This is a genomic window from Brevundimonas sp. P2_A6 (assembly GCF_056404975.1).
Genome location: NZ_JBFUCZ010000002.1, coordinates 1 through 54,870 on the forward strand (window position 1 = coordinate 1; position 54,870 = coordinate 54,870).

The 54,870-nt window shown below is 67.2% G+C and carries 56 protein-coding genes and 1 other RNA gene (1 of these 57 only partly in view); 36 read left to right on the forward strand and 21 right to left on the reverse strand.

Features of this window, described 5'->3' with window-relative positions; all coding sequences use genetic code 11:
- Together AC1DW4_RS05395 and AC1DW4_RS05400 are read left to right on the forward strand one after the other, a co-directional pair.
- Positions 1–215, forward strand: a 215-nt coding sequence (locus AC1DW4_RS05395; protein WP_477016228.1) for a hypothetical protein, incomplete at its 5' end; no start/stop codon positions are given.
- 485 nt (positions 216–700) lie between these two features.
- Positions 701–1,216: an NADAR family protein gene (locus tag AC1DW4_RS05400; protein WP_477016229.1), complete on the forward strand. Its 516-nt coding sequence runs from the start codon at positions 701–703 to the stop codon at positions 1,214–1,216.
- 310 nt (positions 1,217–1,526) lie between these two features.
- Here AC1DW4_RS05400 and AC1DW4_RS05405 read toward each other — a convergent pair whose 3' ends face one another.
- From AC1DW4_RS05405 to AC1DW4_RS05430, 6 genes are all read right to left on the reverse strand, one after another.
- Positions 1,527–2,495, reverse strand: coding sequence for a TraB/GumN family protein (locus AC1DW4_RS05405; RefSeq protein ID WP_477016230.1), 969 nt, complete (start codon positions 2,493–2,495; stop codon positions 1,527–1,529).
- 70 nt (positions 2,496–2,565) lie between these two features.
- Positions 2,566–3,156: a hypothetical protein gene (locus tag AC1DW4_RS05410; RefSeq protein WP_477016231.1), complete on the reverse strand. Its 591-nt coding sequence runs from the start codon at positions 3,154–3,156 to the stop codon at positions 2,566–2,568.
- A complete protein-coding gene (locus tag AC1DW4_RS05415; protein ID WP_013268088.1) occupies positions 3,153–3,356 on the reverse strand; it encodes a helix-turn-helix transcriptional regulator in 204 nt (67 codons plus the stop codon). Before AC1DW4_RS05415 ends, AC1DW4_RS05410 begins: the two co-directional genes overlap by 4 nt.
- 4 nt (positions 3,357–3,360) lie before the next feature.
- Positions 3,361–3,783, reverse strand: a complete 423-nt coding sequence (locus AC1DW4_RS05420) for a hypothetical protein (RefSeq protein ID WP_477016232.1) — start codon at positions 3,781–3,783, stop codon at positions 3,361–3,363.
- A 108-nt stretch (positions 3,784–3,891) separates the two neighbouring features.
- On the reverse strand, positions 3,892–5,115 hold the full coding sequence (locus AC1DW4_RS05425) for a DNA recombination protein RmuC (protein ID WP_477016233.1): 1,224 nt from the start codon (positions 5,113–5,115) through the stop codon (positions 3,892–3,894).
- Positions 5,116–5,170: 55 nt separating this feature from the next.
- A complete protein-coding gene (locus tag AC1DW4_RS05430) occupies positions 5,171–7,339 on the reverse strand; it encodes a M3 family metallopeptidase (protein WP_477016234.1) in 2,169 nt (722 codons plus the stop codon).
- Positions 7,340–7,459: 120 nt separating this feature from the next.
- Here AC1DW4_RS05430 and AC1DW4_RS05435 point away from each other — a divergent pair, with 120 nt between their 5' ends.
- The 3 genes from AC1DW4_RS05435 to AC1DW4_RS05445 all read left to right on the forward strand — a co-directional run bounded on the left by AC1DW4_RS05435 (position 7,460) and on the right by AC1DW4_RS05445 (position 11,681).
- Entirely contained in the window at positions 7,460–8,311 is an 852-nt protein-coding gene (locus AC1DW4_RS05435; protein WP_477016235.1) for a glutamate racemase, read from the forward strand.
- 142 nt (positions 8,312–8,453) lie between these two features.
- A complete protein-coding gene (gene katG, locus AC1DW4_RS05440) occupies positions 8,454–10,691 on the forward strand; it encodes a catalase/peroxidase HPI (RefSeq protein WP_477016236.1) in 2,238 nt (745 codons plus the stop codon).
- 102 nt (positions 10,692–10,793) lie between these two features.
- A complete protein-coding gene (locus AC1DW4_RS05445) occupies positions 10,794–11,681 on the forward strand; it encodes a hydrogen peroxide-inducible genes activator (RefSeq protein ID WP_477016237.1) in 888 nt (295 codons plus the stop codon).
- 59 nt (positions 11,682–11,740) lie between these two features.
- Here the strand turns inward: AC1DW4_RS05445 and acnA are convergent, their stop codons facing one another.
- The gene (gene acnA, locus AC1DW4_RS05450; RefSeq protein WP_477016238.1) at positions 11,741–14,434 is read right to left on the reverse strand and encodes an aconitate hydratase AcnA; all 2,694 of its coding nucleotides are present in this window, start codon (positions 14,432–14,434) and stop codon (positions 11,741–11,743) included.
- A gap of 197 nt (positions 14,435–14,631) precedes the next feature.
- Between acnA and ccmA the strand changes: the two genes are divergently transcribed.
- On the forward strand, positions 14,632–15,255 hold the full coding sequence (ccmA, locus tag AC1DW4_RS05455) for a heme ABC exporter ATP-binding protein CcmA (RefSeq protein WP_477016239.1): 624 nt from the start codon (positions 14,632–14,634) through the stop codon (positions 15,253–15,255).
- Complete coding sequence (gene ccmB / locus AC1DW4_RS05460) at positions 15,252–15,917, forward strand: heme exporter protein CcmB (protein WP_477016240.1); 666 nt, start codon at positions 15,252–15,254, stop codon at positions 15,915–15,917. Before ccmA ends, ccmB begins: the two co-directional genes overlap by 4 nt.
- 6 nt (positions 15,918–15,923) lie before the next feature.
- Here the strand turns inward: ccmB and AC1DW4_RS05465 are convergent, their stop codons facing one another.
- Complete coding sequence (locus tag AC1DW4_RS05465) at positions 15,924–16,229, reverse strand: hypothetical protein (protein WP_477016241.1); 306 nt, start codon at positions 16,227–16,229, stop codon at positions 15,924–15,926.
- A 187-nt stretch (positions 16,230–16,416) separates the two neighbouring features.
- On the opposite strand from AC1DW4_RS05465, the gene AC1DW4_RS05470 reads away from it, so the two are divergent.
- The 3 genes from AC1DW4_RS05470 to AC1DW4_RS05480 all read left to right on the forward strand — a co-directional run bounded on the left by AC1DW4_RS05470 (position 16,417) and on the right by AC1DW4_RS05480 (position 20,991).
- Entirely contained in the window at positions 16,417–18,477 is a 2,061-nt protein-coding gene (locus AC1DW4_RS05470) for an AsmA family protein (RefSeq protein ID WP_477016242.1), read from the forward strand.
- Positions 18,478–18,560: 83 nt separating this feature from the next.
- Positions 18,561–19,433, forward strand: coding sequence for an alpha/beta hydrolase (locus AC1DW4_RS05475; protein WP_477016243.1), 873 nt, complete (start codon positions 18,561–18,563; stop codon positions 19,431–19,433).
- A gap of 112 nt (positions 19,434–19,545) precedes the next feature.
- Positions 19,546–20,991 (forward strand): AMP nucleosidase, encoded by a 1,446-nt coding sequence (locus AC1DW4_RS05480; protein ID WP_477016910.1) that lies wholly within the window; start codon positions 19,546–19,548, stop codon positions 20,989–20,991.
- Positions 20,992–21,049: 58 nt separating this feature from the next.
- On the opposite strand, the gene AC1DW4_RS05485 is transcribed toward AC1DW4_RS05480, so the two are convergent.
- Complete coding sequence (locus AC1DW4_RS05485; RefSeq protein ID WP_477016244.1) at positions 21,050–21,796, reverse strand: SAM-dependent methyltransferase; 747 nt, start codon at positions 21,794–21,796, stop codon at positions 21,050–21,052.
- Between the two features lie 107 nt (positions 21,797–21,903).
- Here AC1DW4_RS05485 and AC1DW4_RS05490 point away from each other — a divergent pair, with 107 nt between their 5' ends.
- The 5 genes from AC1DW4_RS05490 to AC1DW4_RS05510 are packed head-to-tail and all read left to right on the forward strand — an operon-like array spanning position 21,904 to position 25,544.
- Positions 21,904–22,476 (forward strand): hypothetical protein, encoded by a 573-nt coding sequence (locus AC1DW4_RS05490; protein ID WP_477016245.1) that lies wholly within the window; start codon positions 21,904–21,906, stop codon positions 22,474–22,476.
- Between the two features lie 22 nt (positions 22,477–22,498).
- On the forward strand, positions 22,499–23,119 hold the full coding sequence (locus tag AC1DW4_RS05495) for a hypothetical protein (protein WP_477016246.1): 621 nt from the start codon (positions 22,499–22,501) through the stop codon (positions 23,117–23,119).
- A gap of 2 nt (positions 23,120–23,121) precedes the next feature.
- Positions 23,122–23,427, forward strand: coding sequence for a winged helix-turn-helix domain-containing protein (locus AC1DW4_RS05500; protein WP_477016247.1), 306 nt, complete (start codon positions 23,122–23,124; stop codon positions 23,425–23,427).
- 42 nt (positions 23,428–23,469) lie between these two features.
- A complete protein-coding gene (locus AC1DW4_RS05505; protein ID WP_477016248.1) occupies positions 23,470–24,249 on the forward strand; it encodes a tyrosine-protein phosphatase in 780 nt (259 codons plus the stop codon).
- The gene (locus AC1DW4_RS05510) at positions 24,246–25,544 is read left to right on the forward strand and encodes an anthranilate synthase component I family protein (protein ID WP_477016249.1); all 1,299 of its coding nucleotides are present in this window, start codon (positions 24,246–24,248) and stop codon (positions 25,542–25,544) included. The genes AC1DW4_RS05505 and AC1DW4_RS05510 overlap by 4 nt, the downstream gene beginning before the upstream one ends.
- 4 nt (positions 25,545–25,548) lie before the next feature.
- On the opposite strand, the gene AC1DW4_RS05515 is transcribed toward AC1DW4_RS05510, so the two are convergent.
- Genes AC1DW4_RS05515 through AC1DW4_RS05525 form a run of 3 tightly spaced genes read right to left on the reverse strand, consistent with a single transcriptional unit; the run spans position 25,549 to position 27,064 of the window.
- Complete coding sequence (locus AC1DW4_RS05515; protein WP_477016250.1) at positions 25,549–26,094, reverse strand: TadE/TadG family type IV pilus assembly protein; 546 nt, start codon at positions 26,092–26,094, stop codon at positions 25,549–25,551.
- Positions 26,094–26,708, reverse strand: a complete 615-nt coding sequence (locus tag AC1DW4_RS05520; protein ID WP_477016251.1) for a TadE/TadG family type IV pilus assembly protein — start codon at positions 26,706–26,708, stop codon at positions 26,094–26,096. The genes AC1DW4_RS05515 and AC1DW4_RS05520 overlap by 1 nt, the downstream gene beginning before the upstream one ends.
- Positions 26,636–27,064, reverse strand: coding sequence for a pilus assembly protein N-terminal domain-containing protein (locus AC1DW4_RS05525; RefSeq protein WP_477016252.1), 429 nt, complete (start codon positions 27,062–27,064; stop codon positions 26,636–26,638). The genes AC1DW4_RS05520 and AC1DW4_RS05525 overlap by 73 nt, the downstream gene beginning before the upstream one ends.
- A 353-nt stretch (positions 27,065–27,417) precedes the next feature.
- On the opposite strand from AC1DW4_RS05525, the gene AC1DW4_RS05530 reads away from it, so the two are divergent.
- The 9 genes from AC1DW4_RS05530 (at position 27,418) to AC1DW4_RS05570 (ending at position 36,809) form a co-directional block, all read left to right on the forward strand.
- Entirely contained in the window at positions 27,418–27,585 is a 168-nt protein-coding gene (locus AC1DW4_RS05530) for a Flp family type IVb pilin (protein WP_013268063.1), read from the forward strand.
- 124 nt (positions 27,586–27,709) lie between these two features.
- Complete coding sequence (locus AC1DW4_RS05535; protein WP_477016253.1) at positions 27,710–28,222, forward strand: A24 family peptidase; 513 nt, start codon at positions 27,710–27,712, stop codon at positions 28,220–28,222.
- A 106-nt stretch (positions 28,223–28,328) separates the two neighbouring features.
- Entirely contained in the window at positions 28,329–29,255 is a 927-nt protein-coding gene (gene cpaB, locus AC1DW4_RS05540) for a Flp pilus assembly protein CpaB (RefSeq protein ID WP_477016254.1), read from the forward strand.
- A gap of 23 nt (positions 29,256–29,278) precedes the next feature.
- A complete protein-coding gene (locus AC1DW4_RS05545; protein WP_477016255.1) occupies positions 29,279–30,940 on the forward strand; it encodes a type II and III secretion system protein family protein in 1,662 nt (553 codons plus the stop codon).
- Between the two features lie 8 nt (positions 30,941–30,948).
- Positions 30,949–31,617: a CpaD family pilus assembly protein gene (locus tag AC1DW4_RS05550; protein WP_477016256.1), complete on the forward strand. Its 669-nt coding sequence runs from the start codon at positions 30,949–30,951 to the stop codon at positions 31,615–31,617.
- A 6-nt stretch (positions 31,618–31,623) separates the two neighbouring features.
- Positions 31,624–33,153 carry a CpaE/TadZ family protein gene (locus AC1DW4_RS05555; protein ID WP_477016257.1) on the forward strand — a complete coding sequence of 510 codons (1,530 nt, stop codon included), beginning with the start codon at positions 31,624–31,626 and terminating at the stop codon, positions 33,151–33,153.
- Positions 33,154–33,157: 4 nt separating this feature from the next.
- On the forward strand, positions 33,158–34,783 hold the full coding sequence (locus AC1DW4_RS05560; RefSeq protein WP_477016258.1) for a CpaF family protein: 1,626 nt from the start codon (positions 33,158–33,160) through the stop codon (positions 34,781–34,783).
- A gap of 6 nt (positions 34,784–34,789) precedes the next feature.
- Complete coding sequence (locus AC1DW4_RS05565) at positions 34,790–35,770, forward strand: type II secretion system F family protein (protein WP_477016259.1); 981 nt, start codon at positions 34,790–34,792, stop codon at positions 35,768–35,770.
- A gap of 13 nt (positions 35,771–35,783) precedes the next feature.
- On the forward strand, positions 35,784–36,809 hold the full coding sequence (locus AC1DW4_RS05570; protein WP_477016260.1) for a type II secretion system F family protein: 1,026 nt from the start codon (positions 35,784–35,786) through the stop codon (positions 36,807–36,809).
- A gap of 38 nt (positions 36,810–36,847) precedes the next feature.
- Here AC1DW4_RS05570 and AC1DW4_RS05575 read toward each other — a convergent pair whose 3' ends face one another.
- Together AC1DW4_RS05575 and ffs are read right to left on the reverse strand one after the other, a co-directional pair.
- On the reverse strand, positions 36,848–37,276 hold the full coding sequence (locus AC1DW4_RS05575) for an SRPBCC family protein (protein WP_477016261.1): 429 nt from the start codon (positions 37,274–37,276) through the stop codon (positions 36,848–36,850).
- Positions 37,277–37,434: 158 nt separating this feature from the next.
- Positions 37,435–37,528, reverse strand: an RNA gene (gene ffs, locus AC1DW4_RS05580) — signal recognition particle sRNA small type.
- 75 nt (positions 37,529–37,603) lie between these two features.
- Here ffs and nudC point away from each other — a divergent pair.
- Positions 37,604–38,527: an NAD(+) diphosphatase gene (gene nudC / locus AC1DW4_RS05585; protein ID WP_477016262.1), complete on the forward strand. Its 924-nt coding sequence runs from the start codon at positions 37,604–37,606 to the stop codon at positions 38,525–38,527.
- On the opposite strand, the gene AC1DW4_RS05590 is transcribed toward nudC, so the two are convergent.
- Positions 38,524–39,246, reverse strand: coding sequence for a 3-deoxy-manno-octulosonate cytidylyltransferase (locus tag AC1DW4_RS05590; RefSeq protein WP_477016263.1), 723 nt, complete (start codon positions 39,244–39,246; stop codon positions 38,524–38,526). The two genes, nudC and AC1DW4_RS05590, sit on opposite strands and share 4 nt — an antisense overlap.
- Positions 39,247–39,400: 154 nt before the next feature.
- Here AC1DW4_RS05590 and AC1DW4_RS05595 point away from each other — a divergent pair, with 154 nt between their 5' ends.
- Entirely contained in the window at positions 39,401–40,126 is a 726-nt protein-coding gene (locus AC1DW4_RS05595) for a c-type cytochrome (RefSeq protein WP_477016264.1), read from the forward strand.
- Positions 40,127–40,180: 54 nt separating this feature from the next.
- On the opposite strand, the gene AC1DW4_RS05600 is transcribed toward AC1DW4_RS05595, so the two are convergent.
- Complete coding sequence (locus AC1DW4_RS05600; protein WP_477016265.1) at positions 40,181–40,957, reverse strand: C40 family peptidase; 777 nt, start codon at positions 40,955–40,957, stop codon at positions 40,181–40,183.
- A gap of 143 nt (positions 40,958–41,100) precedes the next feature.
- Here AC1DW4_RS05600 and AC1DW4_RS05605 point away from each other — a divergent pair, with 143 nt between their 5' ends.
- The gene (locus AC1DW4_RS05605) at positions 41,101–41,601 is read left to right on the forward strand and encodes a hypothetical protein (RefSeq protein WP_477016266.1); all 501 of its coding nucleotides are present in this window, start codon (positions 41,101–41,103) and stop codon (positions 41,599–41,601) included.
- On the opposite strand, the gene AC1DW4_RS05610 is transcribed toward AC1DW4_RS05605, so the two are convergent.
- Positions 41,568–42,962 (reverse strand): leucyl aminopeptidase family protein, encoded by a 1,395-nt coding sequence (locus tag AC1DW4_RS05610; protein WP_477016267.1) that lies wholly within the window; start codon positions 42,960–42,962, stop codon positions 41,568–41,570. The genes AC1DW4_RS05605 and AC1DW4_RS05610 overlap by 34 nt on opposite strands.
- Before the next feature lie 374 nt (positions 42,963–43,336).
- On the opposite strand from AC1DW4_RS05610, the gene AC1DW4_RS05615 reads away from it, so the two are divergent.
- On the forward strand, positions 43,337–44,185 hold the full coding sequence (locus AC1DW4_RS05615; protein WP_477016268.1) for a tetratricopeptide repeat protein: 849 nt from the start codon (positions 43,337–43,339) through the stop codon (positions 44,183–44,185).
- Between the two features lie 4 nt (positions 44,186–44,189).
- Here AC1DW4_RS05615 and AC1DW4_RS05620 read toward each other — a convergent pair whose 3' ends face one another.
- Entirely contained in the window at positions 44,190–44,765 is a 576-nt protein-coding gene (locus tag AC1DW4_RS05620) for a DUF4168 domain-containing protein (protein ID WP_477016269.1), read from the reverse strand.
- Between the two features lie 144 nt (positions 44,766–44,909).
- Here AC1DW4_RS05620 and AC1DW4_RS05625 point away from each other — a divergent pair, with 144 nt between their 5' ends.
- Genes AC1DW4_RS05625 through thrS form a run of 3 tightly spaced genes read left to right on the forward strand, consistent with a single transcriptional unit; the run spans position 44,910 to position 47,583 of the window.
- Positions 44,910–45,365 (forward strand): iron-sulfur cluster assembly scaffold protein, encoded by a 456-nt coding sequence (locus AC1DW4_RS05625; protein ID WP_477016911.1) that lies wholly within the window; start codon positions 44,910–44,912, stop codon positions 45,363–45,365.
- Between the two features lie 4 nt (positions 45,366–45,369).
- Complete coding sequence (yidD, locus tag AC1DW4_RS05630; protein WP_477016270.1) at positions 45,370–45,609, forward strand: membrane protein insertion efficiency factor YidD; 240 nt, start codon at positions 45,370–45,372, stop codon at positions 45,607–45,609.
- A gap of 54 nt (positions 45,610–45,663) precedes the next feature.
- On the forward strand, positions 45,664–47,583 hold the full coding sequence (thrS, locus tag AC1DW4_RS05635; RefSeq protein WP_477016271.1) for a threonine--tRNA ligase: 1,920 nt from the start codon (positions 45,664–45,666) through the stop codon (positions 47,581–47,583).
- Here thrS and AC1DW4_RS05640 read toward each other — a convergent pair.
- Complete coding sequence (locus AC1DW4_RS05640) at positions 47,580–47,777, reverse strand: hypothetical protein (protein ID WP_477016272.1); 198 nt, start codon at positions 47,775–47,777, stop codon at positions 47,580–47,582. The two genes, thrS and AC1DW4_RS05640, sit on opposite strands and share 4 nt — an antisense overlap.
- 102 nt (positions 47,778–47,879) lie before the next feature.
- On the opposite strand from AC1DW4_RS05640, the gene AC1DW4_RS05645 reads away from it, so the two are divergent.
- The gene (locus tag AC1DW4_RS05645) at positions 47,880–48,590 is read left to right on the forward strand and encodes a Crp/Fnr family transcriptional regulator (protein WP_477016273.1); all 711 of its coding nucleotides are present in this window, start codon (positions 47,880–47,882) and stop codon (positions 48,588–48,590) included.
- Positions 48,591–48,669: 79 nt separating this feature from the next.
- Complete coding sequence (locus AC1DW4_RS05650; protein ID WP_477016274.1) at positions 48,670–49,173, forward strand: YciE/YciF ferroxidase family protein; 504 nt, start codon at positions 48,670–48,672, stop codon at positions 49,171–49,173.
- A gap of 81 nt (positions 49,174–49,254) precedes the next feature.
- Here AC1DW4_RS05650 and AC1DW4_RS05655 read toward each other — a convergent pair whose 3' ends face one another.
- On the reverse strand, positions 49,255–49,863 hold the full coding sequence (locus AC1DW4_RS05655; RefSeq protein WP_477016275.1) for a CAP domain-containing protein: 609 nt from the start codon (positions 49,861–49,863) through the stop codon (positions 49,255–49,257).
- 123 nt (positions 49,864–49,986) lie between these two features.
- Here AC1DW4_RS05655 and AC1DW4_RS05660 point away from each other — a divergent pair, with 123 nt between their 5' ends.
- Together AC1DW4_RS05660 and AC1DW4_RS05665 are read left to right on the forward strand one after the other, a co-directional pair.
- Complete coding sequence (locus AC1DW4_RS05660; RefSeq protein ID WP_477016276.1) at positions 49,987–51,192, forward strand: acetyl-CoA C-acetyltransferase; 1,206 nt, start codon at positions 49,987–49,989, stop codon at positions 51,190–51,192.
- Positions 51,193–51,209: 17 nt separating this feature from the next.
- The gene (locus AC1DW4_RS05665; RefSeq protein WP_477016277.1) at positions 51,210–53,387 is read left to right on the forward strand and encodes a 3-hydroxyacyl-CoA dehydrogenase NAD-binding domain-containing protein; all 2,178 of its coding nucleotides are present in this window, start codon (positions 51,210–51,212) and stop codon (positions 53,385–53,387) included.
- A gap of 66 nt (positions 53,388–53,453) precedes the next feature.
- Here the strand turns inward: AC1DW4_RS05665 and AC1DW4_RS05670 are convergent, their stop codons facing one another.
- Complete coding sequence (locus tag AC1DW4_RS05670) at positions 53,454–53,960, reverse strand: hypothetical protein (protein ID WP_477016278.1); 507 nt, start codon at positions 53,958–53,960, stop codon at positions 53,454–53,456.
- Positions 53,961–54,059: 99 nt separating this feature from the next.
- On the opposite strand from AC1DW4_RS05670, the gene AC1DW4_RS05675 reads away from it, so the two are divergent.
- Positions 54,060–54,870, forward strand: partial view of an alpha/beta fold hydrolase gene (locus AC1DW4_RS05675; RefSeq protein ID WP_477016279.1) — the 5' portion only. Its footprint extends 80 nt past the window's final position; the window shows 811 of its 891 coding nt (coding positions 1–811); its start codon is at positions 54,060–54,062; the stop codon falls past the right edge of the window.

Sequence of the window (54,870 nt, forward strand, 5' to 3'; positions counted from 1 at the left end):
ACGTTCCGCGACCGGAGGTCTGGTTCGCGGTTGTCGCCGCATACAGTCTCGTCCCGATCGCCATGCTCCGCGACCGGTTGGTGGAGGGGCGTGTCCACCCGGTGTGGTGGTTCGTGGGGCTTCCAGTTGTCGCAGAACAGACGACTGAGGCTCTTATGTTTGACAGTCCAGGCTGGCGGGCGGCAGCCGCGCTGATTTACGGGGCAATGAACTGATCAACCAACCTACCGAAGTGTCCGCAATGGGTCGAGAGCGGACAGTCGCGCAAGGGTGGGAAGCGGACATTCGTCTGAAGCGCGCCAGCGGACACACAACGCGGCGATGATCTATCTGGAAATGACTTCGATCACTGCAAAGAAGCCTATGGAAAGCAAGGCGACGACGAACAACCGCGTTGCGGCGTGTGCCATCCCAATAGACCTCGCGCTCCTCAAAATGATGCCGCACGAATAGAGCGTCATTATCGCTAGCATGTATGGGAACATGCCTTCGCTGAGGAGTGACACTAAGTAGGACCCGCCGCAAACAATGGCGGCTGACGCAACGCCATAGATCAAATCGTGCTTGGCCGCCGACGACCGATCACCGTAGCCCGTAGTCATTCCTAGACCATAGCTGGTGATCAAATGTCCGCAATGGGTCGGGAGCGGTCTTAGGCTTAGGGGTGGAAAGCGGACGTCCCTTGGGGCATTCACGCCACATGGCCGTGTCCACAACCATTACGGAAGCTGAGCTACCTCTGGCTGCCTCCTTTGAGGGGTTTCACCCCGTCATCAAAGGCGTGTTTAGTCAGTGGCATCCCACCCCGTTCGCTATCGATGGAGTAGGCTTCGACACAGCTGAGCAATGGATGATGTTTGCAAAGGCGCGCCTTTTTGCAGACCACCAGCAAGCCGACCTGATCCTCGCTATACCTGACCCGGCGACGCAAAAGCGGCTAGGCCAACGTGTCCAGAACTTCGATCAAGCGACCTGGGACGCCTCGAAGATCAACATCGTCTACGCTGGAAATCGCGCCAAGTTCGAACAGAACGAGGGTGCCAATCGGCAACTCAGGTCGACCAGCGGGTTGATGCTAGTGGAAGCCAATCCCCGTGACTGGATTTGGGGAGCGGGGCTCGCGATTGATGATCCTCGGATAGGCCAGCCTGAGGAATGGCGAGGCGAAAACCTGCTGGGGCGCATTCTCACGAAGGTCCGCAGCGACCTAGGCTGACATCGCACGCAACGTCCGCTTTGGGTCGAGAGCGGACATTGCCACCAGGCCAAAAAACTGACGTTAGATTAGCCTCGAGCGGTTGGGAAAGCGGCCATAACCCATTGAAGTGTTTAGCGCCCATTTGCCCCCGGTTGGGAGCTAAGGTGCTGATTTCGCTATAAACCGTACCGGTTCCCAAGCTTTTCGTGCGGGTTCGATTCCCGCCGCCCGCTCCAAGTCTACAGCCAGAAGGCTACAGCCAGACACGGGAAAAGGCCCGGCGTCGGCGGCCGGGCCTTCGTCGGCGAGGGGTTGGGACGTGCGGGCGCTACTCGCGGGTCACTTCTACACCGCGCTGCTCCAGAATGGACTGCACGCTGTCGTCGCCGGCCAGATGGGCGCTGCCCACGGCGATGAAGACGGTTCCGGATCCTTCGAGCAGGGTCTGGATCTGGCCGGCCCAGTCGGTGTTCCGCCGCACCAGCAGGGCCTGATAGATTTCCTCGGACTGATCGCGCATCTCGGTTACGCCCAGCCGTTCGATCGAGGCGACGTCGCCCGTCGACCACGCCCCGACAAGAGCGTCGAGTTCGGTCGTGGCGTTGTCGACCTCTTCCAGCGTCGCGCGGAGAAAGGCGAGCTGGGTGTCTTCGGACAGGCCCGCCAGGATGGACACCTGTTCGTCGATGGTCTCGAAGCCGGACACGGGTTTGCCCGCGGCCTCGGCACGCGCCTTCAGGATCAGTTCGACGCCGGACTGGGGATCGTAGCCGGCCTTGACCAGGGGCGCGACAGACAACGACAGGCCGACCAGCCAGGGCCGCAGGGGGTCGAGCTGGGCAGCCGTCGCCCCGATGGTCCGGGCGGCCGCGTCCAGTTGCGTGATCTCGGCCGGGGACAGCAGGCTGGAAAGAGGGCGGTCCGGGGAGATGCCGTATTGCTGGATCAGCGGCTGGATGGCGGCCTGATCGTCGGGGTTCGAGATTTCCAGGATCACCCGATCGGCGCTGTCGAAGGCCGCGTCCACCTTGGCCGTGCCCCAGGCGGTCTCCGGCCGCAGGACATGCACCGTGCCGAACAGATAGAGGGTCGAATCCGCGTCGCGAACGACCCAAAGGGCCGGGCCCTGCCCCTGAGCCGGGACGACGGCGCGCGGCGCGGCGGGCGGCGCGGCCTGGGCGAAAGCGTGGCCAGGCGAGCCAAGCAGACTGACGGTGAGGCCGAGGCCCAGCGCCGTGCCGGTGGCGAGACGGGCGAGCCGACCCATGGATGTCAGGATGTGGGAGGCGAGTTTCATGGTCCGATCCTTTCGATCAGAGGGACAAGGGAGAAGGTAAGCTGGGACCGGCCGGGGTCGGCCGATGAGGTCAGTGAATGCCGCGTCTGGCGGAGGCGACGATCGAGGCGACCAGATAGACCGCCATCAGGATGCCGGTCAGGCCCCAGCCGCTGATGGTGTCCACCAGGCCCAGCCGTTCGGCGGCGGCATAAAGGAACAGGGCGGTCTGCAGCGCCCAGAAGGCCATGGCGCTGGTCTCGGCCATGACCTGGCGGAGCATCTCGTCGGCGGCGCGCCACAGCATCAGGTTGGCGACGCTCTGGACGATCAGGAGGGCCACGATGCCCCCGAAGACGACATTGGGACCGACCCAGGTCGGCCCGTAGATCGGCGCGAGGAACATCACGCCGGCCAGCAGAAAGACCGTGATCTGGAGAAGGCCGCAACCTCGTGGGACGGTGGACGGGCGCAGCAGCAGGGTCACGGCGCTCAGGATGGCGATGGCCAGAAGCGCGACGGCCATGGCCAGGGCCAGGCTATCCGCCCAGGAGGCTCCTTGCTCGACCTCCATGATGCTCGCCAGGCCGAAGCCCGTCAGGGCCCCTATGCCGCCCAGGGCGAGACCGCCCAGGACCTTCACGGCCAGCGGTTGGCTGGTGGGTTCAGAACGGGACATCATGCCGAGGCTCCTGCGTCCGAAAAAATGGATTCGATGGGTTGTTCGAAAACCCGGGCGATCTTGAAAGCGAGCGGCAGAGACGGGTCGTAGCGACCGGTTTCCAGCGCATTGACGGTCTGGCGCGACACGCCGAGCGCGGCCGCCAGATCGGCCTGGCTCCAGTTCCGTTCGGCGCGCAGCACCTTGAGACGATTGTTCATGAAATCACCGACGCCGCAGCCACCAGACGGCCCAGGCGATGGCGTAGCCGACGGTCTGGGCGACGGCCAGCATGCCGGCCCCGGTGACCAGGAGTTGCTTGGGCTCGCCTGGGAGTGTGTCGCCGATCGCGAAGACGGTCGTGAACAGAATGACCGCGCCGAAGGCCAGACCATAGGTCGAACCCCACCACCACGCCCATTTGTGGGCTTCCTGCGCCGCCTCGTCCAGACCGGCCCACCATCGTGAACAGGACCAGATGCCGACGCCCATGGCGACCGTGACGGCCATCGAGACGATCACGGGCCTGAGGATGCCCGTGCTATCGCCCGTTCCGGACGCGAAGCCTGCGATGCCACCGGCGAACGCACCGGCCAGGATACACACGCCGAGAACCGCGCCGTACCGTCTCAAGGGATGTTCGGACACCCGGGCCTCCACTGACATGACAATCACCCTCGTCTTTTTGACAAGTGTATTTTACAATCTGTGGCGACGCTGTCAAGCGACCTTGTCAGCGATATTTCGCGGCGTCAATCAGCCGTCACGTGCCAGGTCGTGCACCAGCTCGGGCCGGTTCACGGGGCGGGGGGCCTGGTCGATGGCGGCGAGTCCGGGCAGCTCCTTGCCCTCGTGATCGACCTGCAGATCCTCGAACCGTCTGGCGGAGACCATGACCTGGCTCTCCAGCGAACCGACGAACTGGTTGTACTTGCCGACCGCCTGTTCCAGTGCGCGGCCGACGCCGAAAACGTGTCCGCCCATAACCGAGAGCCGCTTGTAGAGCTCCTTGCCCAGTTTCGCGACCTCGTCGGCGTTGCGCGACTGTTCCTCGGCCCGCCAGCCATAGGCGACCGCCTTGCAGAGGGCGAACAGGGTGGACGGTGTGACGATGATGACGCGCCGTGCCATCGCGTCCGTCATCAGGTCGGGTTCACGGTCTAGCGCGGCCGACAGAAAGGCGTCGGACGGCACGAACAGGGCGACGAAATCGGGACTGGGCTTGAACTGATCCTGATAGGCCTTGGCGGCCAGATCGCGGACATGGCTCTTGATGCTGGCGGCATTGCGGGCCGACATGGCGGCGTCGCGCGCTTCGTCGTCGGGTTCGGCCGCGTCAGGAAAGGCCAGGGGCACCTTGGCGTCGATGACGAACAGCCCGCCACCGGGCAGGCGTACCAGGAAATCCGGCCGCATCTGGCGACCTTCGTCATTGGCGCTGGACGACTGCTCCTGGAAATCGAATCGACCGGCCATGCCGGCGGCTTCCAGCACGTTGCGGCACGTCTGTTCACCCCAGCGACCCCGCCTGCCGGTGTTGCCGCGGAGGACCTCGGTCAGGCGACGCGCCTCATCGCGGGTGGACGTCGAGGCGATCATCAGGGCCGACAACTGTTCCTTCAGGGTGCCGGTCTCCTCGGCACGCGCCTTTTCAAGAGCCGCGACCTGGGTCTCGAACTTGGCCAGGGTTTCGGCGACGGGCTTCAGCTGCGCCTCCATCCGTTCGCGGGCGACACGGTCCTGGGCCTGGAAGGTCTCGGTGGCGCGCGTGACCATCTGGTCGGCCACGGCCTGGGCCGACTGGGCGGCCTGGGCTTTCAGGAACTCGCCCATGGTGACGCGGCTGTCTTCGATCAGGGCGATCTTGTCCCGGGCCGCGACCACCATCCCCTTGGCGGCCTGCCAACCGAGAAAGGCCCAGAGGAACCCGGCCGCCAGCAGTACGGCGAGAGCCAGAAAAACGAGCGCGAGCGTGTTCATGCTCCGTTCCTAGCCGGAGTCGCGGCGACGTCCAAGCCGCCGCGACCCGAACGGATCAGGCGACCGGGAAACCCCTCACCTTCAGCAGCGCGGTGACGTCGACGTCTCGACCCCGGAACCGGCGATAGGCGTCGGCGCGGTCGGTCGTGTTGCCGGGGGCCAGCATGATCGATTTGAATCGGCCGGCGATGTCCGGATCGAACACGTCGCCCGACTCCTCGAAATAAGCCCAGGTGTCGGCGTCCATCGTCTCGGACCACAGGTAGCTGTAGTAGCCGGCCGAGTAGGCGTCGGACGTGAACAGGTGATTGAACTGCGGCAGGCGGTGCCGCATCACGATCTCCTTCGGCATGCCGATCCGTTGCAGCGACGCCTTTTCGAAGGCGTCGATGTCGGTGGGCGGCGTGGTCTGGGTATGCAGGTCCATGTCGACGATGGCCGACGACAGATAGCTGACCGTCGCATAGCCCTGGTTGAAGGTGGCCGCCGCCTGGATCTTGTCGACCAGGGCCTGGGGCATCGCCTCGCCCGTCTGGTAGTGCTTCAGGTAGCCGTCCAGGATAGGGCGGCTGAGCACCCAGTGCTCGTGCACCTGCGAGGGATACTCCACGAAGTCGCGCGGCGTGTTTCCGTAGGACGGATAGGTCACCACCGAACTCAGATAGTGCAGGGCGTGACCGAACTCGTGGAACATGGTCTCGGCGTCGTCCAGCGACAGCAGGACGGGCTGGCCCGGTTCGGGCTTGGTGAAGTTGTTGTTGTTCGAGGCCAGGATGACCTTGGATCCGTCCAGCTGCGAGAAGGACCGATAGGTGGTCATCCACGCCCCCGACCGCTTGCCTGGACGCGCGTAGTCGTCGGTGTAGTAGATACCGATCAGCCGCCCCGTCGCCTTGTCGTGAACCTCGTAGGTGACGACGTCCGGCTCGAAGATCGGCACCGGCCCCTTGGGCAGTTTGGTGAAGGTGAAGCCGTACAGGCGCTCGGCCATGTAGAAGGACCCGGCCCGGACCGCGTTCAGCTCGAAATAGGGTTTCAGCTCGTTCTGATCGAGATCGTATTTGGCCTTCCGCACCTTCTCGGCGAAATACAGATAGTCCCAGGGCTCGATATCGAAGCCGGCGATGGCGCGCATGTCGGCGACCTCCTCGGCCACCCGCGCCTTGGCGGGAGCCCAGACACGGTCCATCAGGCGCTGTGCGGCGGCCGGGGTCTTGGCCATCGTGTCCTGCATCCGCCATTCGGCGTGGTTGCGATAGCCCAGCAGCTTGGCCCGCTGATCGCGCAGGCGGACGATTTCCGCGATCGTCGCATTGGTGTCGTTGGCGTCGCCGTTGTCGCCGCGATTGACGAACTTCTTCCAGACCTGCTCGCGCATGGCCCGGTCGTCGGCGAAGGTCAGGAAGGGGTCCACGCTTGACCGGGTGTTCATGATGATCCAGCCGTCGATGCCCTTGGCGCGCGCGGCAGAGGCGGCCGACGCCTTGTTGGACTCGGGCAGGCCCGCGACACCCGCGGCGGTCGGGACCACGGTCCAGGCGTTCTCGTCGGCCACGACCTTCTGACCAAAGCGGGTGAAGGCGGCGGACAGGGCGGTGTTGATCCGGCCCAGCTCGGCCTTGCCCGCCGCGTCCAGATTGGCACCCGAACGCACGAAGGCGTCACGGCGGCGCTCGGCCAGGCGCCTCTGCTGGGCGCTGAGACCCTCCGGATTGTCGGCGACGGCCTTGATGCGCTGGAACAGCGGTTCGTTGAAGGTGATCTCGTCGCCGGCCACCGACAGCAGGGGCGACAGCTCGGTATCGACCGCGTCCCAGGCCTCGCCGCCGATGTTGGAGGTCATGACGCCATACAGGTTTGTCGCCCGATCCAGCGGCTCGCCCGCCAGTTCCAGCGGCACGATGACATTGTAGAAGCCGGCCGGATTGGAGTTGTTGGCGATGGCGTCGATGTCGGCGCGTTGCAGCTCTATGCCCTCGATCACGGCCGCGCGCAGCTTGGCGGGGGTGACCTTGTCCCACGGCGGCAGACCGTCATATGGGCCGGTCCAGGGCTGAAGCAGTTCGGCGCGCGGGGTCTGGGCCGGAAGGATCGCGCGGGCGATCTCCGCCTCCTGAGCCGGGCTCATGGCGCTGGTCTCGCTCCCCATACCGGAGCCTGCGGTGGCGCAGCCGGAGAGAGCCATCAGGCTCGCGCCTCCGATAAGGACCTGGCGTCTGTGCATGGGGATTTCCTGTTCATCGCTTCTGGGTTGCCGCACTGTAGGGCCCGGCCGTGTGACCGTCACATGAACAGGCTGTAATCGCGTTGGACGGGGATGCAAGGTGCGTCTAAACGCCCCGACATGGCTATAGGTGTATTCGATTCAGGCGTGGGCGGTCTGACCGTCCACCGCGAGCTGACCCGTCGGTTCCCCGCGCGCGACTTCGTCTATCTGGCGGACCAGGCCAATGCGCCGATCGGGTCCAGAAGCGGCGAAGAGATCGTGGAGATCACCCGCAACGGCTGCGAGCGGCTGTTTCAGGCAGGGGCCAGCGTCGTCGTCCTGGCCTGCAACACGGCATCGGCCGTGGCCCTGCGCCGGCTTCAGCAGACCTGGGTGGCCGAGGCCGCCGTCCGGCATGGGCGAGCGGTCAATGTGCTGGGGATCATCGTCCCCACGATCGAGGCGGCGACCGGTCTGCCCTGGACCTATGAGGCGGAACGGCTGGGCGACAAGGTCGAGGCCATCGACATCACCGGGGTCTTCTGTACCGCCGCCACCGCGATCAGCCGGGTTTACGAGATCGAGATCGACAAGCGGCGCGAGGACCTGGCGGTCTTTTCCGAGCCCTGCCCCGGTCTGGCCGGCCTGATCGAACTGGGGGCGCCGACGGAGGAGCTGCGGGTCGTGGTGGCCGATCATGTGGACGCCCTGCGCCGTCGCATCGGCCGTCATCCAGACACCGCCATCCTGGGCTGTACCCATTACGAGATCGTGGCCGAGCTGTTCGCCGCCGCTCTGCCCCCCACGACGAACGTCATCCACCAACCCGGAGCGGTCGCGGACGCGCTGGACCGCTATTTCGACCGGCACCCCGAATATGCGCTGGGCGGGAGCGGGCGGCGCACCTTCCTGACGACCGGCAAGACGGGCCCTCAGTCGGACCGAGTCAGCCAGTTCTGGGGCGCGCCGCTGAGCTTCGAAGCGGCCTGACGACGCGCTTCACGCCCGTCAGGCCCGGCGCGCCGCGTTCGCCGACATAGACACAGTCTATCGCTGCACAAAGTTTAATCGATTGGCTTTGTTGGTCGCTCCCGCCTATCCTCGTCCATCTTTCTGACATCGGAGGCTCACCATGGACGGCGAAAACTCACCCCTGTCTGATCCCAAAAAGGAGAAGGCCGCGCGACGTTCGTTGCTGGGGCGCACAAACCGCGACTGGTGGCCCAACAGCCTGTCGGTCGACATCCTGCACCAGCAGGGCAAGACCGGCGACCCGATGGGTGACGATTTCAGCTATGCGGAGGCCTTTCAGAAGCTGGACCTGGCCGCCGTCAAGCGCGACCTGCAGGCCCTGATGACCGATAGCCAGCCCTGGTGGCCGGCGGACTATGGCCACTACGGCCCCTTCTTCATCCGCATGGCCTGGCACTCAGCGGGCACCTATCGCACCGGCGACGGGCGCGGCGGCGCGGGCGCGGGCCAGCAGCGGTTCGCGCCGCTGAACTCCTGGCCGGACAACGGCAATCTGGACAAGGCGCGCCGCCTGCTGTGGCCGATCAAACAGAAGTACGGCGCCAGCCTGTCGTGGGCCGACCTGTTCATCCTGGCCGGCAACGTCGGCATCGAATCGATGGGCGGGCCGGTGTTCGGCTTCGGCGGTGGCCGGGCCGACGTCTGGGAACCCGAGAAGGACGTCTATTGGGGCACCGAGGAGGAGTGGGTCGGCTCGGAAGGCGCGCCGACGCGCATCCAGCCCGACAAGGAAATGGCGCTGGAGGATCCGCTGGCCGCCATCCAGATGGGCCTGATCTACGTCAATCCCGAAGGTCCGGGTGGCGTGGCCGATGCGCTGCAATCGGCCCGTGACATCCGCGAGACCTTCGCCCGCATGGGCATGAACGACGTCGAGACCGCTGCCCTGACCGCCGGAGGGCACACCTTCGGCAAGGCGCACGGTGCCGGCGACGCTTCCAAGGTCGGCATCAGTCCTGAAGGGGCCGACATCGCCCAGCAGGGCCTGGGCTGGATCTCGGGCCACGAGAGCGGCATCGGCGACCACACCATCACCTCGGGCATCGAGGGGGCCTGGACGCCCACGCCGATCACCTGGGACATGACCTATTTCGACATGCTGCTTGACCATGATTACGAACTGGTCCGCAGCCCCGCCGGTGCCAAGCAGTGGCAGCCCGTCGGCAACCCGGAAGACACCCTGGCCCCCGCGGCCCACACGCCGGGCAAGCGCGTCCCGACGATGATGACCACCGCCGACATGGCGTTCAAGTTCGACCCGGAATACCGCAAGGTCATGGAGGCGTTCCGCGCCGATCCGGCCTATTTCGGCGACCAGTTCGCCCGCGCCTGGTTCAAGCTGTGCCACCGCGACATGGGACCCAGGATCCGCTACCTCGGCCCCGACGTTCCGGCCGAAGACCTGATCTGGCAGGACCCCATCCCCGCCCCGACCGGTCCCGCCCTGGGCGACGCCGACATCAAGGTGCTGAAGGACAAGATCGCGGCGTCCGGCCTGTCGGTCGCCGATCTGGTCCGCACCGCCTGGGCCTCGGCCGCGACCTATCGCGGGTCGGATCACCGGGGCGGGGCCAACGGCGCGCGCATCCGTCTGGCACCGCAGAAGGACTGGGAGGTCAACGAGCCGGCCAAGCTGGCCAAGGTTCTGGCCGTCTATGAGGACATCAAGGCGTCATCCGGCATCAGCGTCTCGATCGCCGACCTGATCGTTCTGGGCGGCTCCGTCGGGGTCGAACAGGCAGCCAGGGCCGCCGGTCACGACGTCGAGGTGCCGTTCACCCCAGGCCGGACCGATGCCTCCCAAGAGCAGACCGACGTCGAAGGCTTCAAGGTCCTGGAGCCCCGTGCAGACGGTTTCCGCAACTATCTGCAGGTCCGCTTCAATGTCCCGACCGAGGAACTGCTGGTCGATCGGGCGCAGCTGATGGGCCTGACGGCTCCGCAGATGACGGTTCTGGTGGGCGGCTTGCGGGTTCTGGGCATCAACCACAAGGATGCCAAGGACGGCGTGTTCACCGATCGTCCGGGCCAGCTGACGAATGACTTCTTCGTCAACCTGCTGGACATGCGGACGGCCTGGAAACAGGTCGATGCGACCTCGGACGAGACCTTCGTCGGCACGGACCGCGATACCGGCGAACAGCTGTGGACCGGCACCCGCACCGACCTGGTGTTCGGATCCAACTCTCAGCTGCGCGCCCTGGCCGAGGTCTATGCCTCTGCCGATGCGGGCGAGAAGTTCGTGCGCGACTTCATCAAGGCCTGGGTCGTGGTGATGAACAGCGACCGTTACGACCTGCGTGGGCCCGCCCTTCGCGCCGAGAAACTGACCTCGTAAGACCGGTGTCCGCCCCTGCCGATGGTGGGGGCGGACATGTCTTTCGCATAAACGCGATCGATCGTCTTTGCGCGCTGTGAAGCCCCGACCTATGTCGGAACCATGCTTCCCACCCTTCGACAGCTCCAATATCTGAAACTGCTCGCCGAGCACGGCTCGTTCAGCCGGGCGGCAGAGGCCGCGCGCGTCAGCCAGCCCGCCTTGAGTGCAGGCGTGCAGGAGCTGGAGCGAATCCTGGGATCGCCCGTCATCGATCGCCCGCGTGGCGGCGTGCAGCTGACCGCCGTGGGGGCGGACGCCGTCAAACGGGCCGAGGACATCCTGGCCCGCTCTGAAGACCTGGTCGAGGCGGCGCGCAACGCCGGTCGCCCCCTGTCCGGGCGCCTCCGCCTGGGCATCATCCCGACCGTGGCGCCCTTCCTGTTGCCCGCCACACTGCCGGGTCTGAAGTTGGACTATCCGGCCCTGCGCCTTTTCATCCGGGAGGATTTGACGCCTCGCTTGATCGCGGCGCTGAAGTCGGGACAGCTGGACTGCGCGGTGATCGCCCTGCCCTATGACGCGCCCGGCATCGAACACGCCCGTATCGGCGACGACGAAATCCTCGCCGTCGCACCGGTCGGCCATGCGCTCGCCGCGCCCGGCGACATCGAGCCGGGATCCCTGAAATCCGAGGATCTGATCCTGCTGGAGGACGGGCACTGCCTGCGCGACCAGGCCCTGGCCGGGATCGATATGGAAGCGCCCAAGGGCGAGGACGTGTTCGCCGCGACCTCGCTGCACACCCTGGTGCAGATGGTGTCGTCGGGTCTGGGCGTGTCCTTCCTGCCCGCCATGGCGGTGCGGGCCGGCCTGGCCGACGACAAGGGCGTCGTCACCCGCCACTTCGCCGCCGAGGCGCCACGCCGCGAAATCGTAGTCGCCTGGCGCTCGGGATCGAGCCGCGCGGCAGAGGCGCGGCTGCTGGCCGAGGCGATGCGGTTGGACTGAGGGCAAGAAAAAGGGCCGGCGCTTGCGCGACCGGCCCTCGTTTCATCTAGACGAAGGGATCAGCCCGCCAGGTTGCGCAGCACGTACGGCATCACGCCGCCGGCCTTGAAGTAGTCCAGCTCGGTCTGGTTATCGATGCGGCAGCGGACCGGGAAGCGGGCCATCTTGCCATCCGACGGGCGGAACAGCTCGACCCACAGGTCCTGGCGCGGACGGAGGCGGCCGACGTTGACGTCCGACAGGCCCCGGATGGTGACGATCTCTTCGCCGGTCAGACCCAGCTTGGACCAGCCGTCCGCCTTGAACTGCAGCGGCACGACGCCCATTCCGACCAGGTTCGAGCGGTGGATGCGCTCGTAGCTTTCGGCGATGACAGCGCGGACGCCCAGCAGGCGGGTGCCCTTGGCCGCCCAGTCGCGCGACGAGCCGGTGCCGTATTCCTTGCCCGCAAAGACGACCAGCGGACGGCCTTCCGACTGATACCGCATGGCGGCGTCGTAGATCGACATCGTGTCCTGCGACGGGAAGTGTTTGGTGACGCCGCCCTCGATGTCGGGCGTGATGCGGTTGCGGATACGGATGTTGGCGAAGGTGCCCCGCATCATCACCTCGTGGTGACCACGACGCGCGCCGTAGGAGTTGAACTCCTCGGCCTCCACGCCCCGGTGGGTCAGATACTGACCGGCGGGCGAGGTCTTCTTGATCGAACCGGCCGGAGAGATGTGGTCGGTCGTGATCGAGTCGCCGAAGATGGCCAGGACGCGGCCCTCGACGATGTCGGTGACCGGGGTCGGCTCCATCGACAGGCCCTCGAAATACGGAGGGTTGGCGACATAGGTCGAGGTTTCGTCCCAGGCGTAGGTCTGGCCGCCCTCGACCGCGATCCCTTGCCAGTGCTCGTCGCCCTTGAAGACGTCTGCGTAGCGTTTGGCGAACATGGCCGAGGTGACGGCCTTCTTCTGGATGGCGGCGATTTCGGCCGTCGTGGGCCAGACGTCCTTCAGGAAGACGTCCTTGCCCTTCTTGTCCTGGCCGATCGGGTCCTTGGTGATGTCGATCCGCATCGAACCGGCCAGGGCATAGGCCACGACCAGCGGCGGCGAGGCCAGGTAGTTGGCCTGGACGTCAGGGTTCACGCGGCCTTCGAAGTTGCGGTTGCCCGACAGGACAGAGGTGGCGACGATCGCATTGTCGTTGATCGTCTGCGAGATCGCCGGGTCCAGCGGGCCCGAGTTGCCGATGCAGGTGGTGCAGCCGTAGCCGACCAGGTTGAAGCCCAGCGCGTCAAGTTCCTTCTGCAGACCGGCGGCCGTCAGATAGTCGGTGACGACCTGCGATCCTGGTGCCAGCGAGGTCTTGACCCAGGGCTTGGTCTTCAGACCCAGCTTGTTGGCCTTCTGCGCCACCAGACCGGCGGCGATCAGGACCGAAGGGTTCGAGGTGTTGGTGCAGGAGGTGATCGCGGCGATGACGACGTCGCCGTCGCCGATGTCGAACTTTTGCCCCGCGACGGGTGCGCGTCCGGCGTCGGTGGCGCGGTTGAAGACTTCACCCAGAGCCGTTTCGAACGACGGCGCGGCGACGGTCAGTTCGACCTTGTCCTGGGGACGCTTGGGCCCGGCCAGCGACGGGACGACGGTCGAGATGTCCAGTTCCAGCACGTCGGAGAAGACGGGGTCTTCGCTCGTTTCGTCGATCCAAAGGCCCTGGGCCTTGGCATAGGCCTCGACCAGGGCGACGCGCGCCTTGTCGCGACCCGTGGCGGTCAGATAGCCGATGGTGGCGGCCGAAACGGGGAAGAAGCCGCAGGTGGCGCCGTATTCCGGGGCCATGTTGGCGATGGTCGCCTGATCTTCGATCGTCATGTTCGGCAGGGCCGGGCCGAAGAACTCGACGAACTTGCCGACGACGCCCTTTTTGCGCAGCATCTGGGTGACGGTCAGGACGAGATCGGTGGCCGTCGTGCCCTCCGGCATGGCGCCCGACAGTTTGAAGCCGATGACCTCGGGGATCAGCATCGGGATCGGCTGGCCCAGCATGGCCGCCTCGGCCTCGATGCCGCCGACGCCCCAGCCCAGGACGGCCAAGCCGTTGATCATGGTGGTGTGGCTGTCGGTGCCGACCACGGTGTCGGGATAGGCGACGGTCGCCTTGCCCTCAGCCACGGTCCAGACGGTCTGGGCCAGGTTCTCCAGGTTCACCTGGTGGCAGATGCCGGTGCCGGGGGGCACGACGCGGAAGTTGTTGAAGGCCGAAGAGCCCCAGCGCAGGAACTTGTAGCGTTCGATGTTGCGCTCGTATTCACGCTCGACGTTCTGGCCGAAGGCGGCGGCGGTGCCGAAATTATCGACCATGACCGAGTGGTCGATAACCAGGTCGACGGGGACCAGCGGATTGATCTTGGCGGCGTCGGCACCGAGCTTGGCCATCGCGTCGCGCATGGCGGCCAGATCGACCACGGCGGGGACGCCGGTGAAGTCCTGCATCAGCACGCGGGCGGGACGGAAGGCGATCTCGTGCTCGACCGAACCCTTGTTCTCGATCCAGGCGGCGACGGCCTTCAGGTCGGCCTCGGTCACCGACACGCCGTCCTCGTTGCGCAGCAGGTTCTCGAGCAGGACCTTCATCGAGCGCGGCAGGCGGTCGATGCCGGAGAGACCGGCTTCCTGCGCGGCCGGAAGGCTGTAATAGGCGTATTTCTTGCGCCCGACGGTCAGGTCCCGGCGGGTGGAAAGGCTGTCGACTGACGGCATGGGAGGTATCCTCTGGTCAAAGCCGCCCGGACATCCGGTCGCGCCGTCTCGCGGCGATCGACGGGGCGCACAGGTCCCCGACGCGCGCGGCGACAGCCTGCTGCGGCGACGCTGGCTATAAACGCGGGAGGCGAACTCGTCCATGTATCCACGATGGCTGCGTGGACATTGAGAATGGATCGCAAGGAGGCCTCGAAATGATCGCGGCCCTGACGATTTCCGGCCTGGCGCTGAGGCGGGGCGAACGAACCCTGTTCAGGGGGCTGGACCTGAAGGTTTTGGCCGGCGAGGCGATCGCCCTGACGGGCGCGAACGGGGCCGGCAAGACCAGCCTGCTGCGGGCCATCGCGGGCTTCATCCGACCGGAAACGGGCGAAATCGTCTTTGCCGATGCGGACGCCAATCCCATCGAGCCCTCGGAAGCCCGCGCGCATGAGGTGCACATGCTGGGGCACCTGGACGGGCTGAAGACCGGCCGGACGGCGCGCGAAGAGCTGATGTTCCAGTCGAAATGGCTGGGACGAAGCCACGACGGCATCGACGAGGCGATTGACGCCCTGCGCCTCGCACCCCTGCTCGATCTCGAAGTCCGGAAGCTCTCGGCGGGCCAGAGGCGCCGGCTGGCCTTGGCGCGGCTGATCGGCTCGCCACGCGCCCTGTGGCTGCTGGACGAGCCGCTGTCGCCGCTGGATCGGGGCTGGCGCGAGGCGGTGGGGGCGATGATGGCCCGGCATCTGGCGGGTGGCGGGCTGGTGGTCGCGGCGGTTCACGACCCGCTGCCGATCCCGGCGCGGGCCTTCGACCTGGGCGTGCGGTCGTGAGGGCCGTATTCGTACTATTCCGGCGCGAGCTGGCTATGGCCTGGGGCGGCGGGGGCGGCCCGCTGCTGGCCTGCGGGTTCTTCGCCTGCCTGACCACCGTGGTGCCACTGGCCGCCGGCGGCGATCCATCCGTGCTGAAGCCGGTCGCGGCGGGCATCGCGTGGCTGGCCCTGGCCTTGTCCAGCCTGCTGTCGCTGGAGCGGCTGTTCGAGCGTGATCTGGACGACGGCGCGCTGGACCTTCTGGCGACCGGGCCGCTGCCACTGGAAGCCGTGTTCGCGGTCAAGGCGGTCAGTCAATGGCTCGCGACCGGTTTTCCGCTGGCCCTGACGGCACCGATCGCGGCCCTGGCCCTGGGCCAGTCGGTCTCGCTGGCCCCATTGACGGCGGTTTCGGCCCTGATCGGCGGTTTGGGGTTCGCCTTCACCGGGGCGCTGGGGGCCGCTCTGGCGCTGGGAGCGAAACGGGGTGGACTGCTGATCGCGGTCGTCGTTCTGCCGCTGTTCATCCCGCCGGTCGTGTTCGGGTCGGGCGCGCTGGACCGGGCGTCGGCGGGCCTGAGCCCCATGTCCGCCCTGGCGCTCCTGACGGCCTATGTGTTGTTCGCCGTCGTCATCGCACCCCCGGCGGGCGCCGCGGCGATCCGCAGCGCCCAGGGATAGTTCGGTCTATCGCACAGCGGCGTAGGTGTTCAGCGTCTGGGTCAGACGGCCATGCTCGCGCGCCGTCATGCAGCGCGGCGTGGCCCAGACCTCGCCGGTGGCGCGGGCCCGCAGGACCTGGTCGGCCGTCACGAAGACCGGACGCGTGCCGAAATCGCGACGATAGGCGGCGCGCGTCGCGACATCGGAGTCGCACAGCATGACGACACGCTGGGCTCCAACAGGCGCGACGGTCGCCTGTTCGGCGAAGGCCGGTGCGGTGACAGAGGCTGCGAGCGCGGCGACGGCGGACAAAATGGCGAAACGGGTCATGAGGGCTCCTCCCAAGCCTGAAAGATGTCAGGGTTCGGAGCATTAATGCGCTGATCTCCGGCTTTGTAAAGAAAATAAGACAACTAGGTCGATATCTGACGATAAACGGCATGTTCGACATGTGACGAACCGCCTTGGCCCCCCGCGTCCTGTTCGCGCGTTGTCACAGGTTCGTGGAGCCCCTGTTTTGACCAAACCTCTGAATTTGCCGTCGATCTGGCAGGACGTCCGCGTGCGCGCCCTGCAGCCCGCCGGTGTCCGGGTCGGCGAATGGCGCGACTGGGTTGTCGAGAATGACCCGGTCTACGGCTCATTCCGTCGCCCGGGCCGCACGGAAAAGATCGCCGCGTCGGTCGCGGTGGTCATGGTTGCCGCCATCGTCGTCTTTCTGCTGCTGTTCGACTGGAACTGGCTGCGCGGGCCGATCGGACGCTGGGCGTCGGCCAAATACGACCGCGAAATCGCGCTGCAAGGCGACCTGGACGTGAAGCTGTTCAGCTGGACGCCGTCGGTGATCGTCAACGATCTGAAGTTCGGCGGACCCGGCTGGGCAAGGGATGCCGACACCGCCGACGTCGATCGGATCGAGGCCCGTTTCCGCCTGCGAAAGCTTTTCGCGGGGAAGGTCGAAATGCCGCTGCTGTCCATAACCCGGCCCCGGGTCGTGCTGATCGCGACGGAAGACGGCCGCCAGAGCTGGGACCTCGAACCCGACAAGCCCGATACGGGCGAAGGCATGAAGCTGCCGTTGATCAATCGGCTGGTGATCACCGACGGCCGGCTGTCACTGGACGAACAACGCCGCGATCTGACCCTGGAAGCGGCGGTCACCGCCCAGGAAGCGGCGTCCGAGGCCGATGGCCGGAGCGGCTTCGTGTTGCAGGGCGAAGGGTCCATCCACGGCTCGCCGCTGACGTTGAAGATCGAGGGGGGGCCGTTCATCAATATCCGCCGAAACCGGCCCTATCATTTCGAGGCGACCCTGGCGGGCGCGGGATCGCGTCTGGTCGCCGATGGATCGATCACGCGGCCATTCGATCTCGGGCAGTTCACCTCGACGCTCAGCCTTGAGGGGCAAGATCTGAACGACCTTTATCTGCTGACAGGCGTGACCCTTCCGACGACGCCGCCCTATCGGCTGTCCGGGGCCCTGACCCGCGATGACAACCTGTGGACCTTCAATGATTTCGCAGGTCGCGTCGGCGCGTCCGATCTGGAGGGTGACGTGAGGGTGCAGGGGGGTGGCCGGTTGAAGGTCGATGCGACCCTGTCTTCGCGCCGGTTGGACATCGACGACCTCACCGCCATCCTGGGCGGGCGGGCGCAGACGAACGCGGCCGGAACCGAGACGACCACCGTCAGCACCGGTGGCGCGGTCGGGAAGCTGTTGCCGGACGCGACCCTGCAGGTGGATCGTCTGAGGTCCATGGACGGCACGATCGCCTATCGCGCGGCCAGCGTGAAGGCGAACGACCTGGACATCCGCCGGGTCCAGCTTGGCGGGGACCTCAAGGACGGGGTGCTGAACCTCGATCCCGTGTCCTTTACCTTCAATCGCGGGACGCTGACGGGCACGGCCAACATCGATGCCAACCCGCGCGTGCCCTACAGCAAGATCGATTTCCGCCTGGCGGGATATCCCCTGGAATCGATCATTCCGGCCAAGGGGGGCGTTTCGCCGGTCAGCGGGGCGGCCCTGGGACGTGCACGGCTTGAAGGCTCGGGCAGTTCGATCCACCGCTTCGCGGCGGCGTCGAAGGGATCGTTGAGCCTCGTGGTGCCCCAGGGTCAGATGCGCGCGGCCTTCGCCGAACTGCTGGGAATCAACGCCAGCGCCGGTCTGTTGAAACTGTTGCGGGGCGATCAGTCGCAAAGCACCATCCGCTGCGGCGTCGCCGACTTCGACGTGTCCAACGGCATCGCACGGGCCAAGACCCTGGTGGTCGATACGGATGTCGTGCTGGCCAGCGGCAGCGGCTCGATCAACCTGGGCGATGAGTCGATGAACCTGCGCATAGATGGCGAGAGCAAGCGACCCCGGCTGCTGCGCCTGTGGACGCCGATCCTGGTCAGCGGCCCCCTGACGGCCCCCCATGTCGGTGTCGACACCAGCCAGGTCATCACTCAGGGTGGATTGACGGCCCTGCTCGGCGCGGTCGTGGCGCCGGTGGCCGCGCTGTTCGCCTTCGTCGATCCCGGCCTGGCCAAGGATGCCAACTGCGGCTCGCTGATCGCCAATGCGCGCTGAAACTGTCGCAGCTCGGCGATTGAGCCAAATCTCGCCTGAGGGCGTATCTTTGCCCGAAGATCATCCCTGCCCTTAGAGATTTCATGACCCGCAGAGGCCTATTCGCTCCCGCGCTCGGCGCGCTCGCCGCATCGTTCGCCGCTGCCTGCAGCCCGCTCGGCGCGCTGAATGCTTTGGGACCCCGCGATCCGGGCGTGCGACGCGTGGGGCGCGACCTGCCCTATGGTGACGACGCGCGTCAGACGTTCGACATCTTCGCGCCGGCGGCGGTCGCGGCGGGCGAGCGCCTGCCGGTGCTGGTCTTCTTCTACGGTGGGGGCTGGGATTCGGGCTCCAAGGACGTCTACGGCTGGGCGGCCCAGGCGCTGGCGGCCCAGGGCTTCGTCGTCGCCCTGCCCGATTATCGGCTGGTGCCCGAGGTCCATTTCCCGACCTTCGTCGAGGATGCGGCCGCCGCGACAGCCAGGGTGGCCGACGTCGTGGAGACCTATGGCGGTGATCCGGCCCAGCTCGGTGTGCTGGGTCATTCGGCCGGGGCGCATCTGGCGATGATGATCGCGCTGGACGCCCACTACATGGCCGCCGTCGGAAGGCCACGCCTGATCAAGGCGGCGGCGGGGCTGGCCGGTCCCTACGACTTCCTGCCTTTCGACGTTCCGTCCTCGATCAACGCCTTCGGACAGTGGCCGGACCCGCGTCAGACCCAGCCGCTGACGTTCGCGCGGGCCGACGGCCCACCGCTGTGGCTGGGGCACGGCACCGCCGACGTCACCGTGCACGACGAGGACTCCATCCTGCTGGATGCCAGGACGCGCGAACTGGGCGGGCGCTCCGAGCTGAAACTGTATCCCGGCCTCAGCCACGAGGATCTGGTCGCGACCTTCTCGCCCCTGTTCCGCAAGAAGGCCCCGGTGCTCGCTGACGTCAGCGCCTTCTTCCACCGCGAGCTGGGCTGACCCCCGGCCCTGGCTCAAGCAGCGAGGCACTGCGAGCCGGGCGGTCGCTTCTCAAGCTAGACCGTCTCGCCAAGGTCACGATCGTTCGCTAGAGGAAGTCATGACAGAACACATGACCGGGGCGCTGTCGGCGCCCGAGGCGCTGGACCGCCTCGAAACCCTCTACGCCCAATCCGTCGCCGCCCTGCGCGAGGCCGTGCGGACCTTCATCGCCACCGGCGAACGGGCCGACATAAAGGCCCGCGCCGAAGGGCTGTTTTCCTATCCCCGACTGCGCGTGCGCTGGTTCGGCGACAGGCCCGAGAACCTGGCCCAGCGCGCCTATGCCCGCCTGTCGCGGCCCGGCGTCTATTCGACCACGGTGACGCGACCCGACCTGTTCCGACCCTATGTCGCCGAACAGCTGGCTCTGCTGGAACAGGACTATGGCGCGACGTTCGAGGTCGAGCCTTCCGATCAGGAAATCCCCTTCCCCTATGTGCTGGACGGGTCCGACGTGACCCTGGACCGGACCATGACGGCCGCGATCGCCCGCTATTTTCCAACGACGGATCTGGCCCATATCGGCGACGAGATCTCCGACGGCCTGTTCGATCCGGCCGAGGATTTCCCGCTGTCGCAATTCGACGGCCTGCGGACCGATTTCTCCCTGGCACGGCTGCGCCACTACACGGGCACGCCGGTCGAGGACGTGCAGTCCTACATCCTGTTCACCAACTATCACCGCTATGTCGATGAGTTCGTGCGCTGGGCCTGCGCGCAGCTGGCGGATCCGAATTCGGCCTATGAGACCCTGTCGTGCGCGGGTGGGGTGGTCATCACCCGCGACAACCCGGACCCGGAGCTGGCGATCCTGGACACGGCGTGGCGTCGGCACCAGATGCCCGCCTATCACCTGACGGCACCGGGCTGGAACGGCATCACCCTGGTCAACATCGGGGTCGGTCCGTCGAACGCCAAGACCATCTGCGACCACCTGGCGGTCACCCGGCCCCATGCCTGGATGATGATCGGCCATTGCGGCGGCCTCCGGCCCAGCCAGACCATCGGCGACTACGTTCTGGCCCACGCCTATCTGCGCGACGACCATGTGCTGGACGCGGTCCTGCCGCCGGACATTCCCATTCCCAGCATCGCTGAAGTCCAGCGGGCCCTGTACGACGCGGCCAAACAGGTTTCCGGCATGCCGGGCGAGGACGTGAAGCGCCGCCTGCGCACGGGCACGGTGGTGACCACCGACGACCGGAACTGGGAACTGCGCTACTCAAAGTCGGCGCTGCGCTTCAACCAGTCGCGCGCGGTGGCCATCGACATGGAAAGCGCGACGATCGCGGCGCAAGGTTACCGGTTCCGCGTGCCCTACGGCACCCTGCTGTGCGTTTCCGACAAGCCCCTGCACGGGGAGATCAAGCTGCCAGGACAGGCGAACCGCTTCTATGAAGGGTCGATCTCGGAACACCTGCAGATCGGCATCCAGGCCGTCGACCTACTGCGCAAGGAGGGCTCCAGTCTGCATTCCAGAAAGCTGCGCGCCTTCGACGAGCCGCCGTTCAGGTAGGGAGCCCTATCGCCCGGCTCGCGGAGCCGCGCTGCTTGAGCGCGGTATCGTAGGCGCCTTAGCCCTTGCGGAACAGATACAGTCCGAAGCCCAGATACGGACGGCCGAAGTCGAAGGTGGTCTTGATCTGATCGGCCCGCGCGCGGATCGCCCCGGCTTCGCGCGCGTCGGGATGGGCGTCCAGCCAGGTCCGCACCCTGGCGTCGGCCCCGCCGAAGAAGGCGTCCCAGTCCGCCTCGGACGATATCTCGCGCGTGATGCAGTCGAGACCGGCTTCGCGCCCGGCGGCGCGCCAGCCCTCGTCAGTGGCATAATCACCGATCAGGCCGATGACCTGGCGCAGGGGTTCCGGCGGGTCCCCCCGCCAGAACAGATCGCCCCACAGGATGTAGCCCGGCGCGCGCAGGTGAGAGGCAAGGCCGCGCAGGATACCGACCGGATCGCGCAGACCCTCGCCGGCGGCCTCCGTCGTGCCGAGGGCCACAATCAGATCGACGGGCGACAGGCGATCCAGCGCGGTCCCGGAGTTTTCGACGAGGACATGGACCCGGTCCGCGAGCCCGGCGGCGGCGACGCGGTCCTCGATCATGCGCGCCATCGCTGGGTCCCGCTCGATCGCGTGGACCGTCAGGTCGTGGGCCGTCGCTATGGCCACGGAGACGCCGCCGGCACCCGCGCCGATGTCGAGCGCCACGGCTCCGGGGGGCAAGTCGCCCTCTGCCAGCACGGCGAGCACCCGGGACAGATCGACGGGATTGGCGACGGCGAAGCCTTCGTAGGCGATACGGTGGTAGGTGGGGTGCATGGGACCGGTTTAGACGGCCTGACCCATCTGTGAAGCCTGCACTAAGAAAGCACTTTACAATACAAAGCTATTGGGTCACCCTGTCCTCGATAGATTGGAGCAGCCCGATGACCGCTACCGCCCTTGACCTGCCCGCCGGTTCTGGAACCGCTCCGACCCTGGCCGTCGCCGCCGGGCGCAACCTGGTGCTGGCCGGAACGATCTTCGGGCTGGCCAACCTGATCCAGTGGACGATCCTTGGCGGCATCCTTCCGCTTCACCCGGCCCTGCTATCCCTGACGTGGCCGGTGGCGGTGACGCTGTTCGTCGTGATCCTGCGCCGGCTGCGCAACGTGGGCGGCCCCGCCGCCGTCAGGGCCGCCGGGTGGTCGCGCTGGGCGATCCTGCTCCAGATCGCGACCGCACTTTCCCTCGCCGCCCTGTCCGCCATGATGCGCGACTGGTCCCTGATGATGTGGATGTCGCCCATCGGGCTGGGCGTCTATGCCGTCGCCTGGCTGATCGCGTCGATGCGAGGCGGAGCGGCGTGGATGGGGGGGCTCGGACTGGCCACGGCCGCGGCCGCGGGCGGGGTCTGCCTTCTGGTCGGAACGCCGACGCAATATCTGGCGTACGGCGTGGGCCTGATCGTATTCGCCCTGATCCCGGGGCTGGTGCTGGCCCTCGGCCGTGCCCGCTGATTTGACGCAAAGGACCGTTCCGATGACCGAGACACGCGACGACGCCGTCGACATCGCCTGGATGCGCCAACTGGCCGAGGAGGGCGCGAAAGGCCCGATGAAGGGAGCCGTCATCCTGATGGCGGCCGGCCTGATCTACGGCACCGCCAGCCTGGTGCACTGGGCCGTGGCCAGTGGGTTGGTGGATCTGGCCCCCGCGATCTTCAGCATCCTGTGGCTCGGCGCGACCGCGCTGTTTCTGATCGTGGTCTCGATCGTGTCCCTGCGCATGCGGCGGACGGGCGGGGTCCGCACGACAGCCAGCCGTGGCGCCAACACGGTCTGGAGCGCCGTTGGATGGGGCATTTTCGCCCTGTTCAGCTCACTGGCCCTGATCGGATCACGGACGGGTCCCGATGGGGTCGTCATGCTGCTGGGCATCGTGCCCTCGGCCATCATGGTCTTCTACGGCCTGGGCTGGGCGGTGACGGCGACCTTGCAGAAGTCCCGCGCCCTGACGGCACTGGCCGCAGCCTCGTTCGTCGCCGCGCCCGTGCTGGCGCTGATGGCCGGGATGTCGATCCAGTACCTGGCCTATGGCGTCGCCCTGTTCGCGCTGATGGCGCTGCCCGGCTTTCTGCTGATGCGGTCGGCGCGGTCCTGACCATGGCGGACGATTTCGACATCGGCCGCATCGACGACGTGATCCACGGCCGTGTCCGGCTGGGAATCATGGCCGTGCTTTCCGGGGTCGAGAGCGCCGACTTCGGCACGCTGAAGGCCCGACTTCAGACGACCGACGGCAATCTGTCGGTGCATCTGCGCAAGCTGGAGGAGGCCGGGTTCGTGGCGGTGACCAAGCGGTTCGTCGGCCGAAAGCCCCTGACCGAGGCGTCCATGACCGAGGCTGGCCGAACGGCCTTCGTCGCCTATCTGGACGCCATGGCCGGTCTGGTGACACCGCGCGTTTAGGCCCCCTGTCGCGCAGGGCCGCCCCCGTTCTATACGGTTCGGATGACTTCCCGCATCCATGCCTTCGAGGCGCTCGACAACTTTCGGGACTATGGCGACTACGCCACCGCAGCAGGCGCAAGGGTGCGACAGGGGCGACTCTATCGTTCGGCCCATCAGGCCGGCGTCACGGCCGCGGACCTGCAGCGGCTGGCGGCTCTGGACATCGGCACGGTGGTCGATCTGCGCAGGCCGGTCGAGCGCCGCCGCCAGCCGTCCAGGCGCCCGGACGGCTTCTCTGGCCAGGTGTTCGAGAGCGACCTGGACGAGGCGGGCGAGGCCCCGCACATCACCTTCCTGAAGACGGCGGACCTGACGCCCGAGTCGGGTCGGCGGTTCATGACCGAGACCTATCGCAACCTGCCCTTCGCGCCGGCACATCTGGATTTGTTCGCTCGCTATTTCCGCGTGCTGGGCGAATCCGATCGTCCGGTGCTGATCCATTGCGCGGCGGGCAAGGACCGGACCGGCATGCTGGCGGCTCTGACCCACCACCTGCTGGGTGTCGGTCGCGACGATCTGGTCGAGGACTATCTGCTGACCAATGTGGCGGTGGACCTCGCGGGTCGCGCGCCCGCCATCGCCGATCAGCTGAAGACAATGACCGGCCGCACGGCCTCGCACGACGCGGTCGTGGCCTTCATGGGGGTCGAGGAAGCCTATCTGGACGCCGCGATCGGGTCGATCGAGGCGCGCCATGGCTCGATCGACGCGTATCTGGAACAGGCGCTGGGCGTGGATCGCGCGCTGCGCGACCAGATCGTGGCGCGGCTGGCGCCGTGAGCGCGACCGACCGCTTCGCCCTGAGCCTGCCATGGACGCCGCCGCTCGACGTCGCGTCGGGGATTTCGCGGCGCGAGGGAGCCCTGTGCCTTTTGTCCGACGGGGGTCCGAACGGTCGCGTGTCCTGGGTCGGGGCCGATCCGGACATCATCCGCGTGAGCGAGGTCACGGCGAAAGACCCGTTTGCGGCGCTGCGCCAGCCGGGGTTCGAGCGGCATGTGGTGGGCCTTGCCGCCTATGACGCCGGGGCCAGACCCGCCACGGGCGTCAGGGAAACGGCGGCGGGTGAATGGCCGGATCTGATGATGGCCCGCTATCCGGCGCTCCTGAGATTTCATCACCCGACACAGACGATCCAGGCTTTGGGCGTCGGACCGCAAGCCGAGGCGGAGGCCTGGCGAGCCGCCGGATGGGTCGCGCACGCCCGATCGGCCGTCCAGCCCGCGCCGCCGGCCGCTTCGTTCGACGCGGAAACGGGCGAGCCGACCTATGAAGCTGCCGTGGCCGATGTCGTCGCCCGTATCGCGGCCGGAGACCTGTTCCAGGCGAACATCTCGCGCGCCTGGCAGGGACGTTTGAACCACGACGGCGAGCCCTTCGATGCCTTCCTGCGCCTGGCGCACGGAGCCGCGCCCTACGGAGCTTTCTGGCGGATGGGTCGGAGGGCGCTGGTCTCCAACTCGCCCGAGCTGTTCCTGACCTTCGATCCCGCCGACCGTCGGATCGAGACCCGGCCGATCAAGGGCACCCGCGCCCGTGACGTCGATCCCGATCAGGATGCCGTCAACGCGGTCGATCTGGTCGCCAGCGCGAAGGACCGCGCCGAGAACCTGATGATCGTCGACCTGATGCGCAACGATCTGGCCAGGGTGTCGGCGGCCGGATCCGTCGCCGTGGATCGACTGCTGGCCCTGGAAAGCTTCGCGACCGTTCATCACCTGGTCTCGACCGTCGTGGCCAGGGCGACCGAAGGCATCGGTCCCGCCGACATTCTGGAAGCCACCTTCCCGCCCGGGTCGATCACCGGCGCGCCCAAGCATCAGGCGATGAAAGTCATCGCGGACCATGAATCGCCGCGCGGCCCATGGTGCGGATCCCTGTTTCTGCTCGACGACCGGGCGCGGATGACGGCCTCGGTGCTCATCCGGACCGCATCGTTCTGGCAGGAGGTCGACGGCTGGCGTTTCCGCACCCTGGCCGGCGCCGGCATCGTGGCCGATAGCGATCCGGCCACGGAATGCGCCGAAACCGAGACGAAGATTCTCGCCGTCCGGCGCGCCTTGATCGGCGACTGAACCCTCAGCAGTCGCTGCAGGTCACCTTGTCCACCAGACGGGGCCGCAGATAGAAGTTCTGGTGGAACTGGACCACGTTGGGCAGCAGATAGCGAAGCGGCGACGCATAATCGTAGGTCGACTCGCTGAAGATGACGCTTTCGCCATTGGCGATCATGCCGGCGGGCACGGTCACGACGGTCCCGACGCCCAGCGCCGTCATGCCGGACCCGCGGCTCCAGTCGACCTTGGCCACGCCGCTTGAGTTTCGCGTGACGCCCGACACGCGCATCTTCAGCGGCGTCGTCGGGAAGGGGGCCATGATCAGGTGCGCGACCGCGAAGGTGTCGTCGAGCTCGTCGCGGGTCACGACCCCGTCCTGAGACGTGATGTCGGCGACCTGGGATGTCGCATGGTCCATCCGCTTCTGCGCCATATAACCCTGGCAGAACTCGGCGCTGCCGAAATAGAGGGAGATCATGACGGGCGCGAGCAGCGCGAACTCGACGGCCGACACGCCTCTCTGGTCGCGCCAGAACCGGCGAAGGAAGGTCCAGCCCGACGCGGCCATCAGTAGGGCTCGCTGCGGAAGGCGGTGGTCACCGACAGCAAGGTTTCGCCGGTCGACAGCTTGGACATGGCCTGGAACATCGTTGGCGCGATCAGGGGCTGTTTGTACCAGACGCGGATCAGGATCAGGCTGCTGGTCGTGCCGTTGGTGTAGGGCGGCGACGCGGGCAACTGGCCATTGACGACCGGATCGGGCAGCGTCTGGTTGCGGAACTGCGAGATTTCCCGAACCTCGACCGTGGCCCGTCCCGCGCATTCGGCGGAAAACACGCTCATGCGCGAGCACAGCTCGGTCTTGAACTGGGCCGGACTGAGGTTGCGGGTCGCGGCTTCTCCCGTCCGGATCAGCCGCGCGGCCTGAAGGGTCGCGTTTTCAAGCACGGAATCGACGACGAACAGCAGACCCAGCTGCATCACCGCGAAGATCATGAAGAAGAACGGCAGGGCGACCATGGCGAACTCGACCGCCGCGGCCCCCGATCGTGGGGCGCGTCGCCGGCCGGTCCTCGGCGCATCTGTCAGCAGGCCCGGACGCATCGCGGTCAGGGGGTTGTGGTCGAGGGTGCGGCCGCGGCGGCATCGTTGCGAATGCTGGCGGAACACGATGCGGCGCACGCCATCTCCGTCGCCTGCGCCCCGCGCCAGACGCGCACCGAACCGGTCGAGCCGCCGGTCACGACGACTTCGCCCTGGTAGATCGTGCGGCCCAACCCGTCCACGGCGATCACCTCGGTCACGCCATAGCCCTTGCCGGTGACGAACAGGGTGTTGGCGTCAACGACCGTGACGTCGGCGATCGCCGGATTGCCGACGATGACCGAGGCGGCCGACCCACGCAGGGCCACACGCGCCGACCGGTCGATCTCGACGTTCAGGGACTGCGCCTGCGCCAGCCCTGCGGCGAACAGGCACGCGACACCCGCGAGCACGGCGGCAGGACGGGAGACGATGGAAACTGGGCGGCCTGGCATGATCGGCACTCCGGCAAACCGACGCGCGCGCGGGCGTCGCTGATCCAAGATGGCCGCGAAACCTCAAGAAAGTCTGAAATCGCCCTCCGAGCGCAGGCTTTGATTCACTCCGGTTAACGACCGTCAAGTTTTCGGAGAGCGCAGGCATTACACTATAATGTCAGCTTGAATCGAAATGCGCCGCTACACCGGGATTTCGCGCCTTTTTACAGTAAACATTCGGGTAACCACGCCTTCTGACCCGTCCTTAACCGGTCCTGGGCATTATGCTCCTGTGTTTGGGGGTCAAGCGGGCGACCGGAGCCTCCAGCCAGTGTCGCTCGCTTAACAGATTTTGCAAAAGGAAGACCATCATGACCAAGTTCATCACCAAGTTCGCTCAAGACGAGTCGGGCGCCACGGCCATCGAGTACGGCCTGATCGCGGCCCTGATCGCCGTCGTCATCATCGGCGCCATCACCACGCTCGGCACCAAGATCACCGGCACCTTCACCAAGGTCGCCAATGCGATGCCTCAGTAAGACCTGAGCCACGTCTTGAAGTCGGGGGCCGGAGCGGGAAACCGCTCCGGCCCTTCGTCTTTTCGCGGCCGCGATCACAGTCTCGGAAACCGGGGCTTAACCCGACGTCGATAGGGTCGTCGGCATGGACAGTTTCACCCTTCTGCTGCTCAGCGTGCTGCCGGCGCTCGTGATCGTTGCGGGGCTGTCGGACCTGACGACGATGAAAATTCCGAACTGGATTTCGGGCCTGCTGATCCTGGGGTTTTTCCCTGCCGCCTTCGCCGTCGGGCTTTCGCCGACCGAGGTCGGATTGAACGTCGCCGTGGCGATCGGGGCCCTGCTGGTCGGAATGGGTCTATTCGCCGCCAGGATCATCGGTGGCGGTGACGCCAAGGTGATGGCGGCGACCTGTCTTTGGCTGGGCCTGGGGGGCGCGGGAATGTTCCTGCTCTATACCGGTCTGTTCGGCGGCCTGCTGTGCATGGCGCTGATCGTGGCGCGCAAGTCGTTCGTCCTGCCCTCGCACGCCACCCCGGGCTGGATCGTGACCCTGATGGAGCCCCGCGGCGACCTGCCCTACGGCGTCGCGATCTGCGCCGGTGCCCTGGCCGCCTTCCCTTCCAGCCCTCTTCTGACCCTGTTCGCGGCCGGCTAGTCGGGCCTGCGGGCTTAGGCCCGCGTTAACCCGCGCCCGGCATGGTCGTTAACGGTAGGCCTCCCGCGTTTCGAATCGCGAGCGGGGTCTCTGCCGGAGACCCTGGATGAAACCCGCCCGCATCGCCGTCATCTGCATCGCCGCCGTGTCCGCCATCGGCCTGGCGTTCGTGGTGCGCGCCATGGGGTCGCCGTCGGGCGAGCCCACCGCGGTGGCGACCGCCGCGCCTGCGCCGTCCCGCCCCATGGCCAAGATCCTGGTCGCGGCGCGCGACCTGGCCCCCGGTCAGCGTCTGGTGGAAGACGATCTTGAGTGGAAGGACTGGCCCGTCGACCAGGTCAATCCCGCCTTCATCACCGACGGGTCCGTGCCGGTTCCCGCCGCAGCCGCCGAGGGCGAGGCGGCAGCCACCACCGGGGCGACGGCTGAAAGCGCGGTCGCTCGCGTGACGCGTGCCGCCAACGACCTGACGACCGGCGGGGCCAAGGCCGACTATTTCGGATCCGTCGTGCGCGAGCCCATCCTGGCCGGAGAGCCGATCGTGGCGCGCAAGATCGTGCGTGCCGGGGACAGCGGCTATATGGCCGCCTATCTGGAGCCCGGCATGCGGGCCATGGCCATCGGCGTCTCGGTCGAGAGCGCGGCGGGCGGCTTCATCCTGCCCGGCGACCGGGTCGATGTGATCGTCACCGTCGAACAACAGGCCGGCAACGCAGACGACGCGGGGCGCGCCAAGTTCGCCAGCCGCATCGTCATGCAGAACGTCAAGGTCCTGGCCATCGACCAGTCGACGCGCGCGGGCGACGATCAGCAGGCCGTCGTCGGCGCCACCGCCACGCTGGAGGTCGCCCCCCAGGACGCGGAAGTCGTGGCCCTGGCCAAGGCGGCCGGGACCCTGTCGCTAGTGCTCCGCTCGTATGCCGACACGTCCGGCCCCTCGGGTCGCGTCGCCCTGCCGCCCCGAGCCTCCGAACGATCGACGGCGATCCGGGTCTTCCGGGGCGGAGAGCCCCAAGTGGTCAACGTCCCATGATCTGGCCCATGAGCGCGCGTCCCATGACCCAATCCCTGACCCGCATTCTGGCCCTGGCCAGCGCCGCCGTCGTGGCGACAGCCCCCGTCGCCCTGCCCTCCTCCGTCCTGGCCCAGGACTACGGCGTTCAGCAGACGGTCGCGGCCGGATCGGGTCCGCGTCTGGTCAATCTGCCGCGCGGGACGTCTTTCGCCGTCGACCTGCCCGCCGACGCGCGCGACGTGATCGTTTCCAACCCGGCCGTGGCCGAGGCCAACGTTCACTCTCCTCGCCGGATTACCGTCATCGGCATCGCGCCGGGCGAGACGGACGCCGTCTTCCTGGACGCCGCCGGTCGATCCATCCTGACCCTGCGCGTCCGCGTGGATGCTGGCGTCACCGCGCTGCAGGACACGCTCAGCCGCGTCGCACCGGGTGCCCAGGTCCATGCCGAGGCCGTCAACGACAGCATCGTCCTGACCGGACTGGTCACCAGCGCGGCCCAGTCCGAACAGGTCGCCCAGGTCGCCCGCGCCTTCGTTTCCGCGCCCGAAAAGGTGCTGAACATGCTGACCATCGCCGGGTCGGACCAGGTGACGGTCAAGGTCCGGGTGGTCGAGGTCCAGCGCAGCGCGATCAAGCAACTGGGGCTGTCCAGCAACGTCGTCTACAACGACGGCAACTCCTCGATCGGCCTGGGGCGCGGCAACACCTGGGGCGCCAACGGAAATTACCTGGGCGGCAACGGTCTCTGCTACGGCGAGAACAACGCCCGCACCACCAACTACACCAATCAGGTCCAGAGCGGGTCGAACGCCACGAACGGCACGACGACGACGATCCAGAACGGCTCGACCAACATCAACCAGACCCAGATCGGTACCGAGGGCGATCCCGGTCCCTATTCGCTGATCGGCACGGCCGTCACGAACACGGTGGCGAACACGATCGGCAACACGCTCACGAACGCCGTCACGGGCCTGGCGTCCACCATCTATTCGACCGTCACGGGCACCAACACCAGCAACTGCCTGGAGGCCTTTGAACGGGTCGGCCTGGTGCGGACCCTGGCCGAACCGAACCTGACAGCCGTCAACGGCGAGGCCGCCAGCTTCCTGGCGGGTGGCGAGTTTCCGGTCCCAATCGGTCGCGATCGCGACGGCAACCTGACCATCGAATACAAGCCCTACGGGGTCAGCCTGTCCTTCCGGCCCGTCGTCCTGTCGGGCGGAAACATCTCGCTTCAGGTGTCGATGGAGGTGTCCGAACTGTCCACCACCGGCGGCCTGACGATCGGCGCGGGCACGGTGTCGGCCATCAGCCTGCCGGGACTGAGCGTCCGCCGCTCGGCCACGACGGTGGAGCTGCCGTCCGGGGGTACCATGATGATCGCGGGCCTTTTGCAGGAGAGCACCCGCCAGACGGTGGATTCCCTGCCGGGCGTGACCAACCTTCCCATTCTGGGCTCGCTGTTCCGGTCGCGCGACTATCTGTCGGGCGAGACCGAACTGGTGATGATCGTCGAGCCCTATATCGTCAGTCCCACCTCGCCGGACCGGATGCAGACGCCGGCCGACGGTCTTCGGATCGCCAGCGATGCCCAGACCATCTTCTTTGGCCAGCTGAACCAGGCCTATGGCTCACCTGCTCCGACCGACACCGCCTCGGCTGGATGGCAGGGTCCCGTCGGCTATGTGATCGAGTGAGCGCGCCCATGATCCGTTCCCTGTTCGCCGCTTCTGCCGTCCTCATGCTGACCGGCTGCGTCGGCCTGCCGGCGGAAGGTCTTGACCCCGCTCCGCTGAACCCAAGCTCGCGCTACAGCCTGCAGGTCGAGCCGGGCCTGGAACGCGTCGCCCTGGCCGTGCACGAGACCGGGCTTTCCGCAAACCAGACCCAGGCGCTGCAAGACATCGCAGGACGCTTCCATGCCGAGGGAGCCCCGATCCTGCGGGTCGAGGCTCCGTCGGGTGATGATCCCGTCGCCAGCGAAATGGCCTGGCGGATCAAGGGCGCCCTGGAGGCCACCGGGCTGTCGTCGTATCAGGTGCAGGTCGTGACCTATGTCGCGCCGGACCCGCGCGCGCCCGTCCTCGTCGGGTTCGACACGGTTCGGGCCGTGGTGCCCCAGTGCGGCACGCGCTGGACCAATCTGTCGCGCACAGGCGCCAACGCCGGCTATGAAAACTTCGGTTGCGCGGTGAACGCCAACCTGGCTGCGCAGATCGCCAATCCCCGCGACATCGTCCAGCCGCGCGACATGACCCCGGTCGATGCCGGTCGCCGCGCCGTCGTCTTCGACCACTATCGCCAGGGCGAACAGACCTCCGCCGAGCAGGAAACCCTGGTCAGCAAGTCCCAGGTCTCGAATGCGGTGGACTGAGCGACCATGACAAACGCCTTCGCCCCGCGCGCCTTCGACGCCATGGACGACGAGTTCGACGCCGACCTCGATTTCGTGACTGTGGAGCCGTCTGTCAGCGGCGACATAAACCCACGCGAGCCCCTGCAGTTCACGGCTCCGGCCGGGATGGCTCCCGCCCCGACGACCGGCATGGTCGTGGCCCATCCGGGTGCCGCCATGGTGGCGGGTCAGGCAGCAGTGCCGACGGCCGGCTATAATCCTGTCGGAGACCTCGTCGCGGGCGCCTCAATGGCGCTGGCCCCCAGCGCCGCCGCCATGGCCGCCGAAGTCAATGTCCCGCGCATCGCCATCCACGTCTTCGGCGAACGTCAGGACACTTTGGCCGCCGCCGAGCGCGCGGGACAGGACCGGCGCATGTCGCGCGCCACGACCCAGATCCGCATCGGCGGCATCCCCGCCGCTGTAGAGGCCTACAGCCACGAGCCCACCCCGCCGCTGATCGTGGTGGAATGCCTGCAGGACCCCCAGACCCTGCTGTGGCAGGTCGATCGCCTGGCCGAATGCTGCGACGCCGGCACCAAGGTCGTGGTGATCGGGGCCACCAACGACATCATCCTGTTCCGCGAGCTGATGAAGCGCGGGGTCAGCGAATACATGGTCGCCCCGGTTCAGCCGCTGCAGCTGATCGCCGCCATCGGGGGCCTGTTCTCGGATCCGGCTCAGCCGTTCGTCGGGCGTTCGATCGCCTTCGTCGGCGCGCGGGGCGGGGCGGGGTCGTCCTCGGTTGCGCACAACACCGCCTATGCGATGTCCGAGAAGATCGGCGCCAACACCGTCATCGTCGACTACGACCTGCCGTTCGGCACGGCGGGGCTCGACTTCAACCAGGACCCGCTGAGCGGCGTCGCCGACGCCCTGGGTCAGCCAGACCGTCTGGACCCGGTGCTTCTGGACCGGATGATGGTCCGCTGCACCGACAAGCTCAGCCTGTTCGCCGCGCCCGCGACCCTGGACACCGACTGGGAGATCGACGCCGACGCCTTCGAGGAGGTCACGACCCAGATTCGCGGCACCGCGCCCTTCGTCGTCCTGGACCTGCCCCATCTGTGGTCCGGCTGGATGCGCAAGACCCTGATCTCGGCCGATGAGGTCGTGGTGGTGGCCACGCCCGATCTCGCCTCTCTTCGCAACGCCAAGAACATGATCGACCTGATCCGCTCGGGTCGTCCCAACGACGCGCCGCCCCGGCTGGTGCTGAACCAGGTCGGCGTTCCGGGTCGCCCGGAAATCCCGGCCAAGGATTTCGGGGCCGCCCTGGGCATCCATCCCTGCCTGTCGATCCCTTTCGATGCCAAGCTGTTCGGGGCCGCCGCCAACAACGGTCAGATGATCCTGGACGCCGGGGCCAAGTCGAAGTCGGCCGACGCCTTCCAGACCCTGGCCCAGATCGTCTCGCGTCGCGAGCTGCCGATGCTGGCCGCGCCCGGCAAGGCGGCCCGGCCAAAGGGCGAGAGCAAGTCGCTGTTCGCGGGCCTGTTCAAGAAGAAGGCCTGAGGCCGTGTTCGGCAAGCGCACAGGTCAGCCCGGCGGCGTGGAGGCGATGCCGCGTCCGGCCTCCGCACCCCCGCCCGCCTTTGATCCGGCGACGCCGTCCCAGCCACAGCAGGGTCATCAGACCCAGGCCTTCGCCTATGCGGCCGAGAATGCCGCGCCCGCCGGCGGGTTCGCCCATACGAGCGGCCGCCCCGCCGATGCGCCAGCATCCCCCGCCGCCGACCGGCTGGACGCCCTGGCGTCGCGGCCTAAACCGACCGCCGCCCCTCCGCCCAACAGCGGACCCGGTCCCAAGGCCACGCCCGGCTTCGAACAGCTGAAGAAAGCTCAGGCGGTCGCCGAGATCGTCCGTGAACAGAGCGACTACTACCACGCCACGAAGACCACCATCTTCAACGCGCTGATGAACACCATCGACCTGGCCCAGCTGGCGCAGCTGGACACCAAGGCGGCGTCGGAAGAAATCCGCGACATCGTCGCCGAGCTGGTGGCGATAAAGAACGTCTCCATGTCGGTCGCCGAGCAGGAGCATCTGGTCCAGGACATCGTCAACGACGTCCTGGGCTACGGCCCGCTGGAGCCGCTGCTGGGCCGCGACGACATCGCCGACATCATGGTCAACGGCGCCGGGCGGGTCTTCATCGAAGTGAACGGCAAGGTCCAGCTGACCAACGTCCGCTTCCGCGACAACACCCAGCTGATGAACATCTGCCAGCGGATCGTGTCCCAGGTCGGCCGCCGCGTGGACGAGAGTTCTCCGATCTGCGACGCCCGCCTGCCGGACGGATCTCGTGTCAACGTCATCGCCCCGCCGTTGGCCATCGACGGCGCGACCCTGACGATCCGGAAGTTCAAAAAAGACAAGCTGACGATGAAGAACCTGGTGGAGTACGCCTCCATCAGCCCGGAAGGGGCCCGCGTCCTGGGCGTCATCGGCGCCTGCCGCTGCAACATCGTCATTTCGGGCGGAACGGGCTCGGGCAAGACGACCCTTCTGAACACCCTGACCGCCTTCATCGACCCGACCGAGCGCGTCATCACCTGCGAGGACGCGGCCGAACTGCAGCTGCAGCAGCCGCACGTGGTCCGTCTGGAAACCCGCCCGCCGAACCTGGAAGGCCAGGGCATGATCACCATGCGCGACCTGGTGAAGAACTGCCTGCGCATGCGGCCCGAGCGGATCATCGTCGGCGAGGTGCGCGGTCCCGAGGCGTTCGACCTGCTGCAGGCCATGAACACCGGCCACGACGGCTCGATGGGCACGCTGCACGCGAACAGCCCGCGCGAGGCCATCAGCCGGATGGAATCGATGATCACCATGGGCGGCTACGGCCTGCCGTCCAAGACCATCCGCGAGATGATCGTCGGTTCGGTCGACGTCATCATCCAGGCCGCTCGCCTGCGCGACGGCTCACGCCGCATCACCCACATCACCGAGGTGGTGGGGCTGGAAGGCGATGTGATCGTGACCCAGGATCTGTTCGTCTACGAAATCACGGGCGAGGACGAGAACGGCAAGATCGTCGGCCGCCACCGCTCGACCGGCATCGCCCGTCCCCGTTTCTGGGACCGCGCCCGCTACTACGGGCTGGAGCGCGAGCTGGCCGAGGCCCTGGACGCGGCGGAGTAGGCGGCCATGCTTCCGATTCTCGCGGCGGTCCTCGCCTTCATCACCATCGGTGGCCTGGGCTGGGTCTTTGTCGGCGGTGACGATTCCAGCGCGCAGGCGGTCAAGCGCGCGGAGGGCTTTTCCTCCGGTGCCAACCGTACGGCCCGCGCCAAGGCCGCGAAGGCCGAGGCCAACACCCCCGAGGCCCGACGCAAGGCCATCGAGCTGCAGCTGAAGGAGGCCGAACGCGCCGATCGCAAGGCGCGCATGACCATGAAGGCGCGATTGAAGCACGCCGGCATGTCCATGAGTATCCGTACCTTCTGGATCATCAGCGGCTGCCTTGGGGTGGTCGCCTTCCTGGCCCCGCTGGTCTTCGGGCTGAACATCTTCGTCGCCCTGGGGATCGCCGTCGTGGTCGGCCTGGGGTTTCCGCGCTGGGTCGTGGGCTTCATCGGCAAGCGACGCCTGAAGAAATTCTCCATGGAGTTCGCCAATGCCGTCGACGTCATCGTGCGCGGCATCAAATCGGGCCTGCCGGTCCATGACTGCTTCAAGATCATCGCCCGCGAGAGTCCGTCGCCCGTGGGACCGGAGTTTCAGACCCTGGTCGAGGGCCTGGGGGTCGGTCTGACCCTGGGGCAGGCGCTGGAAAAGATGTACGACCGCATCCCGACGCCGGAGCTGCGGTTCTTTTCGATCGTCATCGCCATCCAGCAAAGGACCGGCGGCAATCTGGGCGAGGCGCTGTCGAACCTGACCACAGTCCTGCGCGCGCGCCGGATGATGGGCGAGAAGATCAAGGCCCTGTCGTCCGAGGCCTTGGCATCGGCGGGCATCATCGGCTCGCTGCCGCCCGTGGTCATGACCTTGGTCGGCGTCACGACGCCCAGCTACATGGGCCTGATGTTCACAGACTTTCGCGGTCAGGTGATGCTGCTGGGCGCGGCCATCTGGATGGCTTTCGGCGTCTTCGTGATGAAGAAAATGATCTCGTTCAAGTTCTAGGGGAGGAGGCGACATGGAATCGTTCATGCATGCGATCGTCGATCCCCGGACGCTGATCAGCATCATCGTCGGCGTGCTGGTGTTCGCCACCGTCCTGACCATCCTCAGCTCGTTCGGCGGGGGGGTCAGCCTGGACAAACGCATGCAGGCGGTCTCGGTACGCCGAGATGAGTTGAAACGCCGATCGCGTCAGGCGATCGCCAGCGGCCAGGGCGGGCTGCGTCACACCGACGACGGCTTCAAGAAGCGTGTCGTTGACCGGCTGAACCTGACCAAGCTGCTGGAAGACCCCAAGGTCGCCGAACAGATGATCCAGGCGGGGCTACGCGGGCCGCGCCCGCTGACCACCTTCTACTTCTTCCGCTTCGCCTCGCCGTTCGTCTTCATGTTCGCGGCGATCCTGTATGTGTTCGTGATGAACGATTTCGGCCTGTCGGTGACGGTCCGACTGGGCATAGTCATGTTCGCGACCGTGGCCGGCTTCTATGGCCCGAACATCTTTCTGAAGAACCGCATCGCCAAGCGCCAACTGTCGATCATGCAGGCGTTTCCGGACGCGCTGGACCTTCTGCTGATCTGCGTCGAGGCCGGGATGTCGATCGAATCGGCCATCGTGAAGGTCAGCCAGGAGATCGGCACGACCTCGGTCGAACTGGCCGAGGAGCTGGCGCTTCTGTCGGCCGAGCTCAGCTATCTGCCCGAACGGCGCATGGCCTATGAGGGGCTGGCCAAGCGCACCAACCACCCGGGCGTCCGTTCGGTCTCCACCGCCATGATCCAGGCCGAGCAATACGGCACGCCGCTGGGTTCGGCCCTGCGCACCATGGCCAAGGAGAACCGCGACCTGCGCCTGTCGGCGGCGGAGAAAAAGGCGGCGGCCCTGCCCGCTCAGCTGACCGTGCCGATGATCATCTTCTTCCTGCCGGTGCTGTTCGTCGTGATCCTGGGACCCGCGATCATCAACATCCAGGACACGCTGAAGGCCAACAACACGGCCTCGGCCGCCACGGCCGCCGCACCGAAATCGACGGCGAAATAGAGCGTGGTCTGCAAAGACTCGCGCTGCGAGCGACGAGCCTAGCCTTCGGCGGCGACTCTCAGGGCCTCGCTGATCGTTTCGCACGCGGCGCGCAGCGTCTTGCGGTTCTTGTCGTGGAACCCCTCGCCCCGAAAGCCCGAGAAGATGAAGCCATTGGCCACGATGCAGCTGCCCGGCTCCAGCTGTTCGATCTCGTAATAGCGCAGGGCGTTGAACAGGAACCCGCGTCGTTCGGTCCAGACCAGCCGGCTGTTGGGCTGCCAGTCGCCGACGCGGCCGGTGTACTGGCGCGGAGGCAGGCCGGGAATGGCCTCACTCAGGGTGACCGTTCCGTCGAAGGCGAGGGTGCCGGAAATGTCGGTCTCGACCGGGTTCCAGGCGTTCCAGCCGGGGAAATCGGCGATGACCTCCCAGATGCGTTCCGACGTGGCGCGCACACCGACGCGTTTTTCGACCTTGAAGTTCATCGGGTTGATGTCGCAAGCGCCCGCCCCGAACGCAAGCCGGGCCGTTCGACGCAGAGGCTGGCACCGACGCAGGTGCGACCTTGTCGCGAACGTCAGCGCGCTGTCCCGCGCTCAAGCAGGGAGCGACCGCGTCGCGAGCGTTAGCGCAGTGAAGGAGACGAGGTGGAGACCGCGACCCAAAGGGGAATTCGTTGTGGCTGCTGCCTTCCGGCCCTGACCAGGTTGGCGAAGCCTTCGCCCGCGATCTCCGAGGCCTATATCGCGCCGGATGCGCCCGAGATCAAGCCGCCTCTCCCAAGGCTTCGCGAACCCGGCTAGGAAGCGCTCATGGCCCTCCCCGTCCTGAACACCTTCGCCGGCAACCCCCTGGATCGCGCCGGCGACCAGAGGAACAGCCCTGACTGGCTGGCCGAACAGGCCGCCAACCCCGAGGCCCTGGCCTGCGTCTTCTGGAACGGGCAGCCGCTGCTGGAGGCTCACGCCGAGGGTCCACGCCTGGCCTGGCTGGCCCTGAGCCACGCGCGAGACATGATCCGGGACGGGGATCGCGAGCTGTTCCTGGGCCTGTGGAAGGGTGCGCCGTGCTTCTCGGTGGAGTTTGGCGGCGCGGCCGATCCGGCGACCGGACCGGTCCAGGGAATGGGAGCCTTCACCGAGATGCGCGAGGCGGCGGCGGTGCTGCCGGCCTCGGATGCCGCCATCGCCGGTGGGGCCAAGTCGCTGTTCGACTGGCGGCGTCGCCACGGTTTCTGCGCCAACTGCGGGCACGAGACCGAGACGGCGTGCGGCGGCTGGAAGCGCATCTGCCCCGCCTGCGCCGTCGAGCATTTTCCGCGCGTCGATCCCGTCACGATCATGCTGCCGGTGTTCGAGGATCGATGCCTGCTGGGGCGTCAGGCGGCCTGGCCGGCGGGGCGGATGTCGGCGCTCGCCGGCTTCCTGGAGCCGGGCGAGACGATCGAGGAGGCCTGCGCGCGCGAGATCAAGGAGGAGGCGGGGCTAACCGTGACCGCCGTACGCTATCATTCGAGCCAGCCGTGGCCGTTTCCGTCCCAGCTGATGATCGGCCTGATCGCCGAGGTCTCGGACGATGACGCAACGCCGGACCAGACCGAGCTGGAAGAGGTTCGATGGCTGACGAAGGACGAGGCCCGGTCGGTGCTGGCGGGTGGCCACGAGATCAAGGCCCCGCCCAGGTTCGCCATCGCGCGGACCTTGCTGGAAGCGTGGGTGGACGGGTTCGGCGTCTAGGCCAGCGCCCGCGCGGCCTCCAGATCCGCCGGATTGTCGACCGAGATCGGCGCTTCCCCGATCACGGCGGCCCAGATCGAAAGTCCCATTTCCAGCGCCCGCAGCTGCTCCAGCTTTTCGCGACGCTCCAGCGGCGAGGGTGGCGCGGCGCAGAAACGCTTCAGGGCCTCGCGACGGTATCCGTAGACACCGATATGCCGCCACACCGGCGCGTCGCCATACAGGGTGGAGCGGGTGAAATAGAGGGCGCGACCGTGGCGTTCGCCCTCCGCGATCGCCAGCACCGCCTTGACCACATCGACGTTGGTGCGGTCCGAGGGCTCGCTCTCGGGCGCGACCAGCGTGGCGATGTCGCAGGACGGCTCGCCGTGCAGCAGGGCGGCGCAGGCCGTGGCGATGCCCGGATCGGCGAAGGGCATGTCGCCCTGCAGATTGATGACGGCGTCGTATTCCCCGTCCGGATCCAGCGTCTCCAGCGCCGCCAGAACGCGGTCCGAGCCGCTGGGCAGGTCCGGGTCGGTCAGGACCGCGCGACCGCCGACGGCCTCGATCGCGGCGACGATCTCTGGATCACCGGCGGCCACCGCGACCGGCAGGCCGGAGTCCACGGCCCGCTCCCACGCCCGCACGATCATGGACTTCCCCCCGATGTCGGCCAGCGGCTTGCCGGGCAGTCGCGTGGCGGCCATCCGGGTCGGGATCAGGATCAGAGGCGTCATCTTTGCGTTTCCCGTATGCGACGCACCGACGCCTGCTCAGAAGGCCTGCGCCGGTTGCGAAGGCGGCGCTAGCGTGTCAGAGACCCCCACGCAAGAAATTCGCCCGGATTGCTGCATTGCAATGGGCCTCTAGAAGACGGGATGCGACGACGCGATGAGCGGCGATCTGAAGTTGAACAAGATTTTCGGTGCGGGCCTGGCGACGGCGTTCGCCATCCTGATGGTCCAGCAGGTTTCGCAGGCGGTCTATACGACCAAGGCCCCTGAAAAGGCCGGCTATGCCGTCAACGCGCCGGAAGAGGCCGAGGGCGGAGCAGAGGAAGTCGAGCTGCAGCCGGACTGGGGCACGCTTCTGCCTACGGCCGATCTGGCCGCCGGCGAGGCCGCCTTCTCGCGCTGCCAGGGTTGCCACAACGTCGCTTCGGGCGGGCCGAACGGCACAGGTCCGAACCTGTGGGGCGTCGTCGGCCGCCCCGTCGCCAGCCATGCGGGCTTCGCCTACTCCGACGCGATGAAGGGCCACACCTCGGTCGACGCGACCTGGTCGCTGGACGCCCTGAACCACTTCATCACCGCGCCTCAGAAATACGTGCCCGGCACCAAGATGTCGTTCGCCGGACTGCGTGACACGGCTGCTCGCGTGAACCTGATCGCCTATCTTCGCAGCCAGGGTTCGCCCGGCTATGCGATCCCCGCGCCCGATCCGACCCGCCAGCCGGGTGCGGTCGCCCCGGCTGAGGGCGCCGCGCCTGCGGAGGGTGCCGCCGCCGTGGAGGGGGCCGGTGCCCCTGCCCCGACCGACGGTGCCGTCGGTGCCGCGCCGGTCCAGGAGACGCCCGCCGCGCCTCCGGCCGCCGACAGCGCGCCGTCGAACGACTGATCGGTCGATCTTTTCAGACTTCGGACAGGCGGCCTGCGGGCCGCCTGTTTGCGTTCAGGGGTTGAGGCGGCGGAACACGGCGGGCTGGAACCCGTCGATCAGATAGCGGGCATTGGCGTGCGCAAACGCTTCGATAACGACGGCCCCATGGTGGCCCGTCGCGTGCAGCACGCGATCCGCATCAAGCATGAAGGCCGAATGGCCGGTCCAGCTCTGTCCGGGCTTGTGATTGAGCCACACGACGATATCGCCGCGCCGGGCCTCGGCTTGCGAGACGCCGCAACCCAGCTCGGCCTGCTCGTGCGCCCGACGCGGTCCGGCGCGTCCGCAGGCCAGCAGCGCCTGCTGAACCAGCCCCGAACAGTCTGTCGATACCGACGACCGCGCGCCAAGGGCATGTGGCACGCCCAGCAGGGCCTCGGCCACAACCACGGGCTCGTCTTCGAAAGCGCCGATCTGGACCCCACCGGCCGCCGCATCGTCACGGGCGTTGACCAGCGCGTTCAGGGGCAGTTCTGCATCGACAGTCGCGATCCGGTGCGTCGGAAGCCCGGACGCCGGACCCAGGGCCGCCGTATCGATCCATCCTACCGTGCCGTCGCGCCGCGCCTGACCCCAGGCCCGACCGCCCTTGCGGTCCAGAACGTCGAACAGTTCTCCGAACAACAGCTGATCGATGCACTCCGACATCGATGAGGCCTCGGCGTGGATTTCGGCGACCGGCTGAACGCAGCGCATCGGCTCCGTCGCGCGATAGGTCTCCGCCCGCACGCAGCCCTCCAGCGCCAGCGCGGCCAGATCGGGCCGGGCCAGCGTGGTGGCTGGATCCAAGGTGGAAACGGGGTCGTTCAAACGCGAAGCCCTGACGGTTGGCTCACCCTTTTGCAGGACGAAGGCGAAAGTCCCGTTAATGCAAATCACCTTGAATGCCTGTCCGTCCACGCCATGTCCTTGAACAGGCAGGTGGAGGGCTCATGTCGCTGTTGGTGGGATGTCTGGCGGCGATCGTCGCCGTCCTGTTGGGGTTTCCGCAGACCCAGATCGGTCGCGGCCTGCGTCGCTGGCTGATTGAAGCGCCGGCCGCGCGATTGAACCGGATTCGGCGCGGCAAGGCCGTCTTCTATGGCCTTTTGGCGATACTGGGCCTCGTGCTCCTGCTGCTGTTCGAGACGGCGGGCGTGCGTCTGTTCGGCTTCATGCTGCCGGACACATTGGTCTGGTTCGCCATGTTCGACGTCGGGGTGTTCGTGGACGCCCTGCTGATAACGGCCGCCATCCTGGCGACCAATGGACTGCGCGCGATCCGGGGTCGGGCGACTGTGGTGTCGGCCGAGGTGGCTCGGATCGCGAGGCGCCGGGTGGCCAGCGCCCGTCGCGCCATCAGACGCCACCGTCGGCAGAGCGAGAAGAGTGCCGACGACGAGGGTCAGACTTGGGCGGCCTATTCGCCGTATCGCGCCTTCAGCATCGCATAGGCGGCGCGCAGCCCCTGCGCCTCTCCGCCCTCGGGGTGTCCGGGACGGTTGCGACTGTTCCAGGCGAAGACGTCCAGGTGGGCCCAGGCCCCGGTCGTCGGCGCGAATTTCTGCAGGAAGAGCGCGGCGGTGATCGATCCCCCCTGGGCCCAGGCGGCGGAGTCGTTGCGGACATCGGCGATGTCACTGTCGATCGCGGCGCGATAGCCGGGCCACAGCGGCATGCGCCAGAGGGGGTCGCGAACGGCGGTGGATGCTGCCAGAAAGTCCGCCGCCAACGCCTCGTCATCGGTGTAGAGAGGTGGCAGTTCCGGCCCCAGGGCCACACGCGCCGCGCCGGTCAGGGTGGCGAAATCCAGCGTCAGATCCGGTTCGTGCTCGCCGGCCCGCGTCAGGGCGTCGGCCAGGATCAGGCGCCCCTCGGCATCGGTATTGCCGATCTCGATGGTCAAGCCCTTGCGACTGTTCAACACATCGCCGGGCCGGAAGGCGTCCGCCGAAATCGCGTTCTCGACCGCCGCGACCAGAACGACCAGCCGCACGTCCAGGCCCGCCAACATGAGCAGCCGCGACAAGGCCAGCACATGGGCCGCGCCGCCCATGTCCTTTTTCATGTTCCGCATGCCTGCGGCGGACTTGATGTCCAGCCCACCCGAATCGAACGCCACGCCCTTTCCGACCAGGGCGATCAGCGGTCGATCGACGCGGTCCATCTGCCAGCCGATCTCGATGATGCGGGGCGCGCGGTGTGGGGCCGCGGCCCGCCCCACGGCGTGGACGGCCGGATAGTTTTCCTCCAGCAAGGCATCGCCCGTCACGACCGAGATCGCGGCCCCGTGCGCCTCGGCGATCTCGCGCGCGATGGTTTCCATCTGCAGGGGGCCCATGTCGGCGGCGGGCGTATCGACCATCTCTCGCGCCAGGGCGCAGGCCGCCGCGATTCGGCCGGCCTCGACGGCATCGAATCCCTCCGGGGCGACCAACCGGACCCTGCCCTCATCCTTTCGCGGCTTGTAGCGGTCGAACCGATAGGCGCCGAGGAGGAAGGCCAGGGCCGCCGCGCGCGCGTCTTCGGCTTCGACGTCCAGACGATACAGACCCGCCGCCAGCTTGGCCGACAGGGCGCGCGCGCTCATGGGATCGAACGCCTTGCCCGTTCCGATCAGCACGTGATCGAGGGTCCCGTCAGGTCCGGGCACGAGTACGATCTGTCCGGACTTTCCGGTAAAGCCGGTTCGCTGCGCCCAGGCCCGGCCGTCAGCAGCGATCGCCTCCGATGGACCGACGAACCGAATGGGCGTCGCATCGGCCGCTTCGGGCAACTGCGAGGGGACGATGAGATCGAGCGATGGGTTGGACATGGCCCGATGCTAGCCCAAGCAGCCCGCAGCACTAGGCGGAACATCCGATTTCTCGGCCATTTTTCCCGGCAGCCGGACCCCGAAAAGCTGGGCCTTCCTGGAAAATCCGCACGGCGGTTGCGGAGCGAGGCCGACGGTGACGTCTTTTCACAGGAGGTGCGAAATGATTTTTGGCGAAGTGCTGACGTTCCTGCATCGCAAAAACCGGACCGTCTTCCTCGGCGTCGTGCTTCTGGGTGCCCTCGAGGTCTGGAGGCTGGCCCTGGCCTGATCGGCTTCTCATAACGGCCGCGTGCAAGACGTCGGCCGAACGTTAACCAATGCTTGAGATCAACAGGCGATTCTGGACCGGTCGATATCCGCAGGACCGCCTCATGCCACGCACCCGGGCCGCCGCGTCAGCCGCTCTCGCCCTATTGAGCCTCGCCGCCGGGGGTTCGATCGCGACCGGAGCCGCCGCGCAGTCTTCAAACGTCTCGACCGTGGCCTCCACCCCTGCCCGACAGCCCGCGTCGGCCGAAGAGCGCGCGACCTACGGGCGCCTCGATCCCCTGGCCCGATCCGTCTTCTGGTCCCGCGAGATGGAGGTCAACCCGGCTGATCCGGAGGCCGGGCCGAAGCTGGCCGAAGCGCTGCGTCAGATGGGCCAGTACGATCAGGCGGCAGCCATCGGCCAGCAGGTGCTGGTGACCCAGCCCGGCAACATCGAAGCCATGCTGGAGATCGGGCGCGCCCAGATCGCACGGGGTCAGGCCTTCTACGGCATCGCGCCGCTGGAGCAGGCCCGTGCGGCGGCGCCGCGGGACTGGCGGCCTCTGTCCCTGCTGGGTGTCGCCTATCAGCAGGTCAGCCGGACCGCGGATGCGCGCGAGGCATGGAACGCGGCTCTGACGCTGTCGCCGGACAACCCCGAGGTCCTGACCAATGCAGCGATGGCCTTGGTGACCAGCGGCAGCGCGCCGGAGGCCGAAATCTTGCTCCGCCGGGCGGTCGCCCAGCCCGGGGCCACACAGAAGATGCGACTGAATCTGGCCATGGCGCTGGGGCTCCAGGGCAAGACGGGCGAGGCCGAGCAGATCATCCGCCGCGAGCTCCCGCCCGAATCCGCCGAACGGAACCTGCAATGGCTGCGCAGCCAGACGGCGGCGGCCCAGGCTCCAGCGTCCGCAGAGACGACGGCCCTGGCCTCGGCCCGCACCTGGTCGTCCCTGCAGAGTAACTAGGGTCTCAGCCGGCCTTGGCATCCGCCAGTTCGAGGCGCGCGCGCAGGCGTTCGTCCGAGGACACCGCCTGGGCGATGGCGTTGAAGCGGTCCAGCGCCAGACCCGAGGCGGACACCGCAGACGCCATGGCGGCCTGTTGTTCCGTCGTCGGTGCCGAGCCGTCCGTCGGCGCGGCCGCCCGCACCTGAACCATGGCCGCGGCGAATTGGGCCACTTCGGCGTCGGTCACGGAGGCCGCGACCGAACCGGCGGGCGATTCCGGCGTGGCCAGGACAGCCAGGCGCGCCTGAAGGACCTCGTCGGTCGAGACGGCGGTCGCCAGGGCGTTGAAGGCCGTGATGTCCATGCCGGACGACGAGACCGCCGTGGCCATGGCTGCCTGCTGTTCCGCGTTCGGCGCGCTGCCGTCCGTCGGTGCGGCCGCGCGCACCGCCGTCATGGCCGTGCTGAAGGCCTGAAGCTGGGCATCGGAATATTCAGTGGCCTGGGCGACGGTCGTCAGCGGCGCGACTGACGACGCCTGTGCGGCGGTGCCCAGCAGGGCGGCGGCGGAAACGGCGGCGATCAGGGTCAGGCGCATGCGATATCCTTGTAGGCAATGAGACGTAAGCGTCGGGGAAGAATGAACGCTATGCGTCAAACGTTCCGCTGACAAATCACTCCGCCTGAACTGCCCGTGATCGGGTGCCTTCACCGCGCCCGTCGCCGCGCCTATATCGGGGCGATGATCGACGATCTCTACAGCGCGAAAATCCTGACCCTGGCGGCCAATCTGCCCCATGCGGGCAGGCTGTCCGCGCCTCAGGGGACGGGCGAGCGCGTGGCCAGGCTGTGCGGGTCGCGGGCGACCGTGGACGTCGTGCTGGATGCGGACGGGCGCGTCGCCGCGTTCGCCCAGGACGTGAAGGCCTGCGCCCTGGGGCAGGCGGCGGCCGGGGTCGTGGGCGAGGCCGTCATCGGCGCGACCGTGCAGGAGATCCAGTCGGCCCGCGACGCCATGCTGACGATGCTGAAGGCGGATGGCGAAGGCCCGACGGGACGGTTCGAGGGGCTGCGCGCCCTCAAACAGGTCGCCGACTATCCCGCCCGTCATGCCTCCACCATGGTCGCCATCGAGGCGACGCTGGAGGCGGTCGATCAGGCGCTTGCGACCCCGACCCCCCTGGCCGGCGCGGCCTGACCCCGTGTCCGAGCCGACCCTGTACGAGCGCGGCGTCCGGGCCGCCCATCGCGGTTACAAGCTGACGCTCAGCCCCCTCTTCGGTCAGTCCTGCCGGTTCCTGCCGACCTGTTCGGATTATGGTCGCGACGCCCTGATCCAGCACGGTCTTCGACAGGGGGGGTGGCTGACCTTGCGCCGGCTCTGTAAATGCCACCCGTTCGGCGGGTCGGGATATGATCCCGTGCCCCCGCCGACACCCTAGAATGCGCGGGTCGGGTAACGATCCGGTGCCGCCCGTGGAATCCAAGAAGACGACATGATCCAGCTGACCTTCCCCGACGGCGCGACGCGTGAGTATCCGGCCGGATCGACCGGGCGCGACGTGGCCCACGCCATCTCGCCCTCGCTGGCCAAGAAGGCCGTTCTGGCCGAGCTGAATGGCGAGCAGCGCGACTTGAACCGGGTGCTGGAGACGGGCGGATCGTTCCGCCTGATCATGCGCGACGACCCCGAGGCGCTCTATACGATCCGCCACGACACGGCCCACGTGCTGGCCGAGGCGGTCCAGACGCTGTTCCCCGGCACCCAGGTCACGATCGGCCCGGCGATCGAGGACGGATTCTATTACGACTTCTACCGCGAGACGCCCTTCTCGACCGACGACTTCGCCGCCATCGAAAAGGAGATGTCACGGATCGTGGACCGCGACGCGAAGTTCGAGCGCGAGGTCTGGGACCGCGACGAGGCCATCCTGTTCTTCGAAGCCCGTGGCGAAAAGTTCAAGGCCGAGCTGATCCGCGACCTGCCTGGCGACCAGACCATCACCCTGTACCGCCAGGGCGACTGGATCGACCTGTGCCGGGGGCCGCACTTCCCCTCGACCAAGTCGGTGGGCAAGGCCTTCAAGCTGACCAAGCTGGCGGGTGCCTACTGGCGCGGCGATTCCAACCGCGAGCAGCTGCAGCGAATCTACGGCACCGCCTGGGCCACGAAGGAGGACCTGGACGCCTATCTGCTGCGTATCGAGGAGGCCGAGAAGCGCGATCACAGGAAGCTGGGTCGCCAGATGGAACTCTTCCACATGCAGGAAGAGGGCCGCGGCATGGTCTTCTGGCACCCCAAGGGCTGGGTGCTGTGGCAGGTCATCGAGGCCTATATGCGCCGCCGCCTGGACGCCGCCGGATACGTCGAGGTCAAGACGCCCCAGGTGCTGGACCGCAAATTCTGGGAGGCCTCGGGTCACTGGGAGAAATACCGGCCGAACATGTTCGTCTGCGAGACGGTGGAGGGCGAGACCCTGTCCCTGAAGCCGATGAACTGCCCGGGCCACGTCCAGATCTTCGGCATCGGCCAGCGGTCCTACCGCGAGCTGCCGTTGCGCATGGCCGAGTTCGGGGCCTGTCACCGCTATGAGCCGTCCGGCGCCCTGCACGGCCTGATGCGGGTGCGCGGCTTCACCCAGGACGACGCCCACATCTTCTGCCGCGAGGACCAGATCGTCGACGAGACGCGCCGGTTCATCGAGCTGACCAAGATCGTCCACTCCGACCTGGGCATGCAGACCGCCTACATCAACCTGGCCACCCGCCCCGAGGTCCGCGCCGGTTCGGATGAGTTCTGGGACAAGGCCGAGGGGATGCTGGGCGAGGCCGCGCGCCTGGCCGGCGTCGATCCGGTCATCGCCGAGGGCGACGGGGCCTTCTATGCGCCCAAGCTGGATTTCGTGGTCAAGGACGCCATCGGCCGCGAATGGACCTGCGGCACGCTGCAGCTCGACTACGTCCTGCCCGAGCGACTGAACGCCGAATACATCGGCGAGGACGGGCAGAAGCATCGGCCCGTGATGCTCCACCGCGCCATCCTGGGCAGCTTCGAGCGGTTCATCGGCATCATGATCGAGAACTACGCCGGGGCCTTCCCGCTGTGGCTCGCGCCCGTGCAAGCGGTGGTCGCCACGATCACCTCGGACGCCGACGACTATGCCCATGAGGTCGCCGCCCGGTTCAAGGCGGCGGGCCTGCGCGTCGAGACCGATCTGAGGAACGAAAAGGTCGGCTACAAGGTGCGCGAACACTCGGTCGCCAAGGTCCCGGTGATCGCCGTGGTCGGCAGGAACGAGGCCGAAAAAGGCGAGGTCGCCATCCGCCGCCTGGGCTCCCAGGCCCAGACCGTGGTCAGCGTGGAAGAGGCCATCCGCATCCTGACCGAGGAAGCGACGCCGCCGGACATTCGCTAGCGATCGTCCTTCAGCCGACGGATGGTGGCGATGCGGACCTCGTCGAGCAGGATATGGGCCGCGATCCCGCTGGCGTGGGTTCGCAGCAGGGCCTCGGCCTGGGCGCGCGCCTCGTTCTCGCTCTCGGCGTCGAGGGCCTCTATGTGCGGCGTGCCCATGATGTCGCGCTCGATGAAACAGAAATAGGTCGGCACGGCCAGCTCCCGAACAGACCATGAACTAGCACGTCGTTCGCTCAGGCTATGCCCGGTGCCGCACACAGGGATCGGAAGCTGGACCTCAAGCGTTGCGATTGAATGATGTCGGACCGTGCCGAAAACCGCTTTATCGACAGCCTGGCCCCGGACGAGGCGGCCGCGCTTCGTCCACTGTTGCGCCGCGTGTCCTTGACCGTGGATCAGATCGTGGTGGCTCAGGGCGCGCCGGTCGATCACGTCCATTTCCCGATCGATGCGCAGTTCGCGAATCTGGTGCGTTTCTCGGACGGCAGTGCCATCGAGACGGCGGTCATCGGCAATGAGGGCCTGACGGGCCTGGCCCCCTTCATGGCGAACCTGAGATGCGGATGGGAGATTGCCTGCCGCTCCTCGGGAGAGGCCTATGTCGCGAGCGCCACGGCCTTGCGGGCCCTGGCGTCCGAGCGCCTTCACGTCATGGAGCGGCTTCTCGCCTTGACCGACCTGTATCAGGCCCAGGCCGCCCAGGCGGCGGCCTGCAACGCAGAACACCCCGTGCCCGACCGCATCGCGCGCTGGTTCCTGACCGCCGATGACCTGTCGCCCAAGGACGTCATGACCTTCCGCCAGGAGGAACTGGCTCGCCTGATCGGCGCCCGCCGCTCGACGGTCAGCGAGGCGGCGTCGCAGCTGAAGCGCAGGAAGCTCGTGTCGTACAACCGCGGCATCATCCGCATCATCGACCGGCCTGGTCTCGAGGCGGCGGCGTGCGAGTGCTACCGCATGCTGAAACCCCGGCTGGACGCGCTCTACGAAGCGCCCAGGACCTGACGGGAGTCGCCTCGGCGACATAGGAACCGGCCTTCTCGGAGCGGTTTCTACTGGCTCACCCCCCGGAAGGAGCTACCCCATGGTCGACAAGACCCTCGACACCCTGTTCCACGATACGCTCAAGGACATCTATTACGCCGAGCGCAAGATCCTGAAGTCTCTGCCCAAGATGCAGCGCGCGGCCCAGTCGCCCGAGCTGAAGGCGGCCTTCGAGAAGCACAAGGGCCAGACAGAAGGCCAGATCGAACGCCTGCAGCAGGTGTTCGAGATCATCGGCAAGCCCGCGCGCGGCAAGACCTGCGACGCCATCGAAGGCATCCTGGCCGAGGGCGACGAGATCGCCGAGGAATACAAGGGCACGGCCGCCCTCGACGCCGGCCTGCTGGCGGCGGCCCAGGCCGTCGAACACTATGAGATCACCCGCTACGGCACGCTGAAGCGCTGGGCCCTGGTGCTGGGTCTGGACGACGCGGCCAAGCTGCTGGACGAAACCCTGCAGGAAGAATCGCAGACCGACGAGGACCTGACCTCCATCGCCGATGCTGCCGTCAACGCGGAAGCGATGCAGGCCGAAGCGGCCTGATCCTCAAGCAGTCAGGCTGCCATGAAGGCAAGCCGACGGGTGCGATCCCGTCGGCTTTTCCGATTCAGCGGGGTGTCGCGATCAGGGACGCTGGCCGTCGATGTTGCCCGGCGGTGAGTAGCGACAGGCCAGGATCGACCGATCGCCCCGTGACGCCAGGGCGCATCCGACGTGCGTGGTCCCGCGCCAGATCAGTTGCGTGTAGTGACCCACGGCGACCCAGTCGCCGGTCCGGCTGACGTTCGGAAAGACGCCGGGCCGATATAGGCTGCGCTCCACAATCCAGTCACCGACCATATCCTCCGGCTGGAAGACGCGATCGCCCCACCCCATCCACAGGTTTTCGCCGTGGCCGTGCGGGCGCGGGTCATGGGCGAAGCGGTCGCTGGCGATCAGTTCCTCGGCCCAGCCGCGCGCCTCTGCTTCCAGGGCCTCGCTCCAGATCAGGGCATCGGTCCGCATCCGGGCGCGCTCGATGTTGTGTGCTTCCAGCACCCGCCGCTCGAAGTCGGTGGAGGGGCGACCGTCGTCGGCGGGAGCGGTCGGACGCAGCGTGCGCGCCTGTTCCGATGCGGGTTGGACCCAGACCGGTTCATCCATCGCCGCGCGAGGCACAAAGGACTGGGCACAGGCGGACACCGGAATCGTGATGGCGAGGGCGATTGCGGCGAGAAGGCTTCGGGTGTTCATCGGCACAGAAATCCCTCGGGATGGGGGCTGTTCCAAGGCGGCTCAACTCTTATCTTGACGTTGACGTAAACGTAGGGTTTGTGACGCCGAGCGTCGAAACCGTCCTCTTTGGAGACCTTCCCGATGACCGAGGCCTATATCTACGACGCCGTGCGGACCCCGCGCGGCAAGGGCAAGAAGGACGGGTCTCTGCACGAGATCACGGGCCTCAGCCTGGCGACCCAGGTGCTGGAGGCCCTGCGTGACCGCAATGGCCTGGACACGTCCAAGGTCGATGACGTCATCCTGGGCTGTGTCTCGCCCGTCGGCGAACAGGGGGCGGACATCGCCCGCACGGCCGTGCTGTCGGCCGGCTGGGCCCAGACCGTGGCCGGCGTGCAGATCAACCGCTTCTGCGCCTCGGGGCTCGAAGCCGTGAACATGGCGGCGGCCAAGGTGAAGTCCGGCGAGGCCGACTTCGCGGTCGGCGGCGGTGTCGAGGCGATGAGCCGCGTGCCCATGGGTTCGGACGGCGGCGCCTGGCCAGTCGATCCGTCCAGCGCCTTTCCGACCTATTTCGTGCCCCAGGGCGTCTCGGCCGACATGATCGCGTCGAAATACGGCTTCAGCCGTGACGACGTGGACGCCTATTCGATGGAATCGCACAAGCGCGCCGCCGCCGCCTGGGCCGCCGGCAACTTCTCGAAGTCCGTCATCCCGGTGAAGAACCAGCTGGGCCTGGTCCAGCTGGACCGTGACGAGACGATCCGTCCGAACACGGACATGCAGTCGCTGGGCGGACTGAACCCGTCCTTCGCCATGATGGGCGAGATGGCCTTCGACGCCGTGATCAACCAGCGCTACCCCGAGGTGGAGCGCGTCAACCACGTCCACACGCCCGGCAACTCGTCCGGCATCGTCGACGGCTCGGCCGGCGTCCTGATCGGCAGCCTCGAGGCCGGCAAGGCCCTGGGCCTGAAGCCGCGCGCCCGCATCAAGGGCGCCGCCTCGATCGGGTCGGAGCCTTCCATCATGCTGACGGGTCCCGAGTTCGTGACGCAGAAACTGCTGAACAAGCTAGGCATGACGGTCGCCGACATCGACGTGTGGGAGCTGAACGAGGCCTTCGCCGCCGTCGTCCTGCGCTACATGCAGGCGCTGGATATCCCGCACGACAAGATGAATGTGAACGGCGGCGGCATCTCCATGGGCCACCCCCTGGGGGCCACCGGCGCCATGATCACCGGCATCGCCCTGGACGAGCTGGAACGCTCCGGCAAGGAGACCGCCCTGATCACCCTGTGCATCGGCGGCGGCATGGGTACCGCCACCGTCATCGAACGCGTCTGATCCGAGGAACGAGCACCATGGAAAACTTCAAGATCGACGTCGACGCCGACGGCATCGCGCTCATCACCTTCGACGTGCCGGGCCGTTCGATGAACACCCTGACCGGCAAGGTCATGAACGAGCTGCCGCAACTGGTCGAGCGCATCAAGTCCGACGACGCCATCAAGGGCGCGGTCATCACCTCGGGCAAGGCGTCGGGCTTCTGCGCCGGGGCGGACCTGGGCGACATGGCGTCGGGCATGCTGTCCGGCTCGGGCGATCTTCAGGCCGCCTTCGACGCGGGCTGGAAGATGAACGGCTCGCTGCGGGCGCTGGAAACCTGCGGCAAGCCGGTGGCGGCCGCGATCAACGGCCTGGCGCTCGGCGGCGGGCTGGAGGTCACCCTGGCCTGTCACTACCGCGTGGTCGGCGACAGCCCCAAGATCCAGCTGGGCCTGCCGGAGATAAAGGTCGGGCTGTTCCCCGGCGGCGGCGGCACCCAGCGGCTGACGCGCCTGATCGGCGTGCAGGCGGCGATGACGGCCATGAGCAGCGGCTCCTCCTGGCGTCCGAACGACGCCAAGGGCGCGGGCGTGGTGCATGAGGTCGTGCCCGCCGGCACCGAGGTCGAGGCCGCCAAGGCCTGGATCAAAAACGGCGGCAAGGCTGTGCAGCCTTGGGATGCGAAGGACTTCAAACAGCCCGGCGGCGGCCCCTATCACCCGGCCGGCATCCAGAACTTCCTGGTCGGCAATGCGATGATCCGCAAGCAGTCCTACGGCAACTATCCGGCCGTCACCAACCTGATGAAGGCGGTCTATGAGGGCATCCAGGTGCCGATGGACGCGGCCCTGCGGATCGAGACCCGCTATTTCATCAAGACCCTGATGACGCCCCAGGCCCAGGGCATGATCCGGTCGCTGTTCCTGTCGAAACAGGAACTGGACAAGGGGGCCGTGCGCCCCGCCGGTATCCCGCAGTCGGACCCCAAGAAGGTCACCGTCATCGGCGCGGGCATGATGGGCGCGGGCATCGCCTATGTGCAGGCGCTCGCCGGCATCCAGACGATCCTGATCGACCGCGATCAGGACGCCGCCGACAAGGGCAAGGCGCACGTCGAGGAGCTGCTGAAGAAACGCCTGTCGCGCGGCCAGATCGACCAGGCCAAATACGACGCCCTGCTGGCCTCGGTGGTCGCCACCACCGACTACGACCAGATCAAGGGTTCGGACCTGGTGATCGAGGCGGTGTTCGAGAACCGCGAGATCAAGGCCGACGTGACCAAACGGGCCGAGGCCCAGCTGGCCCCCGGTGCCGTGTTCGGATCCAACACCTCGACCCTGCCGATCACCGGCCTGGCCGAGGCGTCCGTGCGGCCAGAGGACTTCATCGGCATCCACTTCTTCTCGCCCGTCGACAAGATGATGCTGGTCGAGGTGATCCTGGGCGAGAAGACCGGCCCGGCCGCGATCGCCAAGGCGCTGGACTACATCATCAAGATCAAGAAGACCCCGATCGTCGTCAACGACGGCCGCGGCTTCTACACCTCGCGCTGCTTCGGCACCTATGTGGCCGAGGGGCTGGCGATGCTGGAGGAAGGCTACGCCCCCGCCCTAATCGACAACCTGGGCCGGATGACCGGCATGCCGCGCGGCCCGCTGGAGATGCACGACGACGTCGCGCTGGACCTGTCGGTCAAGATCGCCAAGCAGACGGCCGAGGATCTGGGCGACGCCTATGTGCCGATCGAGGGCCACGAGATCGTCAGGAAGATGGTCGAGGACCTGGGTCGCTATGGCCGCAAGAACGGCAAGGGCTTCTACGACTATGACACCAAGCCCAAGAAACTGTGGTCCGGCCTGTCGGACCTGGCGACCGTCACCATCAAGGACTCGACGCCTGAGCTGATCGAGGACCAGAAGCGTCGCCTGCTGTATCGGCAAGCGGTGGAGGTCGCCAAATGCTGGGCCGAGGGCGTCATCGACGATCCGCGCGAGGCGGACGTCGGCGCCATCCTGGCCTGGGGTTTCGCGCCTTGGACCGGCGGTCCCATCACCATGATCGACCAGATCGGGCTCAAAGCCTTCGTCGCCCAGGCGGACGAGTACGCCGACCGTTACGGCGATCGCTTCCGCGTGCCCCAGATGCTGCGCGACATGGCCGCCAAGGGCGAGACCTTCTACGGCACGTTCGCCGGGGAGAAGGCTGCCGCCTGATCCGGCCCGGCGTGTGATCCGACGACGGCCCCGGGCGCGATCCCGGGGCCGTTCGTCGTTCGGGTGTCAGGGCCGACCGGCGTCGATCCAGGCCTTGACGCTGGGATATGACGGACCGGGCGGACGACGATCCTCGCAGGCGATCTGCAGGGCCCCCTCGTCCAGCGATCCCGGCCGGATCGCATCCCGCGGCTCGCCCGTGGCATAGGCCTCGGTCGGTTCGCCGTCCTCGAGCACGTCCATGGACATGTCGACGTGCGCCTCGCGCGCGGCGCACCGAACCCCGAAAAGGTCCTCGGTGTGGCTGTAGTCCGCCGGATCCGCCTGGCGCGGGACGCGGGCGATCCTGACGGTCAGTTCGTCACCGGTTCGGGCGACGCTGTTCACATCGATCAGATAGCCGCGCTGGTCCGACCGCGAGAAAACCCACCATTCGGGCGCGCCAGGGGCGGACAGCGGCGCTGCGGCCGTCAGATCCTGCGGTGCCGGCCCCTCCTGAGCCGACACCGATCCGGCCATCGCGATGACCCCCACGACCGCGACCAGGTAATCGAACCGAGACGTCGCTCGCATCCTACCCTCCCCCGAGATTGTCCGGTGCAGTTCACGCCTGTGCGACGCGGATTTCAAGAGCGCCAACCAAATGCCGCGATGGCCGTTCAGGGGTGCGACATGCGCCGTCTCGTCCTGCTGGTCCTCGCCCTGTTCACCCTGCCCGGTCTGGCCATGGCCCAGACGCGGCCGTTCGCCTCCGACCGCATCGTGGTGACCGCGCAGGGGTCCGGCCCCGACGTCATCCTGATCCCCGGCCTGGCCTCGACGGGCGAGGTCTGGCGCAGGACGGCGGACCGGCTGGACAACGACCACCGCGTTCACATCGTCTCCATCAGGGGCTTTGGCGATGTGCCGGCCGGCGCCAATACGGACGGTGCCCTGGTCGCGCCGGTCGCGGCCGAGGTCCGCCGCTACATCGCCGAAGCCCGTCTAGATCGCCCCGCGATCATCGGCCATTCGATGGGGGGCCTGGTGGCGCTGCGGGCCGCGGCCGACGCCGGACGCGACCGGCGCGGCGGACAGGTCGGACGGGTCATGGTGGTGGATGCCACCCCCTTCTTCCCCTCCCTGATCAGTCCGGGCGCCACCGTCGGCGACGTCGAGCCGATCGCCCGCATCGCCTATCAGGCCCTGCTGTTCCTGGGCGACGAGGCCTTACGGATGCAGGGATCGGCCCTGGGCGACCAGTTGGGGGGCGCGTCGGACAGTGTCTTCTCCGCCGTCGGCTGGCAGGGCGGCGACCGCACCGTCTTGGCCCAGGGCCTCTACGAGGTCATGACCACCGACCTCAGAAACCGGCTGCCCGACATCCGCGTGCCCGTGACCGTGGTCTATGGCTGGAGCCCCGACGACGCCTCGCCCCGGTCGCATCTGGATGGGCTGTTTCAGGCCGGCTACCGCAACCTGCGCACCCCCGCCCGCTTCGAAC

Coding starts and splice junctions, on each gene's coding strand:
- AC1DW4_RS05400 (WP_477016229.1), top strand. CDS start 701: ATGGCCGTGTCCACAACCATTACGGAAGCTGAGCTACCTCTGGCTGCC.
- AC1DW4_RS05405 (WP_477016230.1), bottom strand. CDS start 2,495: ATGAAACTCGCCTCCCACATCCTGACATCCATGGGTCGGCTCGCCCGT.
- AC1DW4_RS05410 (WP_477016231.1), bottom strand. CDS start 3,156: ATGATGTCCCGTTCTGAACCCACCAGCCAACCGCTGGCCGTGAAGGTC.
- AC1DW4_RS05415 (WP_013268088.1), bottom strand. CDS start 3,356: ATGAACAATCGTCTCAAGGTGCTGCGCGCCGAACGGAACTGGAGCCAG.
- AC1DW4_RS05425 (WP_477016233.1), bottom strand. CDS start 5,115: ATGAACACGCTCGCGCTCGTTTTTCTGGCTCTCGCCGTACTGCTGGCG.
- AC1DW4_RS05430 (WP_477016234.1), bottom strand. CDS start 7,339: ATGCACAGACGCCAGGTCCTTATCGGAGGCGCGAGCCTGATGGCTCTC.
- AC1DW4_RS05435 (WP_477016235.1), top strand. CDS start 7,460: ATGGCTATAGGTGTATTCGATTCAGGCGTGGGCGGTCTGACCGTCCAC.
- katG (WP_477016236.1), top strand. CDS start 8,454: ATGGACGGCGAAAACTCACCCCTGTCTGATCCCAAAAAGGAGAAGGCC.
- AC1DW4_RS05445 (WP_477016237.1), top strand. CDS start 10,794: ATGCTTCCCACCCTTCGACAGCTCCAATATCTGAAACTGCTCGCCGAG.
- acnA (WP_477016238.1), bottom strand. CDS start 14,434: ATGCCGTCAGTCGACAGCCTTTCCACCCGCCGGGACCTGACCGTCGGG.
- ccmA (WP_477016239.1), top strand. CDS start 14,632: ATGATCGCGGCCCTGACGATTTCCGGCCTGGCGCTGAGGCGGGGCGAA.
- AC1DW4_RS05465 (WP_477016241.1), bottom strand. CDS start 16,229: ATGACCCGTTTCGCCATTTTGTCCGCCGTCGCCGCGCTCGCAGCCTCT.
- AC1DW4_RS05475 (WP_477016243.1), top strand. CDS start 18,561: ATGACCCGCAGAGGCCTATTCGCTCCCGCGCTCGGCGCGCTCGCCGCA.
- AC1DW4_RS05480 (WP_477016910.1), top strand. CDS start 19,546: ATGACCGGGGCGCTGTCGGCGCCCGAGGCGCTGGACCGCCTCGAAACC.
- AC1DW4_RS05485 (WP_477016244.1), bottom strand. CDS start 21,796: ATGCACCCCACCTACCACCGTATCGCCTACGAAGGCTTCGCCGTCGCC.
- AC1DW4_RS05490 (WP_477016245.1), top strand. CDS start 21,904: ATGACCGCTACCGCCCTTGACCTGCCCGCCGGTTCTGGAACCGCTCCG.
- AC1DW4_RS05495 (WP_477016246.1), top strand. CDS start 22,499: ATGACCGAGACACGCGACGACGCCGTCGACATCGCCTGGATGCGCCAA.
- AC1DW4_RS05500 (WP_477016247.1), top strand. CDS start 23,122: ATGGCGGACGATTTCGACATCGGCCGCATCGACGACGTGATCCACGGC.
- AC1DW4_RS05505 (WP_477016248.1), top strand. CDS start 23,470: ATGACTTCCCGCATCCATGCCTTCGAGGCGCTCGACAACTTTCGGGAC.
- AC1DW4_RS05515 (WP_477016250.1), bottom strand. CDS start 26,094: ATGGCCGCGTCGGGCTGGACCTTCCTTCGCCGGTTCTGGCGCGACCAG.
- AC1DW4_RS05525 (WP_477016252.1), bottom strand. CDS start 27,064: ATGCCAGGCCGCCCAGTTTCCATCGTCTCCCGTCCTGCCGCCGTGCTC.
- AC1DW4_RS05530 (WP_013268063.1), top strand. CDS start 27,418: ATGACCAAGTTCATCACCAAGTTCGCTCAAGACGAGTCGGGCGCCACG.
- AC1DW4_RS05535 (WP_477016253.1), top strand. CDS start 27,710: ATGGACAGTTTCACCCTTCTGCTGCTCAGCGTGCTGCCGGCGCTCGTG.
- cpaB (WP_477016254.1), top strand. CDS start 28,329: ATGAAACCCGCCCGCATCGCCGTCATCTGCATCGCCGCCGTGTCCGCC.
- AC1DW4_RS05545 (WP_477016255.1), top strand. CDS start 29,279: ATGACCCAATCCCTGACCCGCATTCTGGCCCTGGCCAGCGCCGCCGTC.
- AC1DW4_RS05550 (WP_477016256.1), top strand. CDS start 30,949: ATGATCCGTTCCCTGTTCGCCGCTTCTGCCGTCCTCATGCTGACCGGC.
- AC1DW4_RS05555 (WP_477016257.1), top strand. CDS start 31,624: ATGACAAACGCCTTCGCCCCGCGCGCCTTCGACGCCATGGACGACGAG.
- AC1DW4_RS05565 (WP_477016259.1), top strand. CDS start 34,790: ATGCTTCCGATTCTCGCGGCGGTCCTCGCCTTCATCACCATCGGTGGC.
- AC1DW4_RS05570 (WP_477016260.1), top strand. CDS start 35,784: ATGGAATCGTTCATGCATGCGATCGTCGATCCCCGGACGCTGATCAGC.
- AC1DW4_RS05575 (WP_477016261.1), bottom strand. CDS start 37,276: ATGAACTTCAAGGTCGAAAAACGCGTCGGTGTGCGCGCCACGTCGGAA.
- nudC (WP_477016262.1), top strand. CDS start 37,604: ATGGCCCTCCCCGTCCTGAACACCTTCGCCGGCAACCCCCTGGATCGC.
- AC1DW4_RS05590 (WP_477016263.1), bottom strand. CDS start 39,246: ATGACGCCTCTGATCCTGATCCCGACCCGGATGGCCGCCACGCGACTG.
- AC1DW4_RS05595 (WP_477016264.1), top strand. CDS start 39,401: ATGAGCGGCGATCTGAAGTTGAACAAGATTTTCGGTGCGGGCCTGGCG.
- AC1DW4_RS05605 (WP_477016266.1), top strand. CDS start 41,101: ATGTCGCTGTTGGTGGGATGTCTGGCGGCGATCGTCGCCGTCCTGTTG.
- AC1DW4_RS05610 (WP_477016267.1), bottom strand. CDS start 42,962: ATGTCCAACCCATCGCTCGATCTCATCGTCCCCTCGCAGTTGCCCGAA.
- AC1DW4_RS05615 (WP_477016268.1), top strand. CDS start 43,337: ATGCCACGCACCCGGGCCGCCGCGTCAGCCGCTCTCGCCCTATTGAGC.
- AC1DW4_RS05620 (WP_477016269.1), bottom strand. CDS start 44,765: ATGCGCCTGACCCTGATCGCCGCCGTTTCCGCCGCCGCCCTGCTGGGC.
- AC1DW4_RS05625 (WP_477016911.1), top strand. CDS start 44,910: ATGATCGACGATCTCTACAGCGCGAAAATCCTGACCCTGGCGGCCAAT.
- thrS (WP_477016271.1), top strand. CDS start 45,664: ATGATCCAGCTGACCTTCCCCGACGGCGCGACGCGTGAGTATCCGGCC.
- AC1DW4_RS05645 (WP_477016273.1), top strand. CDS start 47,880: ATGATGTCGGACCGTGCCGAAAACCGCTTTATCGACAGCCTGGCCCCG.
- AC1DW4_RS05650 (WP_477016274.1), top strand. CDS start 48,670: ATGGTCGACAAGACCCTCGACACCCTGTTCCACGATACGCTCAAGGAC.
- AC1DW4_RS05655 (WP_477016275.1), bottom strand. CDS start 49,863: ATGAACACCCGAAGCCTTCTCGCCGCAATCGCCCTCGCCATCACGATT.
- AC1DW4_RS05660 (WP_477016276.1), top strand. CDS start 49,987: ATGACCGAGGCCTATATCTACGACGCCGTGCGGACCCCGCGCGGCAAG.
- AC1DW4_RS05665 (WP_477016277.1), top strand. CDS start 51,210: ATGGAAAACTTCAAGATCGACGTCGACGCCGACGGCATCGCGCTCATC.
- AC1DW4_RS05670 (WP_477016278.1), bottom strand. CDS start 53,960: ATGCGAGCGACGTCTCGGTTCGATTACCTGGTCGCGGTCGTGGGGGTC.